General features: G+C 34.9%; 50 protein-coding genes, 1 other RNA gene and 2 other annotated features (2 of these 53 running past the window's edge). Of the genes, 49 read left to right on the top strand and 2 right to left on the bottom strand.

The genetic code is table 11. The annotated features are described in order from the left end of the window. From EDD62_RS04245 to EDD62_RS04085, 34 genes are all read left to right on the top strand, one after another. Positions 1-52: the 3' end of an AbrB family transcriptional regulator gene (locus EDD62_RS04245; RefSeq protein WP_123807653.1), read on the top strand. It extends 1,013 nt beyond the left edge of the window; the window shows 52 of its 1,065 coding nt (coding positions 1,014-1,065); the start codon falls outside the window, past its left edge; its stop codon occupies positions 50-52. A 34-nt stretch (positions 53-86) separates the two neighbouring features. Beyond that, positions 87-290: a binding site (T-box leader), on the top strand. Positions 291-341: 51 nt separating this feature from the next. Further along, on the top strand, positions 342-2,981 hold the full coding sequence (locus EDD62_RS04240; RefSeq protein WP_123807652.1) for a valine--tRNA ligase: 2,640 nt from the start codon (positions 342-344) through the stop codon (positions 2,979-2,981). A 14-nt stretch (positions 2,982-2,995) separates the two neighbouring features. After that, complete coding sequence (locus EDD62_RS04235; RefSeq protein WP_123807651.1) at positions 2,996-4,255, top strand: bifunctional folylpolyglutamate synthase/dihydrofolate synthase; 1,260 nt, start codon at positions 2,996-2,998, stop codon at positions 4,253-4,255. A gap of 327 nt (positions 4,256-4,582) precedes the next feature. Beyond that, positions 4,583-5,326, top strand: coding sequence for a class I SAM-dependent methyltransferase (locus EDD62_RS04230; protein WP_170152774.1), 744 nt, complete (start codon positions 4,583-4,585; stop codon positions 5,324-5,326). A gap of 31 nt (positions 5,327-5,357) precedes the next feature. Next, entirely contained in the window at positions 5,358-6,104 is a 747-nt protein-coding gene (locus tag EDD62_RS04225) for an HAD-IIB family hydrolase (RefSeq protein ID WP_170152773.1), read from the top strand. Between the two features lie 183 nt (positions 6,105-6,287). Next, positions 6,288-6,494 carry an NUDIX hydrolase gene (locus tag EDD62_RS04220; protein ID WP_123807648.1) on the top strand — a complete coding sequence of 69 codons (207 nt, stop codon included), beginning with the start codon at positions 6,288-6,290 and terminating at the stop codon, positions 6,492-6,494. Between the two features lie 587 nt (positions 6,495-7,081). Then, complete coding sequence (locus tag EDD62_RS04215; RefSeq protein WP_123807647.1) at positions 7,082-9,991, top strand: Eco57I restriction-modification methylase domain-containing protein; 2,910 nt, start codon at positions 7,082-7,084, stop codon at positions 9,989-9,991. Between the two features lies 1 nt (position 9,992). Then, positions 9,993-11,621, top strand: coding sequence for an N-6 DNA methylase (locus tag EDD62_RS04210; RefSeq protein ID WP_123807646.1), 1,629 nt, complete (start codon positions 9,993-9,995; stop codon positions 11,619-11,621). A gap of 38 nt (positions 11,622-11,659) precedes the next feature. Beyond that, positions 11,660-11,782: a hypothetical protein gene (locus EDD62_RS09370; protein WP_282957912.1), complete on the top strand. Its 123-nt coding sequence runs from the start codon at positions 11,660-11,662 to the stop codon at positions 11,780-11,782. 314 nt (positions 11,783-12,096) lie between these two features. After that, positions 12,097-13,839: an ABC transporter ATP-binding protein gene (locus tag EDD62_RS04205; RefSeq protein ID WP_123807645.1), complete on the top strand. Its 1,743-nt coding sequence runs from the start codon at positions 12,097-12,099 to the stop codon at positions 13,837-13,839. Beyond that, on the top strand, positions 13,836-15,575 hold the full coding sequence (locus EDD62_RS04200) for an ABC transporter ATP-binding protein (RefSeq protein WP_123807644.1): 1,740 nt from the start codon (positions 13,836-13,838) through the stop codon (positions 15,573-15,575). Before EDD62_RS04205 ends, EDD62_RS04200 begins: the two co-directional genes overlap by 4 nt. Before the next feature lie 68 nt (positions 15,576-15,643). After that, a complete protein-coding gene (mreC, locus tag EDD62_RS04195; RefSeq protein ID WP_123807643.1) occupies positions 15,644-16,504 on the top strand; it encodes a rod shape-determining protein MreC in 861 nt (286 codons plus the stop codon). Then, positions 16,504-17,028 carry a rod shape-determining protein MreD gene (mreD, locus tag EDD62_RS04190; RefSeq protein ID WP_123807642.1) on the top strand — a complete coding sequence of 175 codons (525 nt, stop codon included), beginning with the start codon at positions 16,504-16,506 and terminating at the stop codon, positions 17,026-17,028. Before mreC ends, mreD begins: the two co-directional genes overlap by 1 nt. Before the next feature lie 44 nt (positions 17,029-17,072). Continuing rightward, positions 17,073-17,144 (top strand) — a sequence feature (ribosomal protein L21 leader region). Between the two features lie 12 nt (positions 17,145-17,156). After that, positions 17,157-17,465 carry a 50S ribosomal protein L21 gene (gene rplU / locus EDD62_RS04185; RefSeq protein WP_077140073.1) on the top strand — a complete coding sequence of 103 codons (309 nt, stop codon included), beginning with the start codon at positions 17,157-17,159 and terminating at the stop codon, positions 17,463-17,465. A gap of 2 nt (positions 17,466-17,467) precedes the next feature. Continuing rightward, on the top strand, positions 17,468-17,788 hold the full coding sequence (locus tag EDD62_RS04180; RefSeq protein WP_077140074.1) for a ribosomal-processing cysteine protease Prp: 321 nt from the start codon (positions 17,468-17,470) through the stop codon (positions 17,786-17,788). Positions 17,789-17,798: 10 nt separating this feature from the next. Beyond that, entirely contained in the window at positions 17,799-18,083 is a 285-nt protein-coding gene (gene rpmA / locus EDD62_RS04175; RefSeq protein WP_077140075.1) for a 50S ribosomal protein L27, read from the top strand. A 118-nt stretch (positions 18,084-18,201) separates the two neighbouring features. After that, positions 18,202-19,494, top strand: a complete 1,293-nt coding sequence (gene obgE / locus EDD62_RS04170; protein WP_123807641.1) for a GTPase ObgE — start codon at positions 18,202-18,204, stop codon at positions 19,492-19,494. 15 nt (positions 19,495-19,509) lie between these two features. After that, positions 19,510-20,124 (top strand): Holliday junction branch migration protein RuvA, encoded by a 615-nt coding sequence (ruvA, locus tag EDD62_RS04165; RefSeq protein ID WP_123807640.1) that lies wholly within the window; start codon positions 19,510-19,512, stop codon positions 20,122-20,124. 12 nt (positions 20,125-20,136) lie between these two features. Next, complete coding sequence (gene ruvB / locus EDD62_RS04160; RefSeq protein ID WP_077140078.1) at positions 20,137-21,147, top strand: Holliday junction branch migration DNA helicase RuvB; 1,011 nt, start codon at positions 20,137-20,139, stop codon at positions 21,145-21,147. Positions 21,148-21,149: 2 nt separating this feature from the next. After that, positions 21,150-22,202, top strand: coding sequence for a tRNA preQ1(34) S-adenosylmethionine ribosyltransferase-isomerase QueA (queA, locus tag EDD62_RS04155; protein ID WP_123807639.1), 1,053 nt, complete (start codon positions 21,150-21,152; stop codon positions 22,200-22,202). Next, positions 22,183-23,331 (top strand): tRNA guanosine(34) transglycosylase Tgt, encoded by a 1,149-nt coding sequence (gene tgt / locus EDD62_RS04150; RefSeq protein WP_123807638.1) that lies wholly within the window; start codon positions 22,183-22,185, stop codon positions 23,329-23,331. Before queA ends, tgt begins: the two co-directional genes overlap by 20 nt. A gap of 12 nt (positions 23,332-23,343) precedes the next feature. After that, entirely contained in the window at positions 23,344-23,610 is a 267-nt protein-coding gene (yajC, locus tag EDD62_RS04145; RefSeq protein ID WP_249037328.1) for a preprotein translocase subunit YajC, read from the top strand. Between the two features lie 183 nt (positions 23,611-23,793). Further along, positions 23,794-26,073 (top strand): protein translocase subunit SecDF, encoded by a 2,280-nt coding sequence (gene secDF / locus EDD62_RS04140; protein ID WP_123807637.1) that lies wholly within the window; start codon positions 23,794-23,796, stop codon positions 26,071-26,073. 86 nt (positions 26,074-26,159) lie between these two features. Next, positions 26,160-28,385, top strand: a complete 2,226-nt coding sequence (gene recJ / locus EDD62_RS04135; RefSeq protein WP_123807636.1) for a single-stranded-DNA-specific exonuclease RecJ — start codon at positions 26,160-26,162, stop codon at positions 28,383-28,385. Positions 28,386-28,394: 9 nt separating this feature from the next. Continuing rightward, entirely contained in the window at positions 28,395-28,913 is a 519-nt protein-coding gene (locus EDD62_RS04130) for an adenine phosphoribosyltransferase (protein ID WP_077140083.1), read from the top strand. A 129-nt stretch (positions 28,914-29,042) separates the two neighbouring features. Continuing rightward, positions 29,043-31,232, top strand: coding sequence for a RelA/SpoT family protein (locus tag EDD62_RS04125; RefSeq protein ID WP_077140084.1), 2,190 nt, complete (start codon positions 29,043-29,045; stop codon positions 31,230-31,232). Between the two features lie 12 nt (positions 31,233-31,244). Next, positions 31,245-31,697: a D-aminoacyl-tRNA deacylase gene (dtd, locus tag EDD62_RS04120; protein WP_077140085.1), complete on the top strand. Its 453-nt coding sequence runs from the start codon at positions 31,245-31,247 to the stop codon at positions 31,695-31,697. Continuing rightward, positions 31,697-32,560, top strand: a complete 864-nt coding sequence (locus EDD62_RS04115; RefSeq protein ID WP_123807635.1) for an N-acetylmuramoyl-L-alanine amidase — start codon at positions 31,697-31,699, stop codon at positions 32,558-32,560. The genes dtd and EDD62_RS04115 overlap by 1 nt, the downstream gene beginning before the upstream one ends. Positions 32,561-32,845: 285 nt before the next feature. Continuing rightward, positions 32,846-34,114, top strand: coding sequence for a histidine--tRNA ligase (gene hisS, locus EDD62_RS04110; protein ID WP_123807634.1), 1,269 nt, complete (start codon positions 32,846-32,848; stop codon positions 34,112-34,114). Next, complete coding sequence (aspS, locus tag EDD62_RS04105) at positions 34,108-35,883, top strand: aspartate--tRNA ligase (RefSeq protein WP_123807633.1); 1,776 nt, start codon at positions 34,108-34,110, stop codon at positions 35,881-35,883. The genes hisS and aspS overlap by 7 nt, the downstream gene beginning before the upstream one ends. Before the next feature lie 143 nt (positions 35,884-36,026). Continuing rightward, positions 36,027-36,211, top strand: a non-coding RNA gene (gene ssrS / locus EDD62_RS04100) — 6S RNA. A 141-nt stretch (positions 36,212-36,352) separates the two neighbouring features. Beyond that, entirely contained in the window at positions 36,353-37,123 is a 771-nt protein-coding gene (locus EDD62_RS04095) for a tRNA threonylcarbamoyladenosine dehydratase (RefSeq protein ID WP_123807632.1), read from the top strand. A gap of 349 nt (positions 37,124-37,472) precedes the next feature. Continuing rightward, a complete protein-coding gene (locus EDD62_RS04090) occupies positions 37,473-38,414 on the top strand; it encodes an ABC transporter ATP-binding protein (RefSeq protein ID WP_123807794.1) in 942 nt (313 codons plus the stop codon). Next, complete coding sequence (locus tag EDD62_RS04085; protein ID WP_123807631.1) at positions 38,407-39,411, top strand: ABC transporter permease; 1,005 nt, start codon at positions 38,407-38,409, stop codon at positions 39,409-39,411. The genes EDD62_RS04090 and EDD62_RS04085 overlap by 8 nt, the downstream gene beginning before the upstream one ends. Positions 39,412-39,543: 132 nt before the next feature. Here EDD62_RS04085 and EDD62_RS04080 read toward each other — a convergent pair whose 3' ends face one another. After that, positions 39,544-40,806 (bottom strand): replication-associated recombination protein A, encoded by a 1,263-nt coding sequence (locus EDD62_RS04080; RefSeq protein ID WP_123807630.1) that lies wholly within the window; start codon positions 40,804-40,806, stop codon positions 39,544-39,546. A 97-nt stretch (positions 40,807-40,903) separates the two neighbouring features. Between EDD62_RS04080 and EDD62_RS04075 the strand changes: the two genes are divergently transcribed. Next, complete coding sequence (locus EDD62_RS04075; protein WP_123807629.1) at positions 40,904-41,323, top strand: RrF2 family transcriptional regulator; 420 nt, start codon at positions 40,904-40,906, stop codon at positions 41,321-41,323. Between the two features lie 628 nt (positions 41,324-41,951). Here EDD62_RS04075 and EDD62_RS04070 read toward each other — a convergent pair. Beyond that, positions 41,952-42,959 (bottom strand): LLM class flavin-dependent oxidoreductase, encoded by a 1,008-nt coding sequence (locus EDD62_RS04070; protein ID WP_123807628.1) that lies wholly within the window; start codon positions 42,957-42,959, stop codon positions 41,952-41,954. Between the two features lie 179 nt (positions 42,960-43,138). Between EDD62_RS04070 and EDD62_RS04065 the strand changes: the two genes are divergently transcribed. The 14 genes from EDD62_RS04065 to greA all read left to right on the top strand — a co-directional run. Further along, positions 43,139-44,269 (top strand): cysteine desulfurase family protein, encoded by a 1,131-nt coding sequence (locus tag EDD62_RS04065; protein WP_123807627.1) that lies wholly within the window; start codon positions 43,139-43,141, stop codon positions 44,267-44,269. 42 nt (positions 44,270-44,311) lie between these two features. Then, positions 44,312-45,424, top strand: a complete 1,113-nt coding sequence (gene mnmA / locus EDD62_RS04060) for a tRNA 2-thiouridine(34) synthase MnmA (protein WP_123807626.1) — start codon at positions 44,312-44,314, stop codon at positions 45,422-45,424. 150 nt (positions 45,425-45,574) lie between these two features. Continuing rightward, complete coding sequence (locus EDD62_RS04055; protein ID WP_123807625.1) at positions 45,575-46,195, top strand: tetratricopeptide repeat protein; 621 nt, start codon at positions 45,575-45,577, stop codon at positions 46,193-46,195. Positions 46,196-46,225: 30 nt separating this feature from the next. Continuing rightward, positions 46,226-48,634 carry an SF1B family DNA helicase RecD2 gene (recD2, locus tag EDD62_RS04050; protein ID WP_123807624.1) on the top strand — a complete coding sequence of 803 codons (2,409 nt, stop codon included), beginning with the start codon at positions 46,226-46,228 and terminating at the stop codon, positions 48,632-48,634. Between the two features lie 324 nt (positions 48,635-48,958). After that, positions 48,959-51,589 carry an alanine--tRNA ligase gene (alaS, locus tag EDD62_RS04045; RefSeq protein WP_123807623.1) on the top strand — a complete coding sequence of 877 codons (2,631 nt, stop codon included), beginning with the start codon at positions 48,959-48,961 and terminating at the stop codon, positions 51,587-51,589. 57 nt (positions 51,590-51,646) lie between these two features. After that, positions 51,647-51,916, top strand: coding sequence for an IreB family regulatory phosphoprotein (locus EDD62_RS04040; RefSeq protein WP_077140099.1), 270 nt, complete (start codon positions 51,647-51,649; stop codon positions 51,914-51,916). After that, positions 51,906-52,331, top strand: coding sequence for a Holliday junction resolvase RuvX (ruvX, locus tag EDD62_RS04035; RefSeq protein ID WP_123807622.1), 426 nt, complete (start codon positions 51,906-51,908; stop codon positions 52,329-52,331). The genes EDD62_RS04040 and ruvX overlap by 11 nt, the downstream gene beginning before the upstream one ends. A gap of 12 nt (positions 52,332-52,343) precedes the next feature. Beyond that, positions 52,344-52,646 carry a DUF1292 domain-containing protein gene (locus EDD62_RS04030; protein WP_077140101.1) on the top strand — a complete coding sequence of 101 codons (303 nt, stop codon included), beginning with the start codon at positions 52,344-52,346 and terminating at the stop codon, positions 52,644-52,646. Positions 52,647-52,785: 139 nt separating this feature from the next. Continuing rightward, positions 52,786-53,922: an endolytic transglycosylase MltG gene (gene mltG, locus EDD62_RS04025; protein WP_123807621.1), complete on the top strand. Its 1,137-nt coding sequence runs from the start codon at positions 52,786-52,788 to the stop codon at positions 53,920-53,922. Positions 53,923-54,040: 118 nt separating this feature from the next. Continuing rightward, positions 54,041-54,679: an O-methyltransferase gene (locus EDD62_RS04020; protein WP_123807620.1), complete on the top strand. Its 639-nt coding sequence runs from the start codon at positions 54,041-54,043 to the stop codon at positions 54,677-54,679. 5 nt (positions 54,680-54,684) lie between these two features. Then, positions 54,685-55,602, top strand: coding sequence for a peptidase U32 family protein (locus tag EDD62_RS04015; protein ID WP_123807619.1), 918 nt, complete (start codon positions 54,685-54,687; stop codon positions 55,600-55,602). 29 nt (positions 55,603-55,631) lie between these two features. Further along, positions 55,632-56,897: a peptidase U32 family protein gene (locus tag EDD62_RS04010; RefSeq protein WP_123807618.1), complete on the top strand. Its 1,266-nt coding sequence runs from the start codon at positions 55,632-55,634 to the stop codon at positions 56,895-56,897. A 2-nt stretch (positions 56,898-56,899) separates the two neighbouring features. Continuing rightward, positions 56,900-57,553, top strand: a complete 654-nt coding sequence (gene udk, locus EDD62_RS04005) for a uridine kinase (protein ID WP_123807617.1) — start codon at positions 56,900-56,902, stop codon at positions 57,551-57,553. Positions 57,554-57,587: 34 nt separating this feature from the next. Further along, a protein-coding gene (greA, locus tag EDD62_RS04000) for a transcription elongation factor GreA (protein ID WP_077140107.1) crosses the window boundary here: on the top strand, positions 57,588-57,671 show its start. 393 nt of this gene lie beyond the right edge of the window; the window shows 84 of its 477 coding nt (coding positions 1-84); the start codon lies at positions 57,588-57,590; the stop codon falls past the right edge of the window.

Genomic DNA, 57,671 nt, shown 5'->3' with positions numbered 1-57,671 from the left:
ACTCATTATTACACCGTTAGTCAGTTTAGGCTTAAAAAAGCGACTGACGTAATACTTGACATTATTTTCATATCATATAAAATAAAATTAATCTAATATATGGGGAAGAGTATTTTAACGGAGTCTAAAGAGAGCTTCTGGTTGGTGTGAAGAAGTGATGAAGTTAAAAGAAGGTAGCCCGGAAGAATGATAATATGAAGGGGAAACTTGTGTAGTATTATCCGTGACTAGAGCGTTAATCTAATGATGAGTATAACTTTAGGTGGTACCACGTGCAAAACGTCCTATTTTTTAATAGGGCGTTATTTTTTTCGAAAAAAATTAATTGGAGTTGATGGATAATGAAAGAAATGGCAACGAAATATGATCCTCAAGCAGTAGAACACGGGCTTTATGATGAATGGGTAGAGAAAGATTACTTCAAAGCGGGTAAAGATCAATCTAAAACACCGTATAGTATCGTAATACCTCCACCGAATGTGACGGGGAAATTACATTTAGGTCATGCATGGGATACGACGTTACAAGATATGATTATCCGTATGAAGCGAATGCAAGGCTATGATGTATTGTATTTACCTGGTACAGATCATGCTGGGATTGCAACACAAGCTAAAGTTGAAGCGAAACTTCGTGAACAAGGGATTAGCCGTTATGACTTAGGTCGTGAGAAGTTTTTAGAACAGACATGGGCATGGAAAGAGGAATATGCAGGTTTCATCCGTAGTCAATGGCGTAAGCTTGGTCTTGGATTAGATTATTCAAGAGAGCGATTCACGTTAGATGAAGGGCTAAGTGAAGCGGTGCGAAAAGTGTTCGTCAAGATGTATGAAGAAGGATTAATTTATCGTGGTGAATATATTATTAACTGGGACCCTGCAACACGTACAGCATTAAGTGATATTGAAGTCATTCATAAAGATATTGAAGGTGCATTCTATCATTTCAAATATCCACTCACTGACGGTTCTGGATATTTAGAAATCGCTACGACGAGACCTGAGACGATGCTTGGAGATACTGCAGTTGTCGTTCATCCGAAAGACGAGCGTTACCAATATATGATTGGTAAAACCGTTACACTTCCACTGGTTGGTCGTGAACTGCCAATCTTAGCAGATGAGTATGTCGACATAGAAACTGGAACAGGTGCAATGAAGGTTACTCCAGCACACGATCCAAATGACTTTGAAATCGGGAATCGCCATGATTTAGAACGTATTTTAGTCATGAATGAAGACGGTACGATGAATGAAAACGCTGGTCAATATGAAGGGATGGATCGATTCGATTGTCGTAAACAACTCGTTGAAGATTTGAAGAAAGAAAACTTCGTCATTAAGATTGAACGTCATGAACATTCAGTAGGTCATTCTGAGCGAAGCGGCGCGGTTGTAGAGCCTTATTTATCAACGCAATGGTTCGTTAATATGGAGCCACTTGCAAAACAATCATTAGAATTCCAACAAACGGACGATGCGATTCAATTTTATCCAGGTCGGTTTAACGATACATTTACACGATGGATGACGGACATTCGTGATTGGTGTATCTCACGACAATTATGGTGGGGGCATAGAATTCCAGCGTGGTACCATAACGACACAGGTGAAGTATATGTAGGTATGGAACCACCTGAAGATATCGACAATTATACACAAGATGAAGACGTATTAGATACATGGTTCTCAAGTGCCTTATGGCCGTTTTCTACGATGGGATGGCCAGACGAGTCGTCAGCTGATTACGAGCGTTATTTCCCGACGAATACACTTGTGACTGGGTATGACATTATTTTCTTCTGGGTGAGTCGAATGATTTTCCAATCTCTTCAATTTACAGAAGAGAAGCCATTCGATGACGTATTATTACACGGATTAGTGCGTGCTGAAGATGGTCGTAAAATGAGTAAGTCTCTCGGTAACGGCGTCGATCCAATGGATGTGATTGATAAATATGGAGCAGATAGTTTGCGTTACTTCTTAGCAACGGGATCAACACCAGGTCAAGACTTACGTTATAGCGAAGAAAAAGTTGAATCCGTATGGAACTTTATCAATAAAATTTGGAATGCATCTAGATTTAGCATCATGAACATTGGTGATGAATTTACAATCGATGATGTGGATTTATCGAAAGAGAAAACTGTAGCCGATGAGTGGATTTTGACACGTCTTAATGAAACGATTGCAGATGTAACAAGATTATCTGATAAATATGAGTTCGGTGAAGTTGGACGCGTACTATATAACTTCATCTGGGATGATTTCTGTGATTGGTACATTGAAATGAGTAAAATTACGATGAATGGTGAAGATGAAGGTGCGAAGCAAATGACAAGAAGTGTACTGACGTATACGTTAGACAACATTTTACGCATGTTACACCCATTCATGCCATTTGTGACTGAACGTATTTGGCAGCAGATTCCTCACGATGGAGAGAGTATTGTGTTAGCAAGCTGGCCAACTGTTGATGAAACGTTAAATAATGAAACAAGCAAACAAGCGATGCAACATTTAGTTGAAGTCATTGTAGCGGTTCGTCAAATCCGTAGTGAAGTGAATACACCAATGTCTAAAGAAGTGCCAATGATCATTCAGACGAAATCAGATGAATTAAAAGTGTTGTTGCAAAATAACGAACATTACATTAAAAGATTTTGTAACCCGTCGACGCTTACGATCGATTCAAACGTAGAATTACCCGATGAAGTAATGAGTCAGGTGTTAACAGATAAAGAAGTACATCTACCACTAGAAGGGTTAATCAATATTGAAGAAGAAATCGCAAGATTGTCTAAAGAGTTAGATAAATATCAAAAAGAGTTAGACCGTGTGAATCAAAAATTAAATAATGAAAAATTCACATCTAAAGCACCAGCACACATTATCGAAGTAGAACGTAATAAACAGCAAGATTATCAAGCAAAATACGATGCCGTTCAACAAAGAATTGAAGCATTGAACAATCGATCATAACAGGAGAAGCGCTTATGAATTACTTAGATAGTCTATATTGGATTTTAGAACGTGAGAAACACGGCATCAAACCAGGCATTAAACGAATGCAGTGGATGCTCGATGCGATGGACAATCCACAAGATAATATTAAAGGAATACACGTTGTAGGGACGAATGGAAAAGGTTCAACGGTCACATTTTTGCGATTAGCACTCGTCCATAACGGGTATGAAGTCGGAACGTTCACGAGTCCACACATCGATACGTTCAATGAACGAATCAGTATCAATGGTGAACCGATTAGCGATGATGACATCGCATTCATCGCGACAAAAGTTCGTGAAGTCGTTGAACAATTAGAAACTCAAACGACACTCGGCGCACCAACTGAGTTTGAAGTCATCACGATGATGATGTTCTATTACTTCGGAGCCGTCCGCACAGTCGATTTCGTCGTTGTTGAAGCAGGACTCGGTGCATTGAATGATTCTACGAATGTATTCAAACCAATCCTCAGTATTTTGACGAGTATTAGTTTAGATCATACGAATATTCTCGGCGAGACAATGCTTGATATTGCGAAAGATAAAGGAGCCGTCGTCAAACTCGGTGTCCCATTTGTCTATCACGTTGATGATTTAGAGCTTGAAGGTTATATGAATAATGTCGTTGAGAAAAATCATACGAAAGGGATTAAGTTGAATCGTGATTTCGTCGTCGTGCACAATGAGAAAGAATTTAACTTTAGATGGAATGAATATGAATTCAATGACATCGAGCTTGAGATGAAAGGAACGCATCAACACAATAACGCATCACTCGCCATCGCAAGTTTAGTTGAATTGCACAAACGCGGAGTCGCGACGATTGATTTCAACAAAATGATTGATGGGATTGAAGAGGCGAAATGGCAAGGGCGAATTGAGACGATTCGTGAAGAGCCGTTAACGATCGTAGACGGTGCACATAATACAGAATCGATTCAAGCATTAATTGATACGATGGAGATGTACTACCCAGATCGAGAGATTACCATCTTGTTCAGCGCCATTGACGGTAAACCGATACGAACGATGATTGAGCAACTTGAGCCCATTGCGAAAGAATTCTTTGTCACAACGTTTGACTATCCAAAGGCATTACCAGCGGATTCGTTGTATGAAGAAGTTGACCATGATTATAAGGGAATTGTGAAAGACTATCAAGAATTTATAGAACACTTTGAAGGAGACCTTCTATTGGTGACAGGCAGTTTGTATTTTGTGAGCCAGGTGAAGGAAGGGATGAAGTAAGTAGAGTGTTTATTTGAAGACTACAGAAACCAGGGATGGTTTTTGTAGTTTTTTGTTTTGTAATCAGAGTAAATGAGGAATAATCTGAATACGAAATGAGTATTAGTCGAATTAGTAAGATAAAATTTAAATATTATTTAAAGCTTGAAATTAATTAATAGAAAACCTCAATCTCTATAATAACAGATTGAGGTTGATTATATATAAGAGCACATTAATATTTTTGACACTACTATAATACATCATACATATTTTCAAAATATAAGTCTACTTTTAATTTTATATTTCGATAAAATAAGTTATATCAATTAGAAAGGAATGTTGTTCATGGTACAGAATATATACGATAATGAAGCATTTTATTCAAAGTATACAGCATTAAGAAATAACGAGTTAAGTTATAATGAGATATTAGAAATGCCTATAATGCAGGAGTTGTTACCTGATATTAATAATAAATCTGTGTTAGATGCAGGGTGTGGTATGGGGAAATTTATTCAATACCTATTATCAAAAAATCCTAAAACTATTACAGGGATTGATATATCTAATAATATGATAGAATATGCTAAACAACATGTGGATGATGATAGGGTTACATTTGAAGTGGGTGATATCTTAACGTACCAAACGAATGAACCTTTTAAATGTATTGTATCGAGTTTGGCGTTTCATTATGTTGAAGATTATGTTGAACTGATAAAAAAGCTAAATGAGTTACTTGTTGAAGATGGAATATTGTTATTCTCAACAGAACATCCTATCCAAACGGCTACGAAGTCAAAAAATCCTTGGATTCATGACCAATCACCATATCAACATTACAAAATGGATCATTATTTTGAAGAATCGGCTCGTGAAACGGAATGGTTAGGTGAGAGTGTGATCCGATATCATCGAACAATCGGAACAATGATTAATACTTTAATTGAAAATGGATTTGTAATAGAGAAAGTTGTTGATCACGGGAATACAGAACTATCTATGGAAATGTGGGATGAGGAAACAAGATTAAAAGTTAATCAGAAACCTCCTTTTATTACGATCAGGGCGAGAAAAGGTAGAATATAAGATAAATTTTTAAAAAATGTTGGAGGATATTATGATATTTGTATTTGATGTAGATGGCACGATTTGTTTTGATGGTCAGACGATAGAAGATCCTATAAAAGAAGCAATCTTTAAATTAAAACAAGAAAATGATGTTGTTTTTGCTTCTGCAAGACCGATTAGAGATTTACTACCAGTTGTTAATGAATTTAATGGCTGTACACTGATTGGTGGTAATGGATCAATCGTTTCGAAAAATGATGAGATTGAAGTGATGGACTATATATCTGATCATGATTATTCATTTATAAAGAAGCTGATAAAAGATTACTCATTAAATTATATTATTGATGGGTCATTTGATTACTCAGCGAAAATCCCTAAAGATAATATGATTGCAAAACAATTAGACCCTGCTAATTTAGCTCATAATATTGGGATGGATGAAATTCGAAAGCCGATTAAAATTATTTTAATTGGTATAGCTGAAGAGTATTATGAAAAAATATCAAATTTAATAAAAGCAAGCGGTGATGGGTTAAGTATTAATTATCACGATGATGAGCGGAATATAGATATTACATCGACAGGTATTAATAAATATACGACATTTAAAAGGTTATTTGGAGAAACTGATTATACTGCATATGGTAATGATATCAATGACTATGAATTGCTTAAATATGCACAACAAGCACATTATGTTAGTGATTCGATCAAAGATATTGAGTTAGATGATGAGGTAGTGATTATGAAGGGTGTGGAGAGTGTTAGTGAATCAATTTTAGAGTATGTATAAGAATTTTTAATCGAGTAAGATGCAAAATTTAATTATCATGGAAGAAGATATGTAATTCAAAATTTGATTTTGACCTACAGTAGCCTTGGTAGGTTTCTGTAGTATTTTTAGGCTATAATCAAAATCAGGATAAATCACAAATACATTGAATTATTTGTATTTTTTTCTGCAGAAGAGAATTTTGTGAAGTACCCTAATAATGATGAGATTTACGGGATTAATATTGTATTTAAATCATCAGAATATGTTGGCACATTAAATCGCTCTAATGAGTCAAAGCAACTCGAATTTATTGATAAAGGGGAAATTCCTTGTCTTAAATTAAACCATTCACATTCCTTCTTTATCATTGATTGGCTTAATGGTCAGAGTGAGCTTCATGTAAATTAAAGAATAATTTTTAACATACTATTTCGACAATGGATATTTAATAGCACCTATTACAATAAATAACTATAATCCTGTGTGATGATATTTCCAAACTTTATTTTACTTATTAACTTCCTAATAAGAGAACATTGTTTATACAAGTTAGATTTGAAAAATCTTGTAGTTTATATTAATATCTATAATTTGCAATAAGGTTCAAATATATTTGATGAGTATAACTACTTCTTTATGTAATTAGAAACACCATTGACATCGAGTTTCACATACTATTGCAAATGATAAGTAGAATCTAACAACTGGAAATATATCCAAAATAAAATTTTTCATTTTCTATAGAAGTGTATTATTATATATATAGAATAAGTCGTAGGAGTACAACGACTTTCAAAAGAAACCCTTCTTGGTAGATTAAGTCGTAGAAGGTGGCGACTTTCAAAAGAAACCCTTTTTTCTTTTAAAATAATGTAAGGTTATAGATTTAAAAGATAGAAAATATAACCTCCAGGTTAAGAAGTATAATTGAACTTAATTATGAAACTCTAAAAAACAAAGATAAAAAGTCTATATTCTAAAGGGAGTTTTAACAGATGAATAAAAATAAGATAAAAAAATTAATTGATAAATTTAGTGATTTATCAACAGAGCAGATAAGAAATATTAATGAACAAACTTTAAGACAAGAATATTTAGATATTTTTTTAAAAGAATTAGGCTGGGATGTAACTAACTCTGATAATTTGCCCTATTCTGAACGATCTGTTATTATTGAAGAATTTGTAAGTGAGGCTGAGCGACCGGATTATTCATTAAGAAAATACGGACAATCAAAATTTTTTCTTGAAGCAAAAAGACCTAAAATAGATATCTTGACCCACCAAAATTCAATATTACAGGCTAAAAAGTATGCCTGGAACGCTAATCATAAAATAGTAGTATTGAGTAATTTTGAAAATCTTGTAATTTACCAAACATTCATGATGCCGGATGAAAATGAAGATAATTTAAATCGCAAATTTCGATACAAACATTATCATTATAAAGATTATGTAACTAAGTTTGATGAAATCTATAAATTATTATCAAGGGAATCTGTCGAAACTGGATATTTTGATGAATGGACAGATAAAATAACTCCGGATTCAGCCACTAAAGATAATCTTGATAATGTTTTTTTGGAAAAAATAAATAATTGGCGATTATTATTAGCAAACGATTTATATGAATCTAAAGAAAAGCAATATGAAAATAAAGAAATTTTAAACATCGCTGTTCAAAAATTGTTGAATCAAATTGTATTTTTGAGATTTGCAGAGGATAATCAATTAGAAGAATCCCAAATTTTATATCGACTATTAAATGAAGAAATCAAGACAAAAAACTTTTTGAAACACTTGGATAGAAAATATAATGCTGAAATATTTAATGACAAGACAATACAATTCATAAAAACATCGACATTAGATGATATTGTACAAGAACTTTATTATCCACAAAGTTCTTTCGATTTTTCAATAATTCCATTAGAGATTTTAAGTAAAATGTATGAGATGTATTTACAGACAGAAATAGAAGTTATCAATGGAAACGTTACATTAGAACCTACAAAAGATATAAAAATTAAATCCGTAGTTTCAACACCTGAGGAGATTGTGAAATATATGGTTAAAGAATCTCTAGCGGATAAATTGAAAAATAAAAATTTAAATGAAATTTTTAATATGAAAATATTAGATATAGCTACGGGATCAGGAACATTTTTGATTGAAGCTTATAATATAATTGAAAGTTATTTGATAGATTATTATTCCAGGACATTAAAAAGGCCAGCATCGCCCTTGATTGTTCCTTATCAGAGTAAACTAAGAATTATTAAAGAAATGTTATACGGACTCGATATAAATATATTGGCTACACAATTAACTAGGTTCTCGTTACTATTAAGGGTTTTAAGGCATGAAAGTCGCCAAAAACATGAACCTTATCCAATATTACCTAATCTAAAGTCGAATATATTACACGGAAATTCTTTAGTATCTCTTAATGATTTAGATATTAGCGAATTAAGTGTTGAAAAAATTAAAGATATTGCACCTAAATATGAAGAATTACCTGAATCATTTGATGTTATTCTTGGTAACCCTCCTTATTTAAAGACGGAACACATAAAAAATGCAACTACTAAAGAAGAAATTCAGGTATATAAAAATAAATACATAAGCTATTATAGACAGTACGATAAATACTTTTTATTTATAGAAAAAGCTTTGAATTATTTAATGAAAAGTAATATGGAAACTACCACAACGTTAATTGTACCAAATAAGTTTATAAATTCTAATTCAGGATTGAAGCTCAGAGAATATATACAAAAAAATAAAGCACTTAAAAAAATAATTAATTTTAAATATACTCAGTTATTCGAAAATGTAACCATTTATGTATGTATATTAACATTAGAGATAGGTAAGGATGCATTTCAATATATGGAGGTAAAAGAGTTAGAAGACATACACTTGAAAACCCCGACTATCTATGAAACAAAACTATTAACAAAAGAAGGCTGGTTTTTAGTCGATGATATAAATAAAAGAGATTTGTATGAGTTTGCTATTAGAAATTTTCCTAAAATTACAGACGAAATAATAGTTAGTAATGGTATTCAAACGAGTAAGAATGCTGTGTATATTATAGATGAAAGTGAGATTGTTAGTGAAGATGACACAACCATTTGTTTTAAGAAAAATAATAGAGAGTACGAAATAGAAAAAGGCATACTAAACAAGTATTATAAAAAAACTTCTAATCAAAGCATTGGTAAGTCATATCAAAAACTAGAGTCAAAATCATATGTGATCTTTCCGTATGATAAAGGGATTACTTATAATATTGATTTTATGCAAAATCAATTTCCATTAGCTTGGAAATATTTAAATGATCACAAAAAGGAATTATCATCAAGAAAAATGAGCGGTGGAGAACCAAGCCATTGGTATCGATTCGGACGGAGTCAACACTTGAAAGAATTAAATCAGGATAAGTTAATTGTAGGTGTTATGTCAAAAGAGCCGAATTTTAATATTGATCGTCAAAATTATTTAATCTCATCAGGTGGAACTGCCGGATATATAGCTATCATGCCAAAGGAAAATTCGCTATATTCAATTGAATACTTACAGGCATGGTTTAGTCACTCTTTTACGGACATGATTTTTAAAGTTATTGGTAGCAATTTTGAAGGCGAATATTATACTCATGGTACTTATTTGTATGATGCAATACCTTTGCTACCTATTAATTTTGAAAGTAGTGAAGAAAAAAGATATTATCATTTAATTAACAGGTATGTTAGAGATATTGAAAAAATCAATCATTTGATTGAAGGTGAAGTAGTTGAAAGTAATATAGTTATTTTTAATAAAAAGAAAAGTGTATTAATAAATAAAATAAACAAAATTATTGATGCATTATTAGAAAAGAAAGTAGTTGAAAGTAAATAAAATGAAAATAAATCAATCTGCTGATAAATTACGTGGTGGTTATTATACTCCTCCAGAAATAACAAAATTTATATACAATTATATTAAAGAGGATAGTATGGAAAACTTTACTGTCTTAGAGCCAAGTATAGGTGATGGTGCCTTTATAAATGATTTTAAAGAGGGCGAATTAGCATTTAATATGGTTGGGATAGAATTAATAAAAGAAGAAGCTAATAAAGCTAGACAGTTAATTTTAGAAGATGATAGATTTAACGTCATAAACATAGACTTTTACGAGTACTATAAAAAGAATAAAGAGAAAAAATATAATTATGTAGTAGGAAATCCACCATATATACGCTATCAATATCTTTCTCAGGAACAAAGAGATTATCAAAGTGAAATATTAACTAATAATGGTATGAAACCAAATAAACTTATTAATGCATGGGTTGCTTTTACTGTTGCTTCCATAGAAATGTTAGAAGAAGATGGAGTTATGCTATTTGTATTACCAACAGATTTATTACAAGTTAATTATGCAAAGGAATTGCGGAAATTATTTAACGATAGATTATCTGAATTAACAATAATAAACTTTGAGAAAACTGTTTTCAATAATATTCAACAAGATGTGCTTTTAATCGTAGGAAAGAAAAAGATTAAGAAGGAGGAACAAAAACATAAATTAAAAATCGTTAATTTAACAGATATATCTAAATTAAAAATGCTTAATATACGTGAGAAACCATTTGTATTAGATGAGCTAAAAAATTATTACTATGAAACAGATAAATGGTCATCTGTTTTTATTGATAATAACCACAAAACTTTTTATCTGAATCTCAGAAAAGATAATTTAGTATCTTATTTTAATGATTACATCAAAGGTGAAGTTGGGATAACGACAGGTAATAATAAGGTTTTTGCTATTAATGATACAATATTGAAAAAATATGAATTAGAAGAGTACGCAATACCTTTATTAGGAAGAAGTGTAGAAGTAAAGGGTATCACCTATGACTCGATAGACTTTGAAGAGAATAAAAAAGCAAACAAAAATGTATGGCTTTTAGACTTTAATAATAAAGAATTAAAAGGGAAGGCAATTAATTATATTGAAGAAATGGTAAAGGCCAAGGAACATATAGGGTATAAATTAAGTTTAAGGGATAGATGGTATGAGGTCCCATCTATATGGAATCCTGATGCATTTCTATTAAGAAGAATAGGTGAAGGCCCAAAAATTATTCTAAATGATTTAGATGCGACAAGTACTGATACGTTTCATCGTTTAAAAATAAAAAAAGGTGTCAATTCAAAGTTAGTTATTTTTGCATTGTATTCTAGCTTAGCATTAATGACATTTGAATTAGAAGGGCGTATTTTTGGCGGTGGTGCATTAGAAATCCTTCCAGGAGATTTAAAAAATATATTTCTTCCAAAAATAGACTTTTACTCATTTAATAAATATGAAACAACCTTGTTCGATGAGCTAGACAATAAGTTACGTTCAAATGAAAGTTTGGAGTCAATAGTTTTATGGGTAAATCAAAACTTAATAAAACACTTTAATGTTGATGAGGATATTTTGCATATTAGCAATGATATATGGAAGTCACTAAAAGATAAACGAACCAAGAAATAATGTCACAGGCAAGATGGCAGAGCGAGGAAAATAAGCTTTTGAATTATTGGATTGCTATTGAGAGTTTAGCCAACATTTCAAAAAAAGATGCTGAATCTAAATTTCACTTCATTATTGGAGATGGTGTGTATTATAGTTTAAAGGAACATGGTCATTTTTAAATTTAATTATATCAACTATATTGACTTTTCAAAAAATTATAGTATTCTTAAATTAAATATTAGAAAGGAGGAGATTAGAATGGTTGTTAGATTTCAAAGATTGTGCAACTGCTTAAATTTTCATACTTCAATCTCCTCACAATATTCTATTTAACTTAAGGCATAATTATGCACGCCTTTATAATAGAATCATTGATTCATAGAGGAGTGTATCCTCATATTCAATGAATGGAAGAGACTCATTTTATATGATGAGTCTCTTTTTTTATTGTGAGTGAGACGGCTATAAAGAGAATGAAAGAGGGGTGGCTTTTATGCTGTCGATTTTTAAGAAGTTAGAGTGGTTCTTTAAACAATATTGGAAGCGGTATTTAATCGCGATTACTATGTTGTTGATCGTAAATGTTTTAGAAATTATACCACCGAGATTGATTGGGTATACGATTGACTTGATCGATGCGAGTTCGTTAACGAATGAACGTTTGTTTCAGATTATCGGATTATTTGCTTTGATTATTATCATTACATATGTCATGAGCTTTGGATGGCGTTATAACTTATTCGGTGGTTCACAAATTTTAGAGAGTTTGTTAAGGCGGAAGTTGATGGCGAAGTTTCTGAAGATGAGTCCGTCGTTTTATGAACGTAATCGGACGGGGGATTTAATGGCGCGTGCGACGAACGATTTAAGAGCGATTCGCATGACGGCTGGGTTCGGTGTGTTAACACTTGTTGATTCAGTGACATACTTAGGTATTATCGTAATGGCGATGGCGTTTACGATTTCATGGAAATTAACGTTATTTGCGTTATTGCCATTGCCATTGCTTGCATATCTCGGACAAATTCTAGGTAAAAAAATTCACGCGAAATATATGATCAGTCAGAAATCATTTGGAGATATGAATGATTCGGTGCTTGAATTGATTGAAGGCGTTCGTGTGACTCGTGCATTCGTTCAAGAAGAGCGTGTCAATGATCGGTTTGAGTCGATGACAAATGACGTCGTCAATAAATTTATGGCGGTTGAAAAACTTGATGCATGGTTTAAACCGATGACGATAATTATTATGGCGATTAGCTTTATTATTTCGTTAGGGTACGGTGCGGTATTGGTGAACAGTGGTGAGATGACGATTGGAGAAATTGTTACGTTCAACGTTTATTTGAACATGTTAATTTGGCCGATGTTTGCGATTGGAATGTTATTCAATGTGATGCAACGTGGTAATGCGAGTTTGGATCGTGTTGAAGAGACATTGAACGCCGAAGAAGTCATTGATGATCCGTTAGAACAACTCGTACCTGATGATACGAATGTTGAGTTCAATGCTGTGACGTTCAAGTATCCATCCAGTGATCGAAATAACTTAGAAGATATATCGATTCGTTTACATCGTGGTGAAACTTTAGGAATTGTCGGGAAAACCGGTTCGGGTAAAACGACATTGATTAAGCAAATCTTAAAAGAGTATCCAACAGGTGAAGGAATTATTCAAATTGGTGGGTATCAATTGGATCAATTGACAAAAATTGAACTCCGCAATTTAATCGGTTACGTTCCACAAGAACATATCTTGTTTTCTAGAACGATTAAAGAGAATATTTTATTCGGTAAAGAGGATGCTACAGATGAAGAAATTGACGAAGCCATTCGACTAGCACACTTTACTCAAGATATCGAAAACTTACCAAATGGATTAGAGACATTAGTCGGTGAGAAAGGGATTGCAATTTCTGGAGGACAGAAACAGCGTATATCGATTGCACGTGCAATGATCAAAAACCCAGAAATTCTCATACTCGATGATTCATTATCTGCAGTCGATGCAAAGACAGAGCATGCGATTATTCGAAATATCCAGACAGAAAGACAAGGTAAAACAACGATTATTTCAGCGCATCGTCTCAGTGCGGTGCGTCATGCAGATATTATCGTTGTGTTAGAAGAAGGCCGTATTATTCAGAAAGGAACACACGCTGAGCTGAGTCAATTGAAAGGTTGGTATTATGATCAATTGCAACTTCAAGATTTAAACGGAGGTGAAATGTCATGAAACATTTTCGCCGGTTAATGCATTATATGACACAGTATAAGACGTATTTTATCGTCGGAATTATCTTATTAATTTTCGCCGTGATTACAGAGTTGACTGGACCACTCGTTGCAATGCATATCATTGATGAACATATTAAGAACAGTGATGGATCCATACAATTGGATGCAGTGTTTAAATTATTGCTTCTTTATTTAACGATTATGGTTGTCTTTGCAGTGCTCAGTTATTTCCAAATGATTTTTATTCAACTGGCAGGTTCTAATGCAATTAAAAGTATGCGAATCGATTTGTTTAAGCATGTTCAAAAGCTTCCGATACAGTATTTTGATAATTTACCTGCAGGAAAAGTCGTTGCGAGGATAACAAATGATACACAGACGATTTTAGAGCTATTTACCATCGTCATTCCAGCATTTATCTCCGGAGCATTTACGGTTACCGGGATTACGGTTGCAATCTTCTTCCTGTCACCGAAAGCAGGCGTCATGGTATTAATTATTGTGCCAATGGTTGTTATCTGGATGTATTTGTATCGTAAGATCACGAATCAATACAATCACGAAGTACGTGAGAAAAACAGTGAGATGAACGCCATGTTAAACGAATCGATTAATGGTATGACGATTATCCAAGCGTTCAACCAAGAACAAAAGATCCAACAAGAATACGATGCAATGAACGCATCTTACTTAAAAAATTATACGAAAATCATTCGCATGGATAGCATGAGTGGACATACGTTAATGGATAGTGTTCGCTCAATTATATTCGCAATATTGATTTATATTTTCGGAATTAACTTTTTGAGTGAGACGAATGCATTTACGGTCGGAATGATGTATGTATTAGTTGATTACGTCACACGGTTGTTCAACCCGCTATTCGACATTATTAACCAGTTTCAAGTGATGCAGCAAGCAGCGGTGTCGAGTGAACGTGTATTTGAAATGATGGATAGTGAAGAAGAAGTTGAACGTCCTCATAAATCATTAGCATTATCAGGTTATGTTCATATTAAAGATGTTTCATTTAGCTACAAACCTGATGAATATGTTTTACGTGACATTAATATTGAAGCGATGCCAGGAGAAACAGTTGCGCTTGTTGGTCATACTGGTTCTGGGAAAAGTTCAATTATGAATTTATTGTTTAGATTTTATGACGTGACAGACGGTGAAATTTATTATGACGATTATGAATCAAGAGATGTCAGTAAGCAGTCAATACGTCAACATATGGCGATCGTATTACAAGATCCATATCTATATAGTGGTACGATTTTATCAAATATTACATTAGATGACCCAACAATTTCGGAACAAGATGCACTTCAAGCAATATATGAAGTCGGTGGAAGACAATTTATCGAGCAGTTAACGGATGGTATTCATACCGAAGTGACAGAACGAGGTGCAACCTTTAGTAGTGGTGAGCGTCAATTGATTTCATTTGCAAGAGCACTTGCCTTTAACCCTAAGATTCTAATTTTGGATGAAGCCACGAGCCACGTTGATTCTGAGACTGAACAAATGATACAACAGGCGATGAGTGTCCTGAGTAAGGGACGTACGACATTTATGATTGCCCATCGATTGTCGACGATTCAACATGCTGATGAAATTATTGTCTTAAATAAAGGTCAAATCGTTGAACGTGGAAAACATCAGGAATTAATGAATCTTGATGGTTATTATAAAGAAATGTATGAGTTACAAGGTCAACGTAACGAATAAATTTGCTTACGCTTTGTATAAGTTATGATAAACTAATATTTGAGTTTAGTGGTAGATGAGGTGTAAGTGTGAAAAACAAATTTGAGAAAAATTCATTAGTTTTTATTTTATTTGCAGTCATTATATTAATCATAATGATTAGTTTAACGGTAGCGAATCGAGATGAAGCGACATTGCCTGAACAATTTTTAGGGGATACAGCAGCACTTGGTCAACGTGTAGTCAATTACCCAGCTGAAAAAATATCAGGGGTTGTCGATCATTTATCGGATGCTTTTACAGCGTTAGAGGAAAACAAAAAGTTAAAAGAAATGGTTGCGGGTTATCCGCAAGTTCAAAGTGATTTGCATCGACTTAAAAAAGAAAATAGTGCATTAAAAAAACAGCTTAAAACGGAATCGATTGATGAGTATGAACCATTAAGTGCAACCGTCATCGCCAGAAATCCTGATCAATGGATGAACTCGTTTGTCATCAATAAAGGGGAAACAAGTGGGGTAGACGAAGGGATGGCCATTATATCGACAGGTGGTCTTATTGGTAAGGTCACTAAAGTGAATAAGTATTCATCGACTGTGGAAATGATTACATCGACGTTGAATGATAGTAAACTGAGTGTCATCGCTCAAGAAAAAGGTCAAGATGTATTTGGTCTTGTGCAGTCATACGATGATAAAAACAATCATATTGTCGTTGAAGATATGGATAACAATACAAAGCTGAAAAAAGGCACTAAAGTCGTTACGTCTGGCCTTGGTGGTCAATTTCCGAAAGGTCTCTTAATTGGGGAAATTACAAAAATTGAAAATGACCAATTTGGCTTGAGTCAAATCGCCTATGTGAAGCCAAGTGTAAATTTAGATGATATTAGCTATGTATACGTTGCAATGCGAAACGATAAGACGCTTGAACAGGGAAGTGATGAGTAATGCAGTATATACTACTCATTCTGATCGCGATTTGTTGTTTCTATTTTGATAGCTTATTGAGTCTTTACAATCCATTTCATATAGGCGGTATGGACATTTATATCGTTCCACACTTACTCTTTATGTATGTTTTAGTTGTAGCGATTTATAAAGATAGCAAAACTGCTTATATTATTGCTTTTCTAGCAGGGATATTTAATGATTTATACTATTCAACGGTGTACGGAATTTATACCTTTATTTTTGTATTTACGGTATTTATTATGACATTTATGTTTAGAATGTTTTATCGACATATTAAGACGATGCTCATCATCATATTATTTTTAACTTTCATACTTGATGTCTATACTTACAGCATGTTTAGACTTGTCGATTTACATCATACATCGTTGATGACATTTCTATGGTTCAAAGCAATTCCTTCATTAATATTGAATGCACTATTATTAGTTATATTATTCCCGTGGATTATTAAATTACTTAATGTAGTAAAACGGATTTCATTTAATAAAGAGCATTGACACGTGCATTGTCAATGTGGTATTCTATTGAAGTTGAATGCAAATGAAAGCATCAACCGCTCGTGAATGGTTATAAGTGAGCAATCCACCATTGCATGGCGAGTCTTATATTATGAGGAGGTGCAACTATGTTTGCAATTATTGAAACAGGCGGAAAGCAAGTTAAAGTTGAAGAAGGTCAAACGATTTTCATCGAGAAATTAGATGCTGAAGTTGGAGAAACGTACACATTTGATCGTGTATTATTCGTTGGTGGTGAAACGACTAAAGTCGGTGCGCCATTAGTCGATGGAGCAACTGTTACTGCTAAAGTAGATGAGAATGGCCGCGGTAAGAAGATTACTGTGATCAAATTCAAAGCTAAGAAAAACTACAAGCGTAAACAAGGTCATCGTCAACCATTCACTAAAGTGACGATTGAAAAGATTAACGCATAGTTATGATTAATGTAATGATTCATATGAATGATGATGCTGAAGTCACACAGCTGACAATGGATGGTCATGCAGATTATGATGAATACGGTAAAGACTTAGTATGTGCCGGAGCCTCAGCAGTAGTCATTGGTGGCATTAATGCCATCATGAAATTGTCTGATGATACACCGACACTTGATATGGATGAAGAACGAGGATTTATCGATATAAAGCCATTCGACATTCATGATGATAAGTCACAACTGATTTTACAGACAATCATTGTATCACTTGTTACAATACAAGAATCCTATGGCGAGTTCATAAACATACAATATAAGTGAGGTGGATATCATGCTAAAATTAAACTTACAGTTTTTTGCGAGTAAGAAAGGTGTAGGTTCAACGAAAAACGGACGTGACTCAATTTCTAAACGTTTAGGTGCTAAGCGTGCAGATGGTCAATTCGTTACGGGTGGATCAATTTTATACCGCCAACGTGGAACGAAAGTTTATCCAGGTGAAAACGTTGGACGTGGAGGAGACGACACTTTATTTGCGAAAGTAGATGGTGTTGTTAAATTCGAACGTATGGGTAAAGATAAGAAACGTGTATCAGTGTACGCTGAAGCGAAGTAATATCTATACATTAAACTACACTTCATTCGAAGTGTAGTTTTTTATTTGGATAAAGAGTTTGATATAATAATTGTAATTATGAAATTATGAAATACATAAATGTAAGGAGGGGGAAACGATGTTTATAGATCACGTTAAAATTTACGTCAAAGCAGGCGACGGTGGTAACGGTATCGTTGCATATCGAAGAGAGAAATACGTTCCAATGGGCGGTCCAAGTGGAGGCGACGGTGGTAAAGGCAGTGACATTGTCTTCGAAGTCGATGAAGGACTGAGAACGTTAATGGACTTTAGGTTCCAAAAACATTTCAAAGGAGATAAAGGAACCAATGGAATGAGTCAAAATATGCATGGAAAAAATGCAGAAGATACTGTATTAAAAGTTCCACCAGGCACAATTATTAAAAATGCTGAAACGGATGAAGTGTTAGCTGACTTAACTGAACATACAGAACGTGCAGTTGTTGCCAAAGGCGGCCGTGGAGGTCGAGGGAACTCTAGATTTGCATCGCCTTCAAATCCAGCACCTGACTATGCTGAAAATGGTGAACCAGGACAAGAGTTTGATATCGTTTTAGAGCTAAAGTTAATGGCAGATGTTGGTTTAGTAGGATATCCAAGTGTTGGGAAATCAACGTTACTATCGATGGTGAGTGGTGCCAAACCGAAGACAGGTTCGTATCACTTTACAACGATTAAGCCAAATTTAGGTGTTGTCAATACGCCTGACAATAGAAGTTTTGTGATGGCTGACTTACCAGGGTTGATTGACGGTGCAGCTGAAGGCGTTGGATTAGGTCACCAATTTTTAAGACACGTTGAACGGACAAAGTTAATCGTTCATATGATTGATATGTCTAGTACAGATGGTCGTAATCCATATGATGATTATGTCCAAATTAATAAAGAACTGAAGGCATACAACGAACAATTAGCAAAACGTCCTCAAATCATCGTCGCTAATAAAATGGATTTACCTGATGGAGAAGCGGGACTTGAGTTATTCAATGAACAATTAGATGAACCACTTGAAATTATTCAAATTAGTTCTATCACAGGAGAAGGCATTCCTGAATTATTGTATAAAATTGCGGATAAACTAGAAGAAGTAGAGCAACAAATGAATGAATCAAATATTACGATTGATGAACGTGAACATCGTGTTGTCTATCGACATGAGAAGTCAGATGAAGCATTTACAATCAGTCGTGCAGATGATGGTGCTTATGTTGTGTCGGGTGAAGCGATTGAAAGGTTATTTAAGATGACTGACTTTAATCGCGAAGCAGCAATCAGACGATTTGCACGTCAAATGCGTGGTATGGGGATTGACGATGCACTACGTAAAAAAGGCGCAAAGAATGGAGATACGGTGCGTATTTTAGAAGCAGACTTTGAATTTATAGAATAATGAAGGGTTGATTAGATGATTGCTAGACTCATTGGAAAATGTGTATCAATAAACCAAAACATACTCGAAATCAATGTAGGTGGTGTCGTATATAGTGTACACACACCAAATGCATATGTATTTAATCAATATTTAAATCATGAGTTAGAACTGTTTACTGAACAAATTGTCAGAGAAGATAGTATGACACTTTATGGGTTCAAATCATTAGATGAAAAACAAATGTTTAAAGAATTAATTAAAGTGACTGGCATTGGTCCGAAAAGTGCATTAGCCATTCTTGCATCAAGTACACCAAGTGGTGTTGTTCGTGCGATTGAACAAGAAGAGGAAGGTTACTTAATTAAGTTTCCTGGCATTGGTAAAAAAACAGCTAGACAAATAATTCTAGATTTAAAAGGTAAATTGTCTCATTTTGATCATGACACATCTCATCACGAGCAATCGACTCATGACGTACCACAACATGATGCATCACAAGAGGCGATGTTTGAAGAAGCGATGCTAGCGCTTGAAAGCTTAGGTTATTCGAAACGTGAGCAACAAAAGGTACAAAAGGCTTTGAAAGGTAAATCGTTTGATACGGTGGATGAGGTTGTGAAAGCGTCATTTCAAATATTAATTTCATAGGATGTGTTTGTTATGGAAGATGAGCGTATAGTAGATGATTTACAACACGATGGTGAGGAGCATGTAGAAGGAAGTCTTCGCCCTGAGTATTTACATGAATATATCGGTCAACAAAAAATAAAAAACAACTTAAAAGTATTCATTGATGCAGCAAAACTTCGTGAAGAATCGTTAGATCATGTATTGCTATATGGTCCTCCAGGTCTTGGTAAAACAACGCTTGCAAATATTATAGCGAATGAATTGAATGTCAATATGCGTAATATTACGGGTCCATCGATTGAACGCCCTGGTGATTTAGCTGCGATATTATCGAGTTTACAACCAGGCGATGTGTTATTTATTGATGAGATTCATCGATTGCCTCGTGTCGTTGAAGAAGTGTTGTATTCTGCGATGGAAGACTTTATATTAGACATTGTAGTCGGTCAAGGTGAAGAAGCGAGAAGCCTAAGAATAGACATTCCACCCTTTACCCTCATTGGAGCAACTACGCGTGTGGGGAGTCTATCAAGTCCTTTAAGAGATCGATTTGGCGTTCACTTAAGACTCGAATATTATGATGAACAAAGCTTGCAAACAATCATTCTTCGGACGAGTGAAATTTTTAACATAGAGATTAGTGAACAACCGCTTGAGGCGTTAGCAAAACGTTCTCGCGGAACACCGAGAATAGCGAATAGATTATTACGTCGAGTAAGAGATTTTGCTCAAGTGGAGAATGATAATGTTATTGATTTAACGATTACGAATAAGGCATTAACACTGTTAAATATCGATCAATATGGACTTGATCATATCGACCATAAGATTATGAATTGTATCATCGAACAATATAACGGAGGACCTGTAGGTTTAAATACGATTGCAGTATCGATTGGTGAAGAAACGATTACGTTAGAAGACGTATACGAACCGTATTTAATCCAAAAAGGCTTTATTGAACGAACGACGAGAGGACGACGAGCAACGCAATTTGCTCATCAATATTTTAATAGTTTAAACAATGAATTGAGGAAATAGCAATGAATGTAGAACAATTTGATTTTGACTTACCTGATGACTTGATCGCTCAAACCCCATTGAAAGAGCGTTCTGAAAGTCGTCTACTTACATTAGATTATGCAAATCAACGTATTGAACATCGACAATTCTTCCATATACAAAATTATTTAAAAGCAGGTGATGCTCTCGTATTGAACAATACGAAAGTGATTCCTGCAAGATTATTTGGCATGAAAGAAACAGGTGCGGCGATTGAGATTTTGTTGTTAGAAGATATCGGTGAAGACACGTGGAAAGCTCTCGTTAAACCTGCGAAACGCATTAAAATTGGTGATAAGATTTTATTTGGTGAAGGGGTGTTAACTGCCGAGTGTGTCGCTGTTCAAGATGAAGGCATTAGACAGTTAAAACTTCAATACGATGGCATTTTACAAAATATATTGGATAAACTAGGGACGATGCCACTTCCACCATACATCAAAGAAACGTTAGATGACGCTTCACGTTATCAAACAGTGTACGCGAAAACGCCAGGATCGGCTGCAGCACCAACTGCAGGGTTACACTTTACGACAGAATTACTTGAACAGTTAATTGCACAAGGTGTTGATATATATTATGTCACACTACACGTTGGACTCGGGACGTTTAGACCGGTGTCAGTAGACAATGTTGATGATCATACGATGCATAGTGAATATTATGAAATCGATGAAGTGACAGCGAAGGCATTGAATGATAAGAAGCTTGCAGGTAAGAGGATCATTAGTGTCGGAACGACATCGACAAGAACACTTGAAACGGTCTATTCAATGTACAATGAGTTTAGAGCATCTAGCGGATATACGGATATTTTTATTTATCCTGGTTATGAATACAAGGCTATTGATGGATTGATTACAAACTTCCATTTACCGAAGTCTACATTGATGATGCTTGTCTCAGCACTTGCTGGAAGAGAATTAATTATGAAAGCATACAGTGAAGCAATACAAGAACGATATCGTTTCTTTAGCTTTGGTGATGCAATGTTTATTTATAAAGGAGAACAACATGGCGGCAATAACGTATGAACATATTAAAACATGTAAACAAAGTGGTGCACGGTTAGGTAAAGTACATACACCTCATGGCACTTTCGAAACACCAATATTTATGCCAGTTGGAACACTAGCCACTGTAAAGACGATGAGTCCAGAAGAATTATTACAAGTGGGTTCACAGATTATCTTGAGTAATACTTATCATCTTTGGTTAAGACCCGGTAGTGATATTATTAAAGAAGCCGGCGGTCTTCATAAATTTATGAATTGGGATCATCCGATTTTAACTGATTCCGGTGGATTCCAAGTGTTCTCTTTAAGTGATATGCGTAAGATTGAAGAAGAAGGCGTTCATTTTAGGCACCATTTAAATGGCTCAAAGCTATTCTTGAGTCCAGAGAAAGCAATGGATATTCAACATGATTTAGGGTCTGATATCATGATGAGTTTTGATGAATGTCCACCGTTTCCAGCTGAATACGATTACGTCAAACAATCTATTGAAAGAACAACACGTTGGGCACATCGAGGATTAGAACATCATATTAAGTCAGGACATGATAAACATCAAGCATTGTTCGGTATCGTTCAAGGTGGAGAGTACGAAGCACTTCGAACACAAAGTGCGAAAGAACTTGTTGCGATGGACTTCTCTGGCTATTCAATTGGTGGATTGAGCGTTGGCGAACCGAAAGATATTATGTATCGTATGTTAGAACATACGACGCCATTATTGCCATTTCATAAGCCACGCTATTTAATGGGTGTCGGTAGTCCTGATGCATTAATCGAAGGGGTCATTCGTGGTATTGATATGTTCGATTGTGTGTTACCAACGCGTATTGCAAGAAATGGTACGACGATGACGAGTAATGGTAGAGTAGTGGTGAAGAAAGAACAGTATGCAAGAGACTTCACACCGTTAGATGAATCGTGTGATTGTTATACTTGTAAAAATTACACGAAAGCTTATTTGAGACATTTGATTAAGACCGATGAAATATTAGGATTGAGACTCACATCAATTCATAACCTTTACTTTTTACTCAAATTAATGGAAAATGTGAGACAGGCAATCCGTGAAGATCGATTGTTAGATTTCAAAGAAGAATTCTTTGAACAATACGGATTAAACGTAGAAAATCCAAAAAACTTTTAGGAGGAATGACCAATGGAATTTTCATATATGAACATTTTGGTGCCAATTATTTTATTTGCAATCATTTATTTCTTTATGATTCGCCCAATGAACAAACAAGCGAAAGAAATGAGAGAACTTCAAAAAAACATCCAAAAAGGTGATGTGATTATGACCAATTCAGGGTTAAAAGGAACGGTTGTTGGCTTTGACAATGACTTCGTTGAATTGTCTGTCAATCAAGAAGATACACGTTTAATGTTTAACCGTGGTGCGATTCGCGAAAAAATTACGAATTAATAAACTTATAAAAATAAAAAGATTCATATGAATATGCTTCATATGATGTTCAACATAGCTTAGACATTGTCTAAGCTATATTTTTAATTTAAGTTGAGTGATAGTTTAATTCGGTAAATAAATCCGTTATACTAAATAAGTATTATACATCAAAGAAAGTATTAAATATTAGAAGGTGTAAATGTGAAAAAACGTAGTTTTATTATTTCGTTTATGTTAATTGTACTGTTACTTGCAAGCTTGATGGGTGTGACGACAAAAGATATCGTCAACAAAGTGAATTTAGGGCTTGATTTACAAGGTGGTTTCGAAGTGTTATACCAAGTGGAACCACTTGAAAAGGGAGATAAGATTGATGATACTGCGGTGAAATCTGCCGCCAAAACATTAGAATCTCGTGTCAACGTCCTTGGTGTGAGTGAACCGGTGATTCAAGTTGAGGAAGGGAATCGTATCCGTGTTCAACTTGCAGGTGTTGAAGATCAAAACGAAGCGCGTAAATTACTGTCTACGCAAGCTCATTTAACGATTAGAGATGTGAACGACAAGGCGTTACTGACAGGTAAGGATTTAGTCGAAGGCGGTGCATCTCAAAGCTTTGATGAGAATGGCAATCCAATGGTCTCGCTGAAACTGAAAGATAGTAATAAATTTGGTGAAGTGACGAAAGAAATTAGTGAAAAGACACCACCAGAGAACATGATGGTCATATGGATGGATTTTAAAGAAGGCGAAGATTCATTCATGGAGGAATCACAAAAAGAAGATCCTAAGTATGTTTCAGCGGCAAACGTCAGTGAACCGATTCAATCGAGTGATGTTATGATCAGTGGTGGCTTTGAAGGTGAAGAAGGATTAATGCGTGCGAAGAATATTGCAGCATTATTAAACTCTGGTTCATTACCCGTTGAATTAGATGAAATATATTCAACAAGTGTTGGTGCACAATTCGGTGAACAAGCGTTAGAGAAGACAGTCATTGCTGGTGCGTTAGGTGTGTTAGCAGTATTTATATTCATGCTCATTTTCTATAGAATTCCAGGACTCATTGCAGTTATTACACTAAGTACATATATTTATTTAACGTTAGTGGCATTCAACTTGATTGGTGGTGTGTTAACATTACCTGGGATTGCAGCATTGATTCTCGGTGTCGGTATGGCGGTTGATGCGAACATCATTATGTATGAACGAATCAAAGATGAAATTCGTATCGGTCGTTCTGTGAAACAAGCATATAAAAAAGGTTCGGCACAATCACTATGGACGATTGTCGATGCGAACATTACAACGATTATTGCTGCTTTAGTGTTGTTCTTTTTCGGAACAAGTAGTGTTAAAGGATTTGCAACGATGTTATTGATTTCAATTCTGTTAAGTTTTGTGACGAGCGTATTCTTAACACGTTTATTGTTATCATTGCTTGTAAAATCGAATTACTTAAACAAAAAGTTCAGATTTTTCGGTGTAAGACCATCGATGAGACACGAATTAAGTGAAGGTAAAGATATCCATGATTTGACGACCGCATGGGATCGATATGATTTTGTTCAATATATGAAAAAGTTTTTCACACTGAGCGGATTAATCATTTTAACAGGGCTCATCATTTTAACGGTCTTTAAATTGAACTTAGGGATTGATTTTACAAGTGGTACTCGTATTGATGTCGCAAGTGATGAAACCATCAAAACAGAACATATCGAGAAATCATTGAATGATTTAAAAATTGATGATGGTGATGTCACTTTATCGCAAGATAAAACACGTGCTACAATTCAAGTCAAAGATGATTTGGACCAAGAGAAGATATCTGAAGTGAAAGATAAGTTTAATAAAGCATATGGTCAAGAACCGAATGTCAGTACTGTATCACCAGTGATTGGAAAAGAACTTGTGAAAAATGCAATTCTCAGTTTATTAATTGCGTCAATTGGAATCATTATTTATGCGACAATTCGTTTTGAATGGAGAATGGCTTTGCCAAGTGTTATTGCTTTGTTACATGATGCATTTATTATCATTGCAATGTTTAGTATTTTAAGGCTAGAGGTCGATATTACGTTTATTGCAGCGGTATTGACAATTATTGGTTACTCAATCAATGATACGATTGTCACTTTTGACAGAGTTCGTGAGAATTTAAGAAAATTCAAAGTGATCAAATCTAGTGAAGAAATTGACTTAATCGTCAACCGCTCGTTAAGACAAACATTAACACGTTCTATCAATACTGTTGTGACGGTAATATTTGTTGTTGTATTACTCGTGTTCTTTGGAGCGGATAGTATTTTCAACTTCTCAGTGGCGTTATTCATTGGATTGATTTCTGGTGTTTATTCATCGGTATTCATTGCTGTTCAATTGTGGGCGATATTGAAGAAGCAACAACTGAAGAAATCCGAAGGACAACTTGTTGTCTATGAAGAGAAGTCAAAAGATGATGAAAAGATACTAGTATAAGTTTGTAACTGTCGATTCATTAATTTATTGCATAATAAGAGATTGTACAATTGTTGTGTAGTCTCTTTTTTTAAGGTGGTATAAGGATGATAGAATCTAAGTATAAGTGGAGTGTAAAAAGTCATCATAAAATCGCACAAGATGAGGCGAAACAACTTAAGTTAAATCCATTACAGCATCAATATTTGAGTGCATTAGAATTTACTTCTGAAGATGTGAAGCAATTGTTTGAACGCATTGAGTATGACCCTGATGATATGTATGGTATGAAGGAAATTGTAGACCGTATTCAAACCGCAATCGATGAACAAGTGCCAATAATGATCTATGGGGATTACGATGCTGACGGTGTGACGAGTACGACTATTTTGTATAAAACATTGACACATTTAGGAGCACTCGTTGAATATGTCATACCTAATCGATTCGAACACGGATATGGTCCAAATGTGACACTTTTTCAGGAACTGATTGATAGTGGCGTTGAGCTCATAATTACCGTTGATAATGGTATCGCAGGGTTTGAAGCGATTGATTATGCTATGTCACAAGGTATCGATGTAATTGTGACGGATCATCATGAAGTGCAAGACAAGTTACCGAATACACCGTTTATTTTACACCAAGACCATCCTGAAGGGGATTACGGTGATAAACATTTAGCCGGTGTCGGTGTGACGTTCAAATTATGTTGTGCACTCTGTCCAACAATGAAAGAATCTTTATTACCGTATGTTGCGATAGGGACAATTAGTGATCTCGTGCCTCTGAAACATGAGAATAGAACGTTAGTGAAAGAAGGACTCAATGCTTTAAATCAATCGATGCCGGTCGCTATTAAAGCGCTTTTGAACAAAGCGCAATATCAAGGGGACGTCACTGAAACGACGGTTGTATTCATTATCGGTCCACGATTGAACGCAGTCGGTCGTCTCGACGATGCGACGCTCGCTGTCGAGTTGCTCTTATGTGAAGATATGTCATCAGCGATTGCGATTGCTGAAGAAGTGGAACGCTTTAATGTAGATCGAAAAAACATCGTTCAATCGATTGCAGAAGATGCTATTCAACGTGCTAAAGTCATTGATCGGCCGATTATTATCCTGAGTGAAGAAGGCTGGCATGAAGGTGTACTAGGCATTGTTGCTTCACGTGTTGTTGAATCGGTGAATAAGCCAGTCATTTTGTTGAATTATGATTCAGAGAAAAAACATTATAAAGGATCAGGTCGAAGTATCGAAGGGATTAATTTATTTGAACTGATGATGAATGTTAGGCCACAATTGAAAAGCTTTGGCGGTCATAGCATGGCGTGTGGTGTGACGATTGAAGCATCGAATTACGATGAAGTTGTACAGTTGATTGAAGATCGTGCAAAACAGTTAGAAATTCAAGACGTTAAACCCGAGTTAACATATCATGGTGAAGTGGAAACGCATCATCTGACGAACAAGAATATTGATGAATTGAATGCATTCGCCCCTTTCGGTATCGGCTTTGAAAAACCAAAGTTTGCATTGAGACACATGTCAATGAATTCAATTAAAGCGATTGGGACAGACCAAAAACATTTAAAACTTCAAACGACTGATGGATTGGATATCATTGCTTTCAATTTAGGACATTATGTGAAATGGTTAACACCTCAAGATGATGTCGACTTAATTGGAGAAGTAGATATTAATGAATGGAATAATATTAAGAAACCACAATTGATGTTGAAAGATTTGAAAGTGGATCATTTACAAGTGATTGATGAGCGAAGTCAAGCAAATTTTGAGCCAGATAAAGAACGTCACGTTGCACTTGTCGGTGATTCATATGATGTGAAATATGAACCGACAAATCTTGATGGTATTGAAGTGCTATATTTAATGGAGTTACCTCAGTCGATGGATCAATTTAAATCATTGATTGACTCATTTAGAGGGCATCGAATTGTATTAAAATATCATGCACAAGCAGATATATATTATCGAGGACTTCCGACGAAAGAAGAATGTAAATCATTATTTATTACTTTAAAGCAAATTAAACAGGTGAATATTGTCGAACACGGTGTCTCAATGAGTGAACATTTATCGATGAATCCGTTTAAAGTGAAAGATATTTTGAATATGTTTTTTGAGGTGAATTTTGTTACAATAGAACAGGATGTTGTAACACTTAATTCAAACATTGAAGGTAAGACGGACTTATTTAATACAACAGTTTATGAAAGTCTTCGATCTCAATATGATATTGAACGACACTTTATTCTTTCTAGTTCACAAGAAATCAAATTAATGATAGAAAATTTAATGAGAAAGTAGGCAAACCAAATGGATTTAAAGCAATATATTTCAATTGTTGAGGATTATCCAAAAGAAGGTATTAGTTTTAAAGATATTACGACATTAATGGACAATGGAGAAGCTTATAAATATGCGACAGACCAAATTGTTCAATTCGCTAAAGAAAAACAAATCGATATCGTTGTCGGTCCTGAGGCACGTGGGTTTATTATCGGTTGTCCAGTAAGTTATGCGTTAGGTGTAGGGTTTGCACCTGTGCGTAAAGAAGGTAAGTTACCACGTGAAGTCATCAAGTATGAATATGACCTTGAATATGGCTCTAATGTATTGACGATGCATAAAGATGCGATTAAACCTGGTCAACGTGTATTGATTACAGATGATTTATTGGCAACAGGTGGTACAATTGAAGCATCAATTAAACTTGTTGAAAAACTTGGTGGTGTTGTTGCAGGCATCGCATTCTTGATCAATTTAAAGTATTTGAATGGCATAGAAAAGTTAAAAGACTATGATGTGATTACATTAATGGATTATGAAGACTAGTATAATTAAGTCATTAGTAGAACCTATAAAGTCATTGATTTTATAGGTTCTACTTATTTATTTATGTGAATATGTATAGTATTATTGAATATTATATGACTTTTATTGTTAATTGTGAGGTGAATCATTATGGATTATGGATATCCGTATACTTTTTCTGATGTATATCAATTATGTGAGGCTTATTTACCTGAAGAAGATTTAATGAATATAAAGAAAAGTTATGAGCTTGCCGAAGTAGCTCACCGAAAACAATTCCGTAAATCAGGAGAGCCCTACATACTCCATCCGATTCAAGTTGCTGGAATACTCGCTGAATTAAATTTAGATGCACCGACGATTATCGCAGGATTCTTACATGATGTCGTAGAAGATACACCGTATACATTTACAGATCTTGTCGATATGTTCAACGAAGAAGTCGCAATTATCGTCGATGGTGTGACTAAACTCGAAAAAGTGAAATATAAGTCTAAAGAAGAACAACTCGCTGAAAATCATCGAAAGCTCTTTATCGCCATAGCGAAAGATGTTCGTGTCATTTTAGTTAAATTAGCCGATCGACTTCACAATATGCGTACATTGAAGGCGATGAAGCCAGAAAAACAAAAGAAGATAAGTCAAGAGACACTTGAAATCTATGCACCTCTTGCACATCGTCTCGGGATTTCATCGATTAAATGGGAACTTGAAGATATTGCACTTCGTTATATTGATCCAACTCAATACTTCAAAATTGTTCATCTGATGAAAAAGAAACGCAGTGAGAGAGAGCAATATATAGAACATGCGATTGAGAATATTCAATCGGAACTGGAAAAAACATCGATTGAAGCGTCAATCAATGGTAGACCGAAACATATTTATAGTATTTATAGAAAGATGAAGAAACAAAAAAAGCATTTCGATCAAATTTTTGATTTGTTAGCAGTACGTGTTATCGTCGAATCTATTAATGATTGCTATGCAGTACTTGGAATTATTCATACATTATGGAAACCAATGCCAGGACGTTTTAAAGATTATATTGCAATGCCGAAACCAAATTTATATCAATCGATTCACACGACAGTCGTAGGACCTAACGGTGAACCGTTAGAGGTTCAAATTAGAACATACGATATGCATGAAATTGCAGAACATGGTGTAGCGGCTCATTGGGCGTACAAAGAAGGGATTACATTAACTGAGCAGAAAGCATCGATTGAAGGACGAATGAATTGGTTTAAAGAGATAGCAGAAGGTGACCAAACGTCTCCAGATGCAGAAGAGTTTATGGAAGCGCTGAAGTATGATTTATTAAGTGATAAAGTATACGTATTTACACCCCAAGGAGATGTGGTGGAACTTCCATTTGAAGCCGTACCGATTGATTTTGCTTATGCCGTCCATTCTGAAATTGGTCACCAAATGATCGGAGCGAAAGTGAACGGTAAAATCGTCCCAATTGACTATCAATTACAAACAGGTGATATTGTTGAAATTAGGACAAGTAAGCATTCATTTGGACCAAGTCGTGACTGGTTGAAAATTGTAAAGTCTACAAGTGCTAAAAGTAAAATTAAAAGCTTCTTCAAGAAACAAGATAAAGCCAGCAATGTAGAAAAAGGCCGATTCGCAGTGGAAGCTGAAATTAGGAATATGGGATTCGATGTCGATGAAATATTAACCGCTGAAAATATTGAACGTGTCATTTCTAAGTATAATTTCTCGCATGAAGAAGACTTATACGCGACCGTAGGCTTCGGTGGAATTACTGCTTTACAACTTGCGAACCGTTTAGCAGAAAAGAAAAAGCAACAACAAAAAGCGCAACAGTTGATAGAAACGGAAGTCGATGGTCAACGAGATGTGAATGAGAAAGAAATCGTGACAGATTCTGGTGTTTATGTTGACGGAATGGATAATTTACTAGTCAACCTAGGCAAATGTTGTTCGCCTATACCTGGTGATGATATTATAGGGTATATTACTAGAGGACATGGTGTTAAAGTTCATCGATCAACATGTCCTAACGTTGCAAATGAAACAGATCGGTTGATTAATGTTGAGTGGGTGAAACGTAAAGGTGGAGACGGTAAATATCAAGTGGACTTACAAGTGCATGCACTAGATCGTAATGGGCTACTTAATGAAGTGTTAAATGTCGTCACGAATTCAAAAGTACAACTGGTTAAGTTTAGTGGTCGAGTGAGTGATGATGCCTTGGCTGTTATTAATTTATCAATCTTAGTAAAGAATAAAAGTGAGTTAAAGACTGTCGTCGACCGAACTAAATCACTTCAAGATATATATACAGTACAACGTATTTGGAATTAGGAGGGGAATGATTTGAAAGTCATTGTTCAAAAAGTAAAACGTGCATCTGTCAATCATCAAGATCAATGTCGCTCCATTCAAAAAGGTCTTGTTTTATTTGTAGGAGTACGTGAGTCATCAACGGTTGAAGATGCCAAAACGTTAGCCAAAAAAATATCAAATGCAAGAATCTTTGAAGATGAACACGGAAAGCTCAATGAATCTGTTAAAGATATGGACGGTGAAATATTATCGATTTCGCAATTCACATTGTATGCTAATGTCAAAAAAGGAAATCGACCGAGCTTTACTGAAGCAGCTGGAAAAGATCATGCACTTATGCTTTATGAGGTGTTTAACGGAGCATTAAGAGATGAAGATTTGAGTGTATCCCTCGGATTTTTTGGTGAACATATGGACGTTGAGTTAATTAACGATGGGCCGATTACGCTAACGTACGAAAGTGAAGATGGAGCGATTAAGTAATGAAGCGTGTGAAACAGTTTATTTTGAACAACTTAAAGACGTTATTATTTGTTGCTTTATTGTTCTTGTTTTTATCAGTCATTTTCGTCATTATATTGAACTCTTTCAAAACTAATGAATCTTTAATTACAACGAAAGAGCAAGCACCGATTTATACCGGTCCAAGCAGTCGATACCCTGTATTGTATAATAGTTTGGATGGTGTGAAATATGAGGTAAGGGATCGGTCAGGTCGTTGGGTCGAGATTTACTCGGATGAAAAAAATCAATCAGGATGGGTTGAAGGCTATTTGACAAGTTTAAACTTGCCTGAAAAAGAGACGAATCATAATTATTTGAAAGGCAAGACCATCTTTGTCGATGCCGGTCATGGGGGTAAAGATCAAGGTGCTACTAGTCGAAGTGGTAAAACACATGAAAAAGATTTAACACTAAAAACGGCGTTAATGTTGAAATCTCAACTTGAAGCTAAGGGTGCAATAGTTAAGATGAGTCGAACTGATGATACTTTTGTTCCTTTAAAAGAACGAAAGGCACATGCCGATGCGATGGTGAGTATTCATTTTGACTCATTAAAAGATGACTTTGCGACAGGATTAACCGTAATCTATAAAGATGCGGAATATGAAGATTATGCATATACTTTGTTTAATAGTATTTCTAATAAATCATTTCTTATATCACGTGAAGTTGTCACTAATGATGAACTCGCCGTATTAAAAATTGCTGAACAGCCTGCAGTGTTATTAGAACTAGGATTTATGAGTAGTGATGTCGATGAATCAATGTTAGTTGATAAAAAGTATAGACACCTTGCAGTATCGGGGATTGTGGATGGATTAAATGCATACTTTGGAGCATAAAGACTTGACAAACAGTTAAATAGTCTATAAGATTATGATAATTTCATAGACTATACTACTTAAATTTTTAAATTAATAGCTTAATGCTTAGATGTTATACAAGAGAGATATGGCCGGTGAAATCATATCAATGACATCAATGATAGAGACACATTAAGTACAACTGAATATTATAGATTAACGAGTGGATTTATTTATAAATCAATTTGGGTGGCAACACGGAAAACTTCGTCCCAGTGCATAGAATGCATTGGGACTTTTTTTAATATTAAAGGAGTGAAGATGATGATTAATATTGCTAAAGGAACACAAGATTTACTACCTGAAGTGACAAGTGATTGGCAATACGTTGAAAATAAGTTAAGAGAAATCGCACAAAATTATAACTATAAAGAAATTAGAACACCAATTTTTGAGCACACTGAGTTATTTACAAGAGGTGTCGGTGGGTCAACGGATATCGTTCAAAAGGAAATGTATACATTCACAGATAAAGGAGATCGTTCAATCACATTAAGACCAGAAGGTACTGCACCTGTTGTGAGAAGTTATATCGAAAATAAAATGCATGGATATGCTAATCAACCGATTAAACTGTTCTATGAAGGTCCAATGTTCCGATATGAACGTAAACAAAAAGGAAGGTATCGTCAATTTGTACAATTCGGAGTTGAAGCGATTGGTGCTGAAGACCCAGCCATTGATGCTGAGATTATCGCAATGGTGATGGATATCTACCAATCATTCGGGCTAAAAAAGTTAAAGCTATACATTAATTCGATTGGTGATATTGATTCAAGAAGTGAATATAATAAAGCACTCGTAGAACATTTCAAGCCTTCGATCGAAGAATTTTGTTCAGATTGTCAACAACGGATTGATACGAATCCGATGAGAATATTGGATTGTAAAAAAGACCGTGAACATCGATTAGTGAAATCTGCACCGAGGATATATGATTACTTAAATGATGACTCAAAACAATACTTCGAACAAGTGAAATTATATTTAGATCAACTGGGGATTGATTATGAAGTCGATACAAATTTAGTTCGTGGTCTCGATTATTACACCCATACTGCATTTGAAGTGATGAGTGATGCGGAAGGATTCGGCGCAATCACAACGTTATGTGGTGGTGGACGTTACAATGGATTGTTAGAAATGTTAGATGGACCGAATGAGACAGGTATTGGTTTCGCTTTAAGCATTGAACGGTTGTTACTAGCTCTAGAAGCGGAAGGCATAGAGATTGAGCACGATGATGCATTAGATTTATTTATTGCAACGTTAGATGAAGATAGTAAGCAATATGCGGTACAGTTATTGCATCGTTTAAGAAAAGCAGGGGTTAAAGCAGATACAGATTACAAATCCCGCAAATTGAAAGGGCAGATGAAACAAGCAGATCGTGAACGTGCAAAGTATACGATCGTATTAGGTGAAAATGAAATCAAAAATCAACAAGTAAAACTGAAAGATATGAATGACGGTGGTGAACATGTCATTGAATTATCATCATTAACGGATGAGTTAAAGGAGAGGTTATCATGAAAAGAACACATTATGCAGGTCTAGTGACAGAAGCTGAATTAGGTCAGACAGTTACACTTCAAGGATGGGTAAATAAGCGCAGAGATCTTGGATCATTAATATTTATCGACTTACGTGATCGTGAAGGAATCGTTCAGATTGTGTTCGATGATTCAATCTCGAAGGATATGTTTGAAGTGGCTGAATCGTTACGTTCTGAGTATGTCATTACTGTAGAAGGGGAAGTCATTTTACGTGATGAAAATTTAGTGAATCCACAACTTAAAACAGGTAAGATTGAAGTGAAAGCTACGTCATTGACGATCATTTCTAAAGCTGAGACGCCACCTTTTGCAATTGATCAAAATGATGATATCAGTGATGAAGTTCGTTTGAAGCATCGTTATATCGATTTAAGAAGGCCAAAAATTCAATCGACACTCATGATGAGACATCAAATTACATCAGCCATTCGACGCTTTATGGATCAAGATGGATTTATCGATATCGAAACACCGGTATTAAATAAGTCAACACCAGAAGGTGCTCGTGATTATTTAGTTCCTTCTCGTGTACATGATGGAAGCTTTTATGCATTACCACAATCACCGCAAATGTTTAAGCAATTATTGATGGTGTCTGGATTTGATAAATATTATCAAATCGTTAAATGTTTCCGTGATGAAGACTTAAGAGCAGATCGTCAACCTGAGTTTACACAACTTGATGTGGAGATGAGTTTCGTCGATGAAGAAGATGTAATGGACTTCAATGAACGATTATTAACTTATGTGATGAAAGAAGTGAAAGGGTTAGACATTAAAACACCATTTGACCGAATGACTTACGATGAAGCGATGGCTCAATATGGGATTGATAAACCAGACACTCGCTTTGGTATGACATTGCAGGACTTGACAGATTTTGCTAAGACAACAGATTTCAAAGTGTTTAAAGAAACAGCTGAAAACGGTGGTCTTGTCAATGCCATTGTCGTTAAAGATAGTGCGGATCAATATTCACGTAAAGATATTGATAAATTAACAGATTTCGTGAAGTTATATAAAGCAAAAGGTCTAGCATGGATGAAAGTAGATGAAGGACAATTAACAGGTCCAATTGCAAAGTTCTTTGATGAAGCGAAACAACAAAAATTATTAACTCAACTGGATGCAACACATAATGACTTATTATTGTTTGTTGCGGATAAAAAAGAGGTCACACAAACATCTCTCGGTCAATTGAGAAACCATATTGCTAAACAGTTAGATCTAATTGACCAAGAACAATTTAATTTCTTATGGGTAACGGATTGGCCGTTACTTGAGTACGATGAAGAAACAGAACGTTATCACGCAGCACATCATCCATTTACATCACCGAAAGATTCAGATGTTGAACTCCTTCAAACAGCACCAGAAAAAGCATACGCAAAAGCATATGACGTTGTATTAAACGGATTTGAATTAGGTGGCGGAAGCATCCGTATTCATGACGGTAAAGTCCAACAACAAATGTTTAAGGCACTAGGCTTTTCTGATGAAGAACGAGATGCTCAATTTGGCTTCTTAATTGATGCCTTTAAATACGGCACACCACCACACGGAGGGATTGCGTTAGGGTTGGATAGACTTGTCATGTTATTATCAGGACGTAGTAACTTACGTGATACAATTGCATTCCCGAAAACTGCAAATGCATCATGTCTCATGACCAATGCACCAAGTGAAGTATCCGCTGAACAATTAGAGGAGTTAGGGATACAATTAGAGGATAGAAAAGAAAAATAATAAATTTATTTGTGATTAAGTATACATTAATTTATTTAATCTACTATTATAACAATCGATGGATTGAAAAGATTCAAAAATAACGTAAAAAAATATTTTCATTGACTAATGTAAATTTTGTGTTACAATATTATTAAGAAATAGTAAATCTGACGAGTGCGTAGTCGTTAAATCATATTTTGACCTAACACTTTCTTATACGGGAGCTTAATTGGTTTTGTTCTGGAAAACACGCCTTTTGAGGACGTTTGAACGTACAAACAGAGCACCCACCTGCAAATAGCAGGCCAAAATGTTTAACAAATGCTACGGCTCTGTCGGATCATCTATAAAAGTCACCTAAGGGTGACTTTTTTTGTTGAATTTTTTATAATAGATAAGACTGACGAAATAAATCAGAAATTGTAAATGATTGATCATCAAAAGATTACAAATATAGAAAAAATAATAGAGTATAAAGGAGTCCATTATGTTACATCAATTTTCAAGAAATGAACTAGCAATCGGTACGGAAGGCATCGAACGTTTAAAAAATACTACAGTGATGATACTTGGTATTGGAGGCGTCGGTACGTTTGCAGCAGAAAGTTTAGCTAGAAGTGGTGTTGGACGATTAATCTTAATCGATAAAGATGACGTCGATATTACAAATGTGAATCGACAAATCCATGCGCTCGTTGACACAGTTGGTGAGTCTAAAGTTAAGCTTATGGCAGAACGAATTAAACGAATTAATCCAAAGTGTGAAGTGATTCAATTACATATGTTTTATACAGATGAGACCTATGAGGAAATTTTTAATTATGATTTCGATTATTGTATCGATGCGAGTGATACGATTATGTACAAAGTCCATTTAATGAAAGAATGTTTAAAGCGAAATATACCGATTATTTCAAGTATGGGTGCTGCAAATAAAAGTGATCCGAGTCGATTTAGAATTGCTGACATCTCAAAGACATATATGGATCCGATGGCAAGAGTAATACGCAATAAACTAAAAAAAGAAGGGATTTATAAAGGGGTCAATGTGGTCTTTAGTGATGAAAGCCCAATTGTGAGTAAAGAAGAGATGAATGATAAAATAGGAAATAAAGAAGGCACGTCGAGAAAAGCACAAATGCCACCATCATCTAACGCATTCACACCATCTACGGTAGGACTGATTTGTGGAAGCTTTGTCTATAACGATGTCATAAAAGATATACACGTAGAACGAATTAAAGATAAAGGGCAATAGAATAAATAGTAAGTTGAAAATTTAAATCCCCAAGAATCATTCTTTAATAATTCCTGGGGATTATTTTTAACTAACTTTATAACACATATATTTTTACAAGTGCATATCTCTAGACTTCATTAAGCACTTCATTATTTATACTAATCATTTAAGTTGATAATAAATACAATTAAGCATACGCAAAATATATTAAATTCCATCGTAAAAGACAATTGTATTTACAAATAATTAACAATTATATTGTGCGACTTGTATAGTAATAAATATGACTTATATTGAAATTGATATGGGTAGTAATAAAAATATGTTACGATATGTATGTGAAAAAATACAAGGGGGATTAAAGTTAATGGAAGAGAAAATTCAACGTTCAGTTGAACCGAGTTTAGAACTGGTTCAAGTGAATAAAAAAATTGGAAGCAAACATATCATTAAAGATGTTTCATTTGAAGTGTTTCCTGGTGAAGTGTTTGGTTTCTTAGGGCCGAATGGTGCCGGGAAAACGACAACAATTCGTATGCTCGTAGGCTTGACTAAAATGAGTTCGGGGAAGGTCTATATCCAAGGACATGACATCGAGAAAGAACATAAGAATGCGATGGAGCATGTAGGGGCAATTGTTGAAAATCCTGAGATGTATAACTATCTAACGGGTTATCAAAACTTAAAGCACTATGCAAGAATGCATGGTGGTATTACGAAAGAACGTATTGATGAAGTCGTGAAGCTTGTTCGTTTAGGGAATAGAATTCACGACAAAGTAAAGAAGTATTCATTAGGAATGAAGCAACGACTCGGTATTGCTCAAGCATTATTACATAAACCAAGTTTACTGATTTTGGATGAACCGACAAATGGACTGGATCCAGCCGGGATTCATGAAATCAGAGATTACATTAGAAGACTCGCACGTGAAGAAGGGATGGCTGTTGTTGTATCAAGCCATATTTTAAGTGAAATGGAACTCATGTGTGACCGTATTGGTATTATTAAGAATGGTAAAGTTGTTGACGTACAAAAAACGAATGAACTCGGTGATCATGATCAATCGATTATTATTGAAGCAAAAGAAGTAGAACCGTTATTACAATTATTAGAACAACACTTTGAAATTAAGAAAGTTGATGGCAATGAAGTGACAATCGTCGCATCTCGTCAACAGATACCTCCAATTATTAAAGCATGCTTAGATAGAAATATCGTTCTTTATCAAATTTATATTGGTAAGAGTTCGCTTGAGGAAAGATTCCTTAGCATGACGAAAGACGAGGAGGGTGTACAAATTGGTTAAATTAATGTGGAATGAAATGATCAAGCATTTCTTTAGGTTAGGTACTTACTTATGCATTGCTTTCTTAATCTTGATTGCATCATTAGGATTTATTATTAACCTTTTCATGGGTGTAGATGAATCGATGACGAAGAGTTATGAAGGTAAGAATTGGGAACAGACTGCTAAAAGTACAATTGAAGACTATAGTAAAGATATTGCAAAAATCCAAGAAGACCCGAAAGCAAACGAAGATTTTGATAAAATAATGGAGTTAACAGCTAAGGAAGAAGAAATTTCAAGACTTCAATATCACCTTGATGAAGATATACAACCTGCACCTCAAATGAATCAATACGAACAAATCTATACAAATACGAAATCATTATTTACATTTGCAGTGTTTTTAATCGTGATCATTACGAGTTCAATGATTGCTGTTGAACATCATAAAGGAACGATTAAAATGTTACTTACAAGGCCTGTTAGTCGAGTGAAAATTATATTATCTAAATATTTAACAGCAGCTGTAATAGGGTTTATTTTACTCGCGATTTTATATGCTGTCGTTGCGATATGGTCATTGATTACAATGCCAGGGAATCCAACGGATTTGCTCGTGGTCAAATCACCTGACGGATATGATCATGCAAACTTCTTGGCAGTAATCGGTAAGTCGTTTTTAGCGAACTTATTTACGATTATTATGATTTCTTGGTTTACCGTATCATTCTCGGCAATCTTTAAATCAACACCACTTGCACTTGGTATTTCATTTATAACGCTTTACTTAGCGCCACTTGCAATGATGTGGTTGTCGTCAAAAATAGACGAGAAATACTTGAAATTCTGGTTAGGGGATAACTGGTTTATTCAAAGTTATATCGGTGGTTTTGAAACACCGAAATATGATGGTATGACGCTAACATTCTCGATTATCATTACGTTATTGTACATCATTCCGTTGATGGCTATTGCGATTTATATGTTTAGGATGAGAGATGTGACGAGTGAATAGAATGAATTAGTATTTTTATAAGAAATTTTCAGATCGTTTTTTGTGAAATCAGTTATAAGAAGTCATGTGAAGATTTATTCACATGACTTCTTTTCTTTGCTTTATCATATAAAATTGAATTTATTTTTAAAATTATTGTTGCTTTTGTATATTTTCATAGATTTGTTTCAGACGTTCTTCGAATTGAGATTGACTACTTGGTTCAAAGAATTGTGTACCTACCAATTCATCTGGTAAATATTGTTGAGGAATAAAGTGACCTTCATAATTATGAGGGAATTTATATCCAATCGCTCTGTTAAGCTTTTTGGCACCACTATAATGTCCGTCTTTTAAATGGTTCGGAATATCATAGGCCTTACGTTTACGTACCGTCGATAATGCATTATCGATGGATTGAATCGCACTGTTTGATTTAGGACTTAGTGCAAGTTCTATGACAGCTTGAGATAACGGGATTCTTGCTTCTGGTAAACCTAATCGTTCAGCGGATTCAATCGCACTTAATGTTCTAACGGCTGCTTGTGGTGAAGCGAGTGATATATCTTCATAGCTAATGACCAGTAACCTTCTAGCAATTGTGACTAAGTCACCGCCTTCGAGTAATCTTGCTAAGTAATATAAACTCGCATTGACATCAGATCCTCTAATAGACTTTTGAAATGCACTCATAAGATCATAATGTTCATCACCATCTTTATCGAAGCTAAAGGCACGTTGTTGCATACAGTCTTGAGCGTCTTCTAATGTGATCATATTTGTTGACTCATCACGGCTTAGAACAGCTAATTCCAATGCATTTAATGCAGCTCTAATATCACCATTGCTAGATTGAACGATATACTTTAATGCTTGTTCTTCAACGTCGATATTGTATTGACCTAACCCTCTATCTTCATTTTTTAACGCATGATGAAGCCCTTGTAATATTTCTTCATCTGTTAATCTATGCAGTTCGAAGATTTGAGCTCGACTTCGAATTGCAGGGTTAATGGCATGATATGGATTTGATGTCGTTGCACCGATGAGTACGACAGTTCCTTGTTCAAGCGAAGGAAGAAGAATATCTTGCTTACCTTTATCTAATCGATGAATCTCATCTAATAACAAAATGACAGAACCACTCATCTTTCCTTCTTCAATCACTTGTTGTATATCTTTTTTGCTATTCGTTACTGCATTCAATGATCGAAATTTATATCTTGTTGAACCTGCAATTGCACTTGCGATACTTGTTTTGCCGATACCAGGAGGTCCATATAATATCATTGAAGTCAGGCGTTTTGCGTTGACCATGCGACGAATGATTCCTTTCGGACCAACGAGATGTTGCTGGCCAATGACTTCGTCAATCGTTGTCGGACGCATGCGATAAGCAAGAGGTTGATTATTCATAGAATGACTCCTTACGTAAATGCTTACTTTAGTTGTTGTTCAATATATATTATAGTATCATTAAGTGAAATGATACAAAAATGTTGTAGGTGATATTGTGAAAATTTCAACACGAGGCCGTTACAGTTTAATGTTTATGTTATCTTTAGCGAAGTATGATGGACAAGGGTGTAAGTCTGTTAAAGCAATCGCAACGGAAAATAATATTAGCGATTTATATTTAGAACAGTTGATCGGACCACTGCGTGAAGCGGAACTTGTTACAAGTGTACGTGGTGCACGAGGTGGGTATAAGTTAAATAAATCACCTGAAAAAATTTTTATTGGTGAGATTTTGAGACTCGTTGAAGGTCCGATTCAGATGGTTGAGCCAATGGATATCGAGCCTCAGGAAAGCCAATTGTTATGGAGTCGTATGACACAATCGATAAAAGATATACTGGACACAACATCACTACATGATTTGATATCATCTAATAGTGATGAATTGTCTGATGGGTATATGTTTTATATTTAATGAATATTTTTATCTTTGAATCGTCTACTCTTAATTTTACACATTCTATATGAATAGATATTGTTTAGTTAAGTAGGTAGGCGGTTTTTATTTGAATTTAGAAATAGAAATTTTTAAATACTAATATGGATTTATATTATGATTTTTATTACTCGATGATATTTAAAATAAGGAAATATGGTTAAATTAACCTGGTAATCAGAGTAAATCGCAAATACTCTGAATACGGAAGGGAAATTGGTCGAAAATGGCCTCGTAATCAGAGTAAATCAAAAATACTCTGAATAGGAAGGGAAATTGGTCGAAAATGGCCTCGTAATCAGAGTAAATCGCAAATACTCTGAATACGTAAGGGAAATTGGTCGAAAATGGCCTCGTAATCAGAGTAAATCGCAAATACTCTGAATACGGAAGGAAAATTGGTCGAAAATGGTCTCGTAATCAGAGTAAATCGCAAATACTCTGAATACGGAAGGGAAAATGGTCGAAAATGACCTCGTAATCAGAGTAAATCAAAAATACTCTGAATACGAGAAGGCAATGAGACGAAATTCAAAATAAAGAAGTAGCGATAAAATTTGAAAACGATCAAATTTTATCGCTACTTTTATTGTCTGATAAATATAAATTATTGTTGGTTAAACGCATCAACCACTTCTTTTAATAAAGTATACGAATGGTGTTGCTTATCCGTATCATATATATACGTGACAGCCATTACTTCATCGATATGATAATCGTTAGTAAATTGTTTTAATTGTTCTAATGCTGTGTCTTTATCACCTAATAATGCTGTAGGGAATCTTGATTCTATCACTTGTTTTTCATAATCTGTCATGATTTGATCGATTTCATCTGTTGGTGGCATGAGTGGGTTTGATTCACTTCGTATGATATTTAAGATAAATTGTTGCATTGTTGTTGCTAAATGCTTTGCTTCGTCATTTGTTTCAGCAAGAATTGCATTCATTCCGGCAATAACATAAGGCTCATCTAAATATTCACTTGGTTCGAATTGATCACGATAAATTTCAATCGCTTCTTTTAACATTTGTGGTGCAAAGTGTGAAGCAAATGCATAAGGTAATCCAAGTGACGCGGCTAATCGTGCTGAATCTGTTGATGAGCCAAGGATGTATACAGGGACATGTGTATCCATTCCTGGATTGGCTTTAACAAAGCCTTGTTTAGACTGATCACCAAAAAATGTTAACAGTTGATTCACATCTTGAGGGAAACTATTGACATTACGCATGCCATCATCACGACGTAATGCATTGGCTGTAATTCGATCTGTTCCTGGTGCGCGTCCTAATCCTAAGTTTAGTCTGCCTTTGAATAAAGTTTCTAACGTACCAAATTGTTCCGCAACGACTAATGGAGAGTGGTTAGGTAACATAATTCCACCAGACCCGACAACTAATGTACTCGTATGTTGTAACGTATGTTGAATTAACGTGACCGTCGCACTACTTGCAAGGCCGAGTGTATTATGATGTTCGGCGATCCAATATCTTGAATAATCTAATGATTCTAGGTGTTGAGCTAAGTCAACCATTTCATCGATAGCATCTTTTACTGATTTGCCTTGTCTGATTGGCACTAAGTTTAAAGCAGAGACATTTAATTTTGACATATTTATTCCTTCTTTCTATACAATATAGAATCATAATATTGTATTTTGAGTTCTATTAGCTATTGTAAACGAAATGTTTTAAAGTGTTTAATTTTCTGCTTATTCAATTCATTTGCTATAATAAATTTAATCATATTTTGTTTAGGTATATATTGATATTAGTTAAAGGAGTGAATATAATGTATTTCGATTATGCGGCAACAACACCATTGGATCCAGTTGTAAAAGATCATATGGTAGATATCATTCATCAACAGTATGGTAATCCGTCTAGCCTTCATCGTTATGGAAGAGCAGCGCGTAAATTGATTGACGATGCTAGGGGAATAATTGGTCGGTATTTTGATGTGTCGACAGAGCAAGTGATTTTTACAAGTTCTGCGACCGAAGCGACAAATTTAGCGATTAAATCGAGTTTATTTTATAACAAACAAAAAGGTCGTCATATTATCACATCGAATGTGGAACATAGTTCTGTTAAAAACTTATTGAATGAACTAGAAGAGCACGAAGGATATGAAGTGACTCGTCTGCCTGTCGATGAAAATGGTTTGATACAAGCGGAACAAGTTCGGAATGCTTTAAGAGACGATACGGTGTTAGTGACGATGATGTTTGTAAATAATGAAACGGGTGTGATGTTGCCTGTTTATGAAGTCGGTGAGTTATTAGTCGATCATCAGGCATTCTTCCACGTCGATGCGGTTCAAGCGGTTGGGAGAATGACGTTTAATTTAGAAGATTTATGTGCAGATTATATGAGCATATCTGCCCATAAATTATATGGTCCAAAAGGGATTGGTGCATTACTTAAACGTGCAGACGCTCCGATTAAGCCGCTTATATATGGTGGAAGTCACGAGTTAGAGCGTCGTGCTGGGACGGAGAATGTCATTCATATTAGTGCGTTTGGTAAAGCGATCGAACGATTAGCTGAACAATCTAATGAACGAAACATTCATTGTTTACAGCTGAAAGAATTATTCATTAATACATTGCAACAATTAGAAGTTCCATTTGCAGTAAATGGTTCAATGAATAGTGTCGCACATATTTTAAATATCTATTTACCGTTTAAAACATCAGAAATAATACTCACTCAACTTGATTTGAAAGATGTTCACATTTCAGCGGGGAGTGCATGTACAGCTGGCGCATTACAACCGTCACATGTGTTGATGGCAATGTACGGTGAATCATCAGAACGCGTTACACATTCCATTCGTATAAGTCTAAGTCACATGACGACTGAAGATGAAGTCATCGCATTTGCAAATATTCTTAAAGGCATATATAATAATTCCTTATAAACTGCGATAGGCTATATCGAGAATAGGGAGGAGGAACACAATATGACAACCGAAAATAAAAAAAGAGTCGTTGTTGGAATGAGTGGTGGAGTAGACTCAAGTGTAACGGCTTTGTTGCTTAAACAGCAAGGGTATGAAGTGATCGGAATTTTCATGAAGAACTGGGATGACAGTCAAGATTCAGGGTTTTGTTCAGCAACAGAAGACTATAATGATGTGATAAAAGTTGCGAATCAATTAGATATTCCATATTACACTGTGAATTTTGAGAAGCAGTATTGGGACCATGTATTTACGTATTTCTTAGACGAATATAAGTTAGGTAGAACGCCCAATCCTGATGTAATGTGTAATAAAGAAATTAAATTCAAAGCATTTTTAAATTATGCATTCGAACTCGGTGCTGATTATGTTGCAACAGGTCATTATGCTAGAGTAACACGAAATGAAGAGGGTCAAGTTGCTCTACTTCGTGGCATTGATGAAAATAAGGATCAAACATACTTCTTAAATCAATTAACCCATGAACAACTGGATAAAGTGCTATTCCCTTTAGGGGAATATGATAAAAAAGAAGTTCGTGAAATTGCTTTGCAACATGATTTAGCAACAGCGAAAAAGAAAGACTCTACCGGTATTTGTTTTATCGGTGAAAGAGATTTCAAATCATTTTTACAAGAATTTCTACCGGCTAAACCAGGTCAAATGGAAACTTTAGATGGTGATGTAAAAGGAACACATGATGGACTGATGTACTATACAATCGGTCAACGTCATGGATTAGGCATTGGTGGTGACGGTGATCCATGGTTTGTCGTTGGCAAAGACTTAGAGCGTAACGTGCTCTTTGTTGAGCAAAGTTTTCATAATGATTATTTATACTCAGATGCACTCATTGCAGATCAATTAAATTTGCTTGAAAATGATAATTTAAAAGAATTTCACTGTACTGCTAAATTTAGATATCGCCAACAAGATCATGGTGTAACCGTACAACGTTTAGATGACGATACAGTGAAAGTCGTCTTTGACGAATCAGTCCGTGCGATTACTCCAGGACAAGCCGTTGTATTTTATGATGGAGATATCTGTTTAGGTGGCGCAACAATTAATGACGTGATAAAAAATGATCAAGTCTTGACGTACGTTAATTAGTGGTTGAAATTGCTGAAATAAGGATAGACCATTTTAGTATGCAGATAAGTTTAGTATACTAGTAATGAGTCTATTTTTATTTGAAGATTTATATAAAATGATAAGGATAAGGAAACGATATATTTTATATTACATTAGGTGATTAAATTTATGGACAATAGACAACAGAAAACGGACGAAGCAATTGATCGTTTGTTAAGTGTGATAAAAGAAGACGGTGAAAAGACAGAACATATGATTAATTTATCTGTGCTTTTGTTCGAGCGTGGCGCGTTCGAAGAAGCAGAAGGGATACTCATCAAACAGTTCGAGGTCGATTCCAATGATTTTAGAATTCCGTATACGTTAGGGAACTTTTATTACAATAAAGCAATCTTTGACAAAGCATTAGATTTATATCGACAAGCATATGAATTAAAGCAAGACGATAAAGATTTAAATTATATGTTAGCACAAACACTTTCACATACGTCGATGACAAAACTAGCACTGCCTTATTATATGACGGCTTTTGATTTATGTGATTCGTATGATGAAGATGTTTATTTTCAATATGCACTGAACCTTGCACAGAACGACATGATAGATGAAGCGCAACCAATCTTTGAGAACATTATTAAAAAAAATGATCAACATGATGATGCTTATTATAATTTAGCATTGATTCACTATTATCGTGAACAATTTGACCTTGCTGAACATAGTGTCACGAAAGCATTAGCTATTAATCCGAATCATTTCTTAGCATTAAAGCTTCAATCATCTTTATAATAGCCTATACCATTCCAATGAGGTGACAAGATGCAACAACAAACAGCTCAATCTTCTGCAATAGTAGGGATTGCAGAACGAATCATTTTTCATAATGCTGATAATGCATATACAGTACTGAATGTCACAATTAAAGATTCGACATTATCTCTAGAGGACGAAATCAATGTCATTGGTTTGATGCCTAACATTACTGAAGGAGAAGAGTATGAATTTATTGGCCAGTTGATTGAACACCCTAAATATGGTGAGCAATTTAAAGTGTCAACGTATAAAAAGAAACTCCCTTCTGATTACGATGCAGTAGTGAAGTATTTATCCAGTGATTTATTTCATGGTGTAGGTCTAAAGACAGCCCAGAAAGTTATAGAATCTTTAGGTAATGATGCATTAGAACGTATTTATAATAATGAGGCTGTATTGGAAGAAGTTAATATTAAAGACACTTTAAAGACTACGATTTATAAAGGAATCGTTGAAAATAGAGCAACCCAAGATATTATGATTCAATTAAATGAATGGGGTATTGGTCCGGAAGCAAGTGTTAAATTATATAAAACGTATAAAGAAGAGACCGTGGCCAGGATTCAAGAAAATCCTTTCCGCATCGTAAAAGATGTTCGCGGTATAGGATTTCACACGGCTGATAAGTTAGCTCAAAATATGGGCATGAGCTACGACCATCCTGAACGCATTTATGCTGGATTAATTCATACGATAGACCAATTTTGTCACCAAGAAGGTCATACATACATAACATCATTTGAATGGGTGATGTTAACAGATGAATTGTTAGACCTTTCTAACGATGAATCACTCTACAAAGAACATATATTACAATTGATTGAACGACAGGATATTTTTCAAGATGAAGACCGTTATTATATCCCCCAACTATACTATGCAGAACGACGGGCAAGTAAATTATTAAGACAAATGGTTGAAGACGAGCAGCATGTTGAATCGGGCTTTGATCAATCGCATATCGAAGAAACGATTGGTGAACTAGAGGATGAACTTGGTATAGAATACTCAAGCGCACAACGTGATGTATTATCTAATTTTATGGATCATTCCATCGTCATCTTATCTGGTGGTCCAGGGACTGGTAAGACAACAGTCATTAATGGTATCGTAAACTTATATTTAAGGCTTACCGATGCGCCAATTGAGTTGTCAGAATACGACGATGAAGAAGATTTTCCGATTCGGTTATGTGCTCCAACAGGACGAGCTGCAAAGCGTTTGAATGAAACAACTGGCTTGATGGCGTCTACCATTCATAGACTAATAGGATATGGTATTGATAGTTCTGAGACGGATGAATTAGATACTGAAATTAATGCGGAACTAATTATCGTTGATGAAATGTCGATGGTCGATACGTACTTGTTCTATCAATTATTACAATGTATTCAACCCGGAACTAAGATTATCTTTGTTGGCGATGAAGATCAACTCCCAAGTGTTGGGCCAGGATATGTGTTTCATGACTTAATTCAATCTAAATGCTTTAACCATACGAGGCTTGATCGGGTGTATCGTCAGCAAGAAGGGTCGTCCATAGTTCACTTAGCTCATCAAATGAAGAATGGTGAACATATCGATATAAGACAAAAATATAAAGATAGAACTTTCATACAATGTCACCAAGATGAAATTGCAGATAAGATTGATTGGGCTGTATCGAGTGGTATATCACGAGGACGTGATAAATCTGAATTCCAAGTGCTTGCTCCGATATATCGTGGGAGTGCTGGTATCAATCGACTGAATCAAGTGCTACAAAATAGACTAAATCCAAAAGATCCAACATTGAATGAAATTAAGATTAATGATGATTTATTGTACCGGGTCGGAGATAAAGTACTCCAATTGGTCAACAGACCGAATGATCAAGTATTTAATGGGGATATGGGGATTATCCAAACGATTGATGATGGGGTTGTAACAGTCGATTATCAAGGCAATAGTGTAGAATATCAACGGAAAGACCTAATTGAAATCACATTGGCATACGCATGCAGTATACATAAGTCTCAAGGGTCAGAATTCCCAATTGTGATTATGCCAGTCGTCAAAGGATATTATAGAATGCTTCAAAAGAGTATTCTGTATACAGGGATTACTCGAGCAAAAGAATCGTTATTACTTATAGGAGAACCCGAAGCCTTTAATATTGGTTTATCGAATAATAATATTGTGAGATATACGCATTTAAGCGAATATATTAAGGAACAGTTTAAAGCAGTCGATGTAAATCATAGAGAATATAAAGAGCAAATAGAAGTTGATCATGACGAAGATGATTTACATGAACATCAAGATGAAAATATCGCTAGACCATTTGTTCAACAAGTTAATCAAAACGAGTTTGAAAATATTCACCCGTCCATTGGTTGTGAGGAAGTATCTCCATATGATTTCATGCAAAAATGATGAAATCATTCAAAGGGTATTCATTGATTTTTTTTTTGATAATGATTATAATTTATATAACTCAACGATGAGAAATGACTTATATTAAGACTGAAACTATATGATATATTTAGCAAATTAATTCTATTAATGAATAATGATAAAAAGAGAGAACCTATTTGGTGAAAGGGTTCATTGACATATCATGCTACTTCAGTTTAATTTAATATATTACTAAGTGATAGGTGCTTTGCGTCTATAATTAGGGTGGTACCGCGGATACATTCGCCCCTGTGATATGGGTTGAATGTATTTTTTTTAATCGGAAATAATAGGAGTGATTTGATGAAAAATTTAACAGGTAATGAAATAAGACAAATGTTTTTGGATTTCTTTAAATCAAAAGGGCATCAAATAGAACCGAGTGCACCACTTGTGCCAATCGATGATGATACGCTGTTATGGATTAACTCGGGTGTCGCAACGTTAAAGAAATATTTCGATGGCCGTGTCATTCCAGATAACCCAAAAATCACCAACGCTCAAAAGTCAATTCGTACCAATGATGTTGAAAATGTAGGGTTTACAGCGCGACATCATACATTTTTTGAGATGCTTGGGAATTTTAGTATTGGTGATTATTTCAAGAAAGAAGCGATTGAGTTTGCGTATGAATTTTTGACAAGTCCAGAGTGGTTAGACTTAGACGAGGATAAAATTTACGTCACTATTCATCCAGAAGATGAAGAAGCTTATGCGTTGTGGCACGATATGATTGGATTAGATGATGGTCGAATTATTAGAATAGAAGGAAACTTCTGGGATATTGGAGTTGGTCCAAGTGGTCCAAATACAGAAATTTTTTATGATCGTGGTGAGGCATATGGTCAAAACGATCCAGCCAATGAAATGTATCCTGGTGGAGAGAACGAACGTTATTTAGAAATATGGAATCTTGTATTTAGTGAGTTCAATCATAATGAAGATAATACGTATACGCCATTACCAAAGCAAAACATTGATACCGGGATGGGTCTTGAACGTATTACTTCTGTCATCCAAAATACAGAAACTAATTATGAAACTGATCTCATATATCCGATTATTGAAAAAGTAGAATTTATGACGGATATTCGCTATACACAAGATGAATACAAGCCTCACTTTAAAATAATTAGTGATCATGTCAGAACGGTAACCTTTGCAATTGGAGATGGTGCGCTACCATCAAGTGAAGGTAGAGGATACATTTTGCGCCGTTTAATCCGTCGTGCTGTAAGGTTTGGGACGAAATTAAACTTTGATGAGCCATTTATGTATAAACTTGTTCCAATCGTCATTGATGTGATGCGTGAATTTTATCCAGAAGTGGAACAAAAAGCACAGTTGATTCAAGATGTGCTGAAATCTGAGGAAGCTAGATTTTTCGAAACGATTGAAGAGGGTGAAAAATTACTCTTACAATTAATTGAAGAAGCGAAATCGAATCAACATGAACTGAAAGGAAGAGATGTGTTCAAATTATATGACACATTCGGTTTCCCAGTGGAGTTGACGAGAGAATACGCTGAAGAACATCAATTGACAGTTGATGAAGAAGGCTTTAAACAAGAAATGCAAGCACAACAACAACGTGCTAGAGAAGCAAGGAATGTCTCAAGTAGTATGCAAGTTCAAAATGATGTCTTCAATGAGATTGAAGTAGATTCTGAATTTGTAGGGTATGAATCAACATCTATACAATCCACCGTATCGGTGATCGTTAAAGATGGTTCAATTGTTGATGCTTTAAATGAAGGTGACATTGGGCAAGTGATTCTCAAACAAACACCGTTCTATGCAGAAAGTGGTGGACAAGTTGCTGATCGTGGAATGATTTCTTCTAATGAGTGTGAAGTGAATGTCACTCAAGTGTCTAAAGCACCAAAAGGTCAGCATCTTCATCAAGTTGAAGTAAAATCAGGAACGTTAAAAACTGAAGCCGAAGTGAATGCACAGATTGACACAAAAAAGAGAACTTCAATTATGAAAAATCATACGGCAACGCATCTTTTACATCAAGTGCTTAAAGATGTTTTAGGTGATCATGTTAATCAGGCTGGTTCATTAGTAGATGCTGATAAATTACGCTTTGATTTTAGTCATTTCGGTAAGATTGATGAAGAGACATTGAGTCAAATCGAAGAGAAAGTCAATGAAAAGATATTTGAAGCATTAAATGTCGACATTCAATCCATGCCAATAGATGAAGCAAAAAAATTAGGTGCTATGGCATTATTTGGAGAGAAATATGGTGATATCGTTCGTGTCGTAAATATAGAGCCATACTCAATTGAACTTTGTGGTGGTACACACGTAACAAACACGAGTCAAGTTGGGTTATTCAAGATTACTTCTGAGTCAGGGACAGGTGCTGGTGTAAGAAGGATTGAAGCGATTACCGGGCATGTTGCATACGACTATTTGAATGATTACTTCGATAAGTTCAAATCTATTAAATCGACTATCAATGTTAAAGCAGATGATGATGTCATCTCTAAAGCGAAAAGTATGGCTGAAGAGATCAAAGTACAAGAAAAAGAAATTGCACAATTGAAAAAAGAAATCGCTAAAAGTCAGTCTTCAAATATTGCACAAGAAATAGAAGATATAAATGGTGTAAAAGTTTTAGTGACAACCGTTGAAGCAGATAATCCAAAAGTGTTACGTGAAATAGCAGATGATTATAAATCACAACTTAAATCGTATGTCATTTATTTGATGAGTCATCACGATGATAAAGTCTCGATGATTTGTAACGTATCTGATGATGTGACAGACCGTATTCAAGCTGGCCAAGTTGTTAAGGAAAGTGCTCCTTTAGTTGATGGCCGTGGTGGAGGTCGTAAAGATAGCGCACAAGGTGGAGGAACAAATATAGACAATATCTCAAACACATTACAGTTTGTTAAAGATATGATTAAAAGCAATGTTTAAATAGTAAAATAATGTATAGTGTTAATGTATCGAATAATAAATTTAGGGGTTGGTAAAATGAGCAACAAAGATTTAACGAAACGATTTGACCCTATTGAAAAAAAAGAAGATGTCAAAAGTGTATTAATTAATGTGTATAACACATTAAACGAACGTGGATACTCTCCAATAGACCAAATTGTCGGATATCTACAAAGTGGTGACCCTGCATATATTCCTAGACATAATGATGCGAGAAACCAAATCCGTTTATTAGATCGTGATGATATCATGGAAGAACTTGTAAATAATTACATTTCAAACAATATTGGTACAAATGACAAATAGGGTACTTGGAATAGATTACGGCTTAAGACGTGTTGGTATTGCAGTGAGTGATTTATTAGGTTGGACTGCACAAGGTCTTGAAACGATTGAAGTTAACGTAAATAAAGAAGATTATGGCATTGATCGTTTGAAAGAAATTGTATTTGAGTATGACATTCAACATATCGTTCTAGGGATGCCGAAAAATATGAATAACTCTGTCGGGTTTCGAGGTGAAGAGACGATGGAGTATTATAATATATTACAAAACGAATTACCCTATGTTAAAATTACTTTATGGGATGAACGCTTAAGTACGATGGGTGCTTCTAGAGCATTGTTAGAAGCGGATGTCTCACGTAAAAAAAGGAAAAATGTTATCGATAAAATGGCCGCAGTATTTATACTACAAGGTTATCTTGATAGCCAACAATGAGGAGAGATTGATATGACGAATGAACAACATTTCGAAGAAGAGTTATTAACATTATATGATGAAGAAGGAAATGAAGTATTATACCGTAAAATGTTAGAGTTCCATAGTGATCAATTTGATAAAGATTACATCATTTTAGCAGAAGAAGGCACTCAAGAAGAAGAAGAGTTAGAATTGATTCCAATGATTAATATTCCTGATGAAGATGGTGAAGGTGGTAAGCTTTTACCGGTAGAGACGGATGAAGAATGGGATATGATTGAAGAAGTCGTAGGTGCTCAAATGGACTTAGGTGAAGAAGACTTCGAAGCTTAAGAATTTAAGATAGTAAAATACTTTAAAATGATCAGCTCATGAGTGATTAATGAGCTGATATTTTCATGTAATAAAGCAAATTATAATGTATTATGTTATGATACACTAAATATATTATATATGAGTGAGGATTTTATGAATGAACAATAACTTTAACGAAGTAGAAAAAGCACGTAGTTTTTCTAGTATATTATCATTAATCATTATTGGTGTGCTTTCGATTGTCTTAATATTGTTAGCGTTGTGGATGTTCTTTTATGTGAAAAGTGGATTAAGCCCTGCAGATAAAGGAAATACTAAAACAAAGGAAATTGAAATTGCTCAAGGAGCTTCATCAACACAAATATCAGAGCAACTTGAAAAAGAAGGCATTATTAATAATGCAACGATATTTAAACTATTTTTGAAATTTAATAACTATAATGATTACAAGTCAGGTCAATATGACTTATCTCCGTCGATGACGTTAGATGATATAGCAAAAAGTATGGAAGAAGGCGAAGTGTATAAGCCAGTATTATTCCAAATTGCAATTCCAGAAGGTTACACAATCGAACAGATTGCAAAGAAAGTTGCGGATAAAACAAATATTACTGAAAAAGATTTTATCAATAAGACGAAAGATAAAGCGTTTATCAAATCATTACAAAAAGAGTATAAAGGTATGATTAGTGATGATGTCTTTGGTAAGTCGGTAAAATTCCCACTTGAAGGGTATCTATTCCCAGCAACGTATGATTTTACAGAAGAGAAGCCGAGTGCTGAAACAATCATCAAAAAAATGATTGAAGCAACTTATAATAACAGTTATGCAAAGTATAAATCTTTAAATAACCAAATGACATATACTTTTGAAGGAGAGTCTAAGAAGATGTCCTTCCATGATTTATTAACTTTATCATCAATGGTTGAGCGTGAAGCGACAAGTCTAGCTGATCGTGCGAAAATTGCTTCAGTATTTTATAATCGTATGGAAATTGCACCAACTTCGATGCCACTTCAGACGGACCCAACGGTGTTATACGCATTAGGTGAACATAAAAGTCGTACGATGTATGAAGATCTAGAAGTAGATTCACCATATAATACTTATAAAAACAAAGGATTAACTCCAGGACCGATTGCGGCACCTGGTATTCAATCAATCGATAGTGTTATTGAACCGGCAACCACTGATTATCTTTACTTCTTAGCGGATAAAGAAGGTAAAAACCATTTTGCAACAACGCTTGATGAGCATAATGAAAATAAAGCGAAGTATATTACGAATGAATAACCTTTCATTTTGAGACCTAATATGTTAAAATACATTGAAGTTAATAGTATAGTAATGATAATAAACTGACTGGCAACGTATGTTGTCAGTTAGTCTTTTATATGTGGAGTGAAATGTTTTGATTAATCGATCATTAGATCATAATTATTTAGAACGCATGCATTTGGACAATATTCCTTACAAAGATTTACGAAATGATGCATTAGATCAATATGTCCCAATTATTGAAGATGATGCATTGATGTTAATTAGACAACTCATTCAAGTGACGAAACCGACAACAGTATTAGAGCTTGGAGCTGCAGTCGGTTACAGTGCATTAAGTTTTATTTACGGTAACCCATCGTTAGCGTTATATACAATTGAAAGAGATAAAGTACGAATTCAACAGTGTAAAGATAATTTAAATCAATATGACCAATTGAACCAAGTGAGCTTGATAGAAGGTGACATTTTTGAGTGCTACGATGAAGTGAAACGTTTATCATTAGATTTACTTTTTATCGACGCAAGTAAAACGAATATTCAAAAGATGTTCGACTTATATGCACCACTTGTCAAATCTGGTGGGATGATTATAACGGATAATGTGTTGTTCCAAGGTTATGTGATGAGTGAAGATGAACAAGTTCCGAAGAAACATCTTAAAGTTGCACGAAATATTAGAGCGTATAATGAGTATGTCCATACATTACAAGGTTACCAATCATCGATATATTCAATCGGTGATGGATTGATGGTGACGATAAAGGAGTGAAGACAATGAATGAATTATTAGTAACGCCGAAATCTGTTGAACATGCACTACATTTATTTAAGATCGGCGCAGATGCAGTACTCGTTGGTGAAGATCAATTTTCATTAAGGTTACCGACTTCGATGTCGATAGATGAAATTAAAGAGGTCGTAGCGAATAAAGCAGATAAAAAGGTTTATGTAAATATGAATGCTGTATTTCATAATGAACATTTACAATCTGTTGAAACATATATGAAATCACTGATGGAAGTAGATATAGATGGTATATATTTTGGAGATCCTTCAATTGTTATGTACAATAAGGAGCTCGTACACCCATTCGAATTAATATGGAATGCAGAAACAATTGCAACGAATAGCTTCCAATGTGATTATTGGTTTGATCGAGGTGCGGTGAGAAGTTATTTAGCACGTGAACTGAATGAAGATGAAATGATTGAAATTAAACAATTAACGAAAGCACAAGTTGAAATACAAGTGCATGGTGCGACATGTATGTTTCATTCAAAACGACCATTATTAGGTCATTACTATTTGTACCAAGAGAAAGCGATGAAAATTGAAAATAGAGATCAACCTGATAGTATGTTGTTGTATGATGAGGAACGTGGCAATAAATATCCGATTTATGAAGATGTCCAAGGAACACATATCTTCTCTCCGAACGATATGATGTTGCTTGAAGAGTTAGAAGTATTTTTAGAGGCAAATATCGATGTATTTAGAATAGATGGTATTTTACGAAATGAAGATTATATCAATGAAGTAACCAAAAATTATCGCAAAGCAATTGATTTATATCATGAAGATAGAGATGCTTTTCATGATGAGCTGTTTGATTTAGCAATGAATATTGAAGAAATTCAACCAACTTATCGTCCTTTAGATACAGGATTTATGTTTAAGCAAACGGTTTATTAGTGATCAGAGATCTTAAAGGAGGTTTTACAATGGCAGTATTAACAGAAGAACAATTAAAATCTAACAAAACGTTACTTAAGAAACCTGAATTATTAGCGCCAGCTGGAAATTTAGAAAAATTAAAAGTGGCCGTTCATTATGGTGCCGATGCTGTGTTCTTAGGTGGGCAAGAATTTGGATTAAGAAGTAACGCGGACAATTTTACAATTGAAGAGATTCGTGAAGGTGTTGAATTCGCCAATCAATATAATGCGAAAATTTATGTGACGACCAATATTTTTGCACATAACGAAAACTTTGATGGATTAGATGAATATTTATTACAATTACAAAATGCAGGTGTTACAGGTATTATCGTGGCAGATCCATTTATTATTGAAGCATGTAAACGTGTTGCACCTCAATTAGAAATTCATTTGAGTACTCAACAAAGTTTGAGTAATTATAAAGCTGTTGAATATTGGAAGAGTGAAGGGTTGGAGCGTGTTGTACTAGCGCGTGAAACGAGTGCAGAAGAAATGCAACAAATTAAAGACAAAGTAGACATTGAGATTGAAGCGTTTATTCACGGTGCAATGTGTATTGCATATTCAGGACGATGTACTTTAAGTAATCATATGACCGCAAGAGATTCTAACCGTGGGGGTTGTTGTCAGTCTTGTCGTTGGGATTACGATTTATTATCCATTGAAGATGATGATTCTCTTGATTTCGTATACGGTGAAGAAGCGACACCATTTGCGATGAGCCCGAAAGATTTGAAATTAATTGAATCGATCCCAAAAATGATGGATATTGGCATCGATTCTTTAAAGATTGAAGGACGAATGAAGTCAATTCATTATATTGCGACAGTTGTACGAGTTTATCGTAAAGTCATTGATGAATATTATAACGATCCTGATAATTTCAAAATTGATCCTGAATGGTTGATTGAATTAGATAAATGTGCGAACCGTGATACTGCTCCGGCCTTCTTTGAAGGGGTACCATCCGTTGATGAACAAATGTTTGGAGACGGACAAAAAAGAAAAAATAGCCATGATTTCTGCGGCTTAGTCATAGACTATAATGAAGAAACTGAAATGGCAACGATTCAACAAAGAAATCACTTTAAACCAGGTGAGGTTATTGAGTTCTTTGGACCTGAAATTGATAACTTCGCAGTTACTGTGGAAGCAATTTATGATGAAGAAGGAGAATCACTTGATGCTGCTCGTCATCCATTACAGATTGTTCAAATCCCAATGAAGCAAAAAGTTTATCCACATAACATGATGAGAAAGGAACTATAACGATGACTGAAGCGACAATTATTGGTATCGCGGGTGGAAGTGGTTCTGGTAAGACGAGTGTAACTCGAAAAATTATGAATCAATTAAGCCATTTAAACATTGGATTGATTGAACAAGATTATTATTATAAAGACCAAAGCCATTTAACGTTTGAAGAGCGATTAGAGACAAATTATGACCATCCATTTGCATTTGATAACGATTTGTTTGTAGAACATTTAGAGCAAATAAAAAATAAGCACCATGTAGAAGTGCCAACGTATGATTATAAAGTCCACACTAGAAGTGAGAAAACGCTTTCAATTCTGCCGAAAGATGTTATGATAGTGGAAGGCATATTTGTACTTGAAGATCAGCGGTTACGTGATTTAATGGATGTTAAGGTCTATGTTGATACCGATGCGGATATTAGAATCTTAAGACGCATTATGCGTGACATGAAAGAACGAGATCGTTCAATCGAATCTATTATTGATCAATACATGACGGTAGTAAGACCGATGCACAATCAATTTATAGAACCAACGAAGCGATATGCTGATATCATCGTACCCGAAGGTGGTAGTAATGAAGTTGCAATTGATTTACTTTCGACTAAAATATTAAGCATTGCTAGAGAGACAAAACCAGTCGACCCATCAATATATCAAAAATAATAATTTATATTATATATAGAAAGAGGAATGTAGTATGGATACGAAGAAAGAATACCCGATGACACAAGAAGGTTATGACAAATTAGAAAAAGATTTAGAAATTTATAAAACTGAAAAA

Origin of the sequence: Abyssicoccus albus, assembly GCF_003815035.1 — a bacterium.
Lineage (GTDB): Bacteria > Bacillota > Bacilli > Staphylococcales > Abyssicoccaceae > Abyssicoccus > Abyssicoccus albus.
Note: the sequence above shows the minus strand (reverse complement) of the source record. Positions and strands in the feature narration are given on the sequence as shown.

Excerpts from the sequence above, each read along its gene's own strand:
- EDD62_RS04240 (WP_123807652.1), top strand. The coding sequence starts at position 342 with ATGAAAGAAATGGCAACGAAATATGATCCTCAAGCAGTAGAACACGGG.
- EDD62_RS04235 (WP_123807651.1), top strand. The coding sequence starts at position 2,996 with ATGAATTACTTAGATAGTCTATATTGGATTTTAGAACGTGAGAAACAC.
- EDD62_RS04230 (WP_170152774.1), top strand. The coding sequence starts at position 4,583 with ATGGTACAGAATATATACGATAATGAAGCATTTTATTCAAAGTATACA.
- EDD62_RS04225 (WP_170152773.1), top strand. The coding sequence starts at position 5,358 with ATGATATTTGTATTTGATGTAGATGGCACGATTTGTTTTGATGGTCAG.
- EDD62_RS04215 (WP_123807647.1), top strand. The coding sequence starts at position 7,082 with ATGAATAAAAATAAGATAAAAAAATTAATTGATAAATTTAGTGATTTA.
- EDD62_RS04210 (WP_123807646.1), top strand. The coding sequence starts at position 9,993 with ATGAAAATAAATCAATCTGCTGATAAATTACGTGGTGGTTATTATACT.
- EDD62_RS04205 (WP_123807645.1), top strand. The coding sequence starts at position 12,097 with ATGCTGTCGATTTTTAAGAAGTTAGAGTGGTTCTTTAAACAATATTGG.
- EDD62_RS04200 (WP_123807644.1), top strand. The coding sequence starts at position 13,836 with ATGAAACATTTTCGCCGGTTAATGCATTATATGACACAGTATAAGACG.
- mreD (WP_123807642.1), top strand. The coding sequence starts at position 16,504 with ATGCAGTATATACTACTCATTCTGATCGCGATTTGTTGTTTCTATTTT.
- rplU (WP_077140073.1), top strand. The coding sequence starts at position 17,157 with ATGTTTGCAATTATTGAAACAGGCGGAAAGCAAGTTAAAGTTGAAGAA.
- EDD62_RS04180 (WP_077140074.1), top strand. The coding sequence starts at position 17,468 with ATGATTAATGTAATGATTCATATGAATGATGATGCTGAAGTCACACAG.
- rpmA (WP_077140075.1), top strand. The coding sequence starts at position 17,799 with ATGCTAAAATTAAACTTACAGTTTTTTGCGAGTAAGAAAGGTGTAGGT.
- obgE (WP_123807641.1), top strand. The coding sequence starts at position 18,202 with ATGTTTATAGATCACGTTAAAATTTACGTCAAAGCAGGCGACGGTGGT.
- ruvA (WP_123807640.1), top strand. The coding sequence starts at position 19,510 with ATGATTGCTAGACTCATTGGAAAATGTGTATCAATAAACCAAAACATA.
- ruvB (WP_077140078.1), top strand. The coding sequence starts at position 20,137 with ATGGAAGATGAGCGTATAGTAGATGATTTACAACACGATGGTGAGGAG.
- queA (WP_123807639.1), top strand. The coding sequence starts at position 21,150 with ATGAATGTAGAACAATTTGATTTTGACTTACCTGATGACTTGATCGCT.
- tgt (WP_123807638.1), top strand. The coding sequence starts at position 22,183 with ATGGCGGCAATAACGTATGAACATATTAAAACATGTAAACAAAGTGGT.
- yajC (WP_249037328.1), top strand. The coding sequence starts at position 23,344 with ATGGAATTTTCATATATGAACATTTTGGTGCCAATTATTTTATTTGCA.
- recJ (WP_123807636.1), top strand. The coding sequence starts at position 26,160 with ATGATAGAATCTAAGTATAAGTGGAGTGTAAAAAGTCATCATAAAATC.
- EDD62_RS04130 (WP_077140083.1), top strand. The coding sequence starts at position 28,395 with ATGGATTTAAAGCAATATATTTCAATTGTTGAGGATTATCCAAAAGAA.
- EDD62_RS04125 (WP_077140084.1), top strand. The coding sequence starts at position 29,043 with ATGGATTATGGATATCCGTATACTTTTTCTGATGTATATCAATTATGT.
- EDD62_RS04115 (WP_123807635.1), top strand. The coding sequence starts at position 31,697 with ATGAAGCGTGTGAAACAGTTTATTTTGAACAACTTAAAGACGTTATTA.
- hisS (WP_123807634.1), top strand. The coding sequence starts at position 32,846 with ATGATTAATATTGCTAAAGGAACACAAGATTTACTACCTGAAGTGACA.
- EDD62_RS04095 (WP_123807632.1), top strand. The coding sequence starts at position 36,353 with ATGTTACATCAATTTTCAAGAAATGAACTAGCAATCGGTACGGAAGGC.
- EDD62_RS04090 (WP_123807794.1), top strand. The coding sequence starts at position 37,473 with ATGGAAGAGAAAATTCAACGTTCAGTTGAACCGAGTTTAGAACTGGTT.
- EDD62_RS04080 (WP_123807630.1), bottom strand. The coding sequence starts at position 40,806 with ATGAATAATCAACCTCTTGCTTATCGCATGCGTCCGACAACGATTGAC.
- EDD62_RS04070 (WP_123807628.1), bottom strand. The coding sequence starts at position 42,959 with ATGTCAAAATTAAATGTCTCTGCTTTAAACTTAGTGCCAATCAGACAA.
- EDD62_RS04065 (WP_123807627.1), top strand. The coding sequence starts at position 43,139 with ATGTATTTCGATTATGCGGCAACAACACCATTGGATCCAGTTGTAAAA.
- mnmA (WP_123807626.1), top strand. The coding sequence starts at position 44,312 with ATGACAACCGAAAATAAAAAAAGAGTCGTTGTTGGAATGAGTGGTGGA.
- EDD62_RS04055 (WP_123807625.1), top strand. The coding sequence starts at position 45,575 with ATGGACAATAGACAACAGAAAACGGACGAAGCAATTGATCGTTTGTTA.
- recD2 (WP_123807624.1), top strand. The coding sequence starts at position 46,226 with ATGCAACAACAAACAGCTCAATCTTCTGCAATAGTAGGGATTGCAGAA.
- alaS (WP_123807623.1), top strand. The coding sequence starts at position 48,959 with ATGAAAAATTTAACAGGTAATGAAATAAGACAAATGTTTTTGGATTTC.
- EDD62_RS04040 (WP_077140099.1), top strand. The coding sequence starts at position 51,647 with ATGAGCAACAAAGATTTAACGAAACGATTTGACCCTATTGAAAAAAAA.
- ruvX (WP_123807622.1), top strand. The coding sequence starts at position 51,906 with ATGACAAATAGGGTACTTGGAATAGATTACGGCTTAAGACGTGTTGGT.
- EDD62_RS04030 (WP_077140101.1), top strand. The coding sequence starts at position 52,344 with ATGACGAATGAACAACATTTCGAAGAAGAGTTATTAACATTATATGAT.
- mltG (WP_123807621.1), top strand. The coding sequence starts at position 52,786 with ATGAACAATAACTTTAACGAAGTAGAAAAAGCACGTAGTTTTTCTAGT.
- EDD62_RS04015 (WP_123807619.1), top strand. The coding sequence starts at position 54,685 with ATGAATGAATTATTAGTAACGCCGAAATCTGTTGAACATGCACTACAT.
- EDD62_RS04010 (WP_123807618.1), top strand. The coding sequence starts at position 55,632 with ATGGCAGTATTAACAGAAGAACAATTAAAATCTAACAAAACGTTACTT.
- udk (WP_123807617.1), top strand. The coding sequence starts at position 56,900 with ATGACTGAAGCGACAATTATTGGTATCGCGGGTGGAAGTGGTTCTGGT.